General features: G+C 71.2%; 51 protein-coding genes, 1 tRNA gene and 1 pseudogene (1 of these 53 running past the window's edge). 17 read left to right on the top strand and 36 right to left on the bottom strand.

The genetic code is table 11. The features are described 5' to 3' along the window. Window positions 1-400, bottom strand: partial view of an FHA domain-containing protein gene (locus tag V6U90_RS12560; RefSeq protein ID WP_334434777.1) — the 5' portion only. Its footprint begins 116 nt before the window's first position; 400 of the gene's 516 nt are visible here — the first part of the coding sequence; it begins with the start codon at window positions 398-400; the stop codon falls past the left edge of the window. 273 nt (window positions 401-673) lie between these two features. Here V6U90_RS12560 and V6U90_RS12555 point away from each other — a divergent pair, with 273 nt between their 5' ends. Together V6U90_RS12555 and V6U90_RS12550 are read left to right on the top strand one after the other, a co-directional pair. Then, window positions 674-2,170, top strand: coding sequence for an aldehyde dehydrogenase family protein (locus V6U90_RS12555; protein ID WP_334434774.1), 1,497 nt, complete (start codon window positions 674-676; stop codon window positions 2,168-2,170). A 79-nt stretch (window positions 2,171-2,249) separates the two neighbouring features. Further along, the gene (locus V6U90_RS12550; RefSeq protein ID WP_334434771.1) at window positions 2,250-2,903 is read left to right on the top strand and encodes a class I SAM-dependent methyltransferase; all 654 of its coding nucleotides are present in this window, start codon (window positions 2,250-2,252) and stop codon (window positions 2,901-2,903) included. A gap of 106 nt (window positions 2,904-3,009) precedes the next feature. Here the strand turns inward: V6U90_RS12550 and nucS are convergent, their stop codons facing one another. After that, a complete protein-coding gene (gene nucS / locus V6U90_RS12545; RefSeq protein WP_334434768.1) occupies window positions 3,010-3,669 on the bottom strand; it encodes an endonuclease NucS in 660 nt (219 codons plus the stop codon). A 125-nt stretch (window positions 3,670-3,794) separates the two neighbouring features. On the opposite strand from nucS, the gene V6U90_RS12540 reads away from it, so the two are divergent. The 3 genes from V6U90_RS12540 to V6U90_RS12530 all read left to right on the top strand — a co-directional run bounded on the left by V6U90_RS12540 (window position 3,795) and on the right by V6U90_RS12530 (window position 5,791). After that, window positions 3,795-4,412, top strand: a complete 618-nt coding sequence (locus V6U90_RS12540) for a DUF4126 domain-containing protein (protein WP_334434766.1) — start codon at window positions 3,795-3,797, stop codon at window positions 4,410-4,412. Window positions 4,413-4,505: 93 nt separating this feature from the next. Then, window positions 4,506-5,450, top strand: a complete 945-nt coding sequence (locus tag V6U90_RS12535) for a polysaccharide deacetylase family protein (protein WP_334434764.1) — start codon at window positions 4,506-4,508, stop codon at window positions 5,448-5,450. Window positions 5,451-5,503: 53 nt separating this feature from the next. Beyond that, a complete protein-coding gene (locus V6U90_RS12530) occupies window positions 5,504-5,791 on the top strand; it encodes a DUF1540 domain-containing protein (protein ID WP_334434761.1) in 288 nt (95 codons plus the stop codon). Window positions 5,792-5,914: 123 nt separating this feature from the next. Here the strand turns inward: V6U90_RS12530 and V6U90_RS12525 are convergent, their stop codons facing one another. Continuing rightward, on the bottom strand, window positions 5,915-7,924 hold the full coding sequence (locus V6U90_RS12525) for a protein meaA (RefSeq protein ID WP_334434759.1): 2,010 nt from the start codon (window positions 7,922-7,924) through the stop codon (window positions 5,915-5,917). A gap of 128 nt (window positions 7,925-8,052) precedes the next feature. On the opposite strand from V6U90_RS12525, the gene V6U90_RS12520 reads away from it, so the two are divergent. Both V6U90_RS12520 and V6U90_RS12515 read left to right on the top strand, forming a co-directional pair. Beyond that, window positions 8,053-8,901: an ABC transporter ATP-binding protein gene (locus tag V6U90_RS12520; RefSeq protein ID WP_334434757.1), complete on the top strand. Its 849-nt coding sequence runs from the start codon at window positions 8,053-8,055 to the stop codon at window positions 8,899-8,901. Beyond that, window positions 8,898-9,743, top strand: coding sequence for an ABC transporter permease (locus V6U90_RS12515; RefSeq protein ID WP_334434754.1), 846 nt, complete (start codon window positions 8,898-8,900; stop codon window positions 9,741-9,743). Before V6U90_RS12520 ends, V6U90_RS12515 begins: the two co-directional genes overlap by 4 nt. Before the next feature lie 142 nt (window positions 9,744-9,885). Here the strand turns inward: V6U90_RS12515 and V6U90_RS12510 are convergent, their stop codons facing one another. Beyond that, window positions 9,886-10,734: a 3-hydroxyacyl-CoA dehydrogenase family protein gene (locus V6U90_RS12510; RefSeq protein ID WP_334434751.1), complete on the bottom strand. Its 849-nt coding sequence runs from the start codon at window positions 10,732-10,734 to the stop codon at window positions 9,886-9,888. A 283-nt stretch (window positions 10,735-11,017) separates the two neighbouring features. Continuing rightward, entirely contained in the window at window positions 11,018-12,520 is a 1,503-nt protein-coding gene (gene murA, locus V6U90_RS12505) for a UDP-N-acetylglucosamine 1-carboxyvinyltransferase (protein WP_334434748.1), read from the bottom strand. Here murA and V6U90_RS12500 point away from each other — a divergent pair. Then, window positions 12,519-13,100, top strand: coding sequence for a cob(I)yrinic acid a,c-diamide adenosyltransferase (locus V6U90_RS12500; protein WP_334434745.1), 582 nt, complete (start codon window positions 12,519-12,521; stop codon window positions 13,098-13,100). The two genes, murA and V6U90_RS12500, sit on opposite strands and share 2 nt — an antisense overlap. Window positions 13,101-13,252: 152 nt before the next feature. Next, the gene (locus V6U90_RS12495; RefSeq protein ID WP_334434897.1) at window positions 13,253-13,657 is read left to right on the top strand and encodes a VOC family protein; all 405 of its coding nucleotides are present in this window, start codon (window positions 13,253-13,255) and stop codon (window positions 13,655-13,657) included. A 96-nt stretch (window positions 13,658-13,753) separates the two neighbouring features. Here the strand turns inward: V6U90_RS12495 and V6U90_RS12490 are convergent, their stop codons facing one another. The 13 genes and pseudogenes from V6U90_RS12490 to V6U90_RS12430 form a co-directional block, all read right to left on the bottom strand. After that, window positions 13,754-14,209 (bottom strand): DUF2550 domain-containing protein, encoded by a 456-nt coding sequence (locus V6U90_RS12490; protein WP_334434743.1) that lies wholly within the window; start codon window positions 14,207-14,209, stop codon window positions 13,754-13,756. A gap of 13 nt (window positions 14,210-14,222) precedes the next feature. Beyond that, complete coding sequence (locus tag V6U90_RS12485) at window positions 14,223-14,507, bottom strand: F0F1 ATP synthase subunit epsilon (protein WP_334434741.1); 285 nt, start codon at window positions 14,505-14,507, stop codon at window positions 14,223-14,225. A 104-nt stretch (window positions 14,508-14,611) separates the two neighbouring features. Next, window positions 14,612-15,763: an LCP family protein gene (locus V6U90_RS12480; RefSeq protein WP_334434739.1), complete on the bottom strand. Its 1,152-nt coding sequence runs from the start codon at window positions 15,761-15,763 to the stop codon at window positions 14,612-14,614. A gap of 332 nt (window positions 15,764-16,095) precedes the next feature. Next, entirely contained in the window at window positions 16,096-17,535 is a 1,440-nt protein-coding gene (gene atpD / locus V6U90_RS12475; RefSeq protein ID WP_334434736.1) for a F0F1 ATP synthase subunit beta, read from the bottom strand. Then, window positions 17,535-18,464, bottom strand: coding sequence for a F0F1 ATP synthase subunit gamma (locus V6U90_RS12470; RefSeq protein ID WP_334434733.1), 930 nt, complete (start codon window positions 18,462-18,464; stop codon window positions 17,535-17,537). Before V6U90_RS12470 ends, atpD begins: the two co-directional genes overlap by 1 nt. Window positions 18,465-18,473: 9 nt before the next feature. Beyond that, window positions 18,474-20,129: a F0F1 ATP synthase subunit alpha gene (gene atpA / locus V6U90_RS12465; protein WP_334434730.1), complete on the bottom strand. Its 1,656-nt coding sequence runs from the start codon at window positions 20,127-20,129 to the stop codon at window positions 18,474-18,476. 88 nt (window positions 20,130-20,217) lie between these two features. Beyond that, on the bottom strand, window positions 20,218-21,039 hold the full coding sequence (locus tag V6U90_RS12460; protein WP_334434727.1) for a F0F1 ATP synthase subunit delta: 822 nt from the start codon (window positions 21,037-21,039) through the stop codon (window positions 20,218-20,220). Then, complete coding sequence (locus V6U90_RS12455; protein ID WP_334434724.1) at window positions 21,039-21,575, bottom strand: F0F1 ATP synthase subunit B; 537 nt, start codon at window positions 21,573-21,575, stop codon at window positions 21,039-21,041. Before V6U90_RS12455 ends, V6U90_RS12460 begins: the two co-directional genes overlap by 1 nt. 27 nt (window positions 21,576-21,602) lie before the next feature. Next, entirely contained in the window at window positions 21,603-21,836 is a 234-nt protein-coding gene (locus V6U90_RS12450) for an ATP synthase F0 subunit C (protein ID WP_334434722.1), read from the bottom strand. 64 nt (window positions 21,837-21,900) lie between these two features. Next, on the bottom strand, window positions 21,901-22,698 hold the full coding sequence (gene atpB / locus V6U90_RS12445; protein ID WP_334434719.1) for a F0F1 ATP synthase subunit A: 798 nt from the start codon (window positions 22,696-22,698) through the stop codon (window positions 21,901-21,903). Window positions 22,699-22,709: 11 nt separating this feature from the next. Then, a complete protein-coding gene (locus V6U90_RS12440; RefSeq protein WP_208813251.1) occupies window positions 22,710-22,946 on the bottom strand; it encodes an AtpZ/AtpI family protein in 237 nt (78 codons plus the stop codon). Between the two features lie 250 nt (window positions 22,947-23,196). Then, complete coding sequence (locus V6U90_RS12435) at window positions 23,197-23,619, bottom strand: hypothetical protein (protein ID WP_442933575.1); 423 nt, start codon at window positions 23,617-23,619, stop codon at window positions 23,197-23,199. A gap of 64 nt (window positions 23,620-23,683) precedes the next feature. Then, a pseudogene (locus V6U90_RS12430) lies at window positions 23,684-24,121 on the bottom strand (serine hydroxymethyltransferase); the annotation flags it as partial. An 8-nt stretch (window positions 24,122-24,129) separates the two neighbouring features. Here V6U90_RS12430 and V6U90_RS12425 point away from each other — a divergent pair. Then, window positions 24,130-25,587, top strand: a complete 1,458-nt coding sequence (locus tag V6U90_RS12425; RefSeq protein WP_334434714.1) for an SDR family oxidoreductase — start codon at window positions 24,130-24,132, stop codon at window positions 25,585-25,587. A 98-nt stretch (window positions 25,588-25,685) separates the two neighbouring features. Here the strand turns inward: V6U90_RS12425 and V6U90_RS12420 are convergent, their stop codons facing one another. The 4 genes from V6U90_RS12420 to prmC all read right to left on the bottom strand — a co-directional run bounded on the left by V6U90_RS12420 (window position 25,686) and on the right by prmC (window position 30,247). Beyond that, entirely contained in the window at window positions 25,686-27,812 is a 2,127-nt protein-coding gene (locus V6U90_RS12420; RefSeq protein ID WP_334434713.1) for a transglycosylase domain-containing protein, read from the bottom strand. 197 nt (window positions 27,813-28,009) lie between these two features. Beyond that, complete coding sequence (locus V6U90_RS12415; protein ID WP_334434712.1) at window positions 28,010-28,654, bottom strand: arsenate reductase/protein-tyrosine-phosphatase family protein; 645 nt, start codon at window positions 28,652-28,654, stop codon at window positions 28,010-28,012. 1 nt (window position 28,655) lies between these two features. Continuing rightward, a complete protein-coding gene (locus V6U90_RS12410) occupies window positions 28,656-29,297 on the bottom strand; it encodes an L-threonylcarbamoyladenylate synthase (RefSeq protein WP_334434892.1) in 642 nt (213 codons plus the stop codon). Beyond that, window positions 29,297-30,247 (bottom strand): peptide chain release factor N(5)-glutamine methyltransferase, encoded by a 951-nt coding sequence (gene prmC / locus V6U90_RS12405; RefSeq protein WP_334434711.1) that lies wholly within the window; start codon window positions 30,245-30,247, stop codon window positions 29,297-29,299. The genes V6U90_RS12410 and prmC overlap by 1 nt, the downstream gene beginning before the upstream one ends. A 74-nt stretch (window positions 30,248-30,321) precedes the next feature. On the opposite strand from prmC, the gene V6U90_RS12400 reads away from it, so the two are divergent. Next, a complete protein-coding gene (locus V6U90_RS12400) occupies window positions 30,322-31,872 on the top strand; it encodes a GGDEF domain-containing protein (protein ID WP_334434709.1) in 1,551 nt (516 codons plus the stop codon). A gap of 146 nt (window positions 31,873-32,018) precedes the next feature. Then, a complete protein-coding gene (locus V6U90_RS12395) occupies window positions 32,019-32,942 on the top strand; it encodes a hypothetical protein (protein ID WP_334434707.1) in 924 nt (307 codons plus the stop codon). 18 nt (window positions 32,943-32,960) lie between these two features. Here V6U90_RS12395 and prfA read toward each other — a convergent pair whose 3' ends face one another. The 5 genes from prfA to thrB all read right to left on the bottom strand — a co-directional run bounded on the left by prfA (window position 32,961) and on the right by thrB (window position 41,738). Next, entirely contained in the window at window positions 32,961-34,049 is a 1,089-nt protein-coding gene (gene prfA, locus V6U90_RS12390; RefSeq protein WP_334434705.1) for a peptide chain release factor 1, read from the bottom strand. 94 nt (window positions 34,050-34,143) lie between these two features. Beyond that, entirely contained in the window at window positions 34,144-34,368 is a 225-nt protein-coding gene (gene rpmE, locus V6U90_RS12385; protein WP_334434703.1) for a 50S ribosomal protein L31, read from the bottom strand. 282 nt (window positions 34,369-34,650) lie between these two features. Next, complete coding sequence (locus V6U90_RS12380) at window positions 34,651-38,142, bottom strand: phosphodiester glycosidase family protein (protein ID WP_334434701.1); 3,492 nt, start codon at window positions 38,140-38,142, stop codon at window positions 34,651-34,653. A 235-nt stretch (window positions 38,143-38,377) separates the two neighbouring features. Beyond that, entirely contained in the window at window positions 38,378-40,507 is a 2,130-nt protein-coding gene (gene rho, locus V6U90_RS12375; protein ID WP_334434699.1) for a transcription termination factor Rho, read from the bottom strand. A gap of 292 nt (window positions 40,508-40,799) precedes the next feature. Continuing rightward, entirely contained in the window at window positions 40,800-41,738 is a 939-nt protein-coding gene (gene thrB, locus V6U90_RS12370) for a homoserine kinase (RefSeq protein ID WP_334434697.1), read from the bottom strand. Between the two features lie 95 nt (window positions 41,739-41,833). Here thrB and V6U90_RS12365 point away from each other — a divergent pair, with 95 nt between their 5' ends. Further along, window positions 41,834-42,208 carry a hypothetical protein gene (locus V6U90_RS12365; RefSeq protein WP_334434695.1) on the top strand — a complete coding sequence of 125 codons (375 nt, stop codon included), beginning with the start codon at window positions 41,834-41,836 and terminating at the stop codon, window positions 42,206-42,208. 104 nt (window positions 42,209-42,312) lie between these two features. Here V6U90_RS12365 and V6U90_RS12360 read toward each other — a convergent pair whose 3' ends face one another. From V6U90_RS12360 to argS, 7 genes are all read right to left on the bottom strand, one after another. Further along, entirely contained in the window at window positions 42,313-43,554 is a 1,242-nt protein-coding gene (locus V6U90_RS12360) for an MFS transporter (protein WP_334434693.1), read from the bottom strand. Continuing rightward, on the bottom strand, window positions 43,523-44,410 hold the full coding sequence (locus tag V6U90_RS12355; RefSeq protein WP_334434691.1) for a polysaccharide deacetylase family protein: 888 nt from the start codon (window positions 44,408-44,410) through the stop codon (window positions 43,523-43,525). Before V6U90_RS12355 ends, V6U90_RS12360 begins: the two co-directional genes overlap by 32 nt. Before the next feature lie 156 nt (window positions 44,411-44,566). Beyond that, complete coding sequence (locus V6U90_RS12350) at window positions 44,567-47,788, bottom strand: efflux RND transporter permease subunit (protein ID WP_334434689.1); 3,222 nt, start codon at window positions 47,786-47,788, stop codon at window positions 44,567-44,569. 147 nt (window positions 47,789-47,935) lie between these two features. Continuing rightward, a complete protein-coding gene (thrC, locus tag V6U90_RS12345) occupies window positions 47,936-48,985 on the bottom strand; it encodes a threonine synthase (RefSeq protein ID WP_334434687.1) in 1,050 nt (349 codons plus the stop codon). A gap of 151 nt (window positions 48,986-49,136) precedes the next feature. Continuing rightward, entirely contained in the window at window positions 49,137-50,429 is a 1,293-nt protein-coding gene (locus V6U90_RS12340; RefSeq protein WP_334434890.1) for a homoserine dehydrogenase, read from the bottom strand. Window positions 50,430-50,437: 8 nt separating this feature from the next. Continuing rightward, window positions 50,438-51,823, bottom strand: a complete 1,386-nt coding sequence (gene lysA, locus V6U90_RS12335) for a diaminopimelate decarboxylase (RefSeq protein WP_334434686.1) — start codon at window positions 51,821-51,823, stop codon at window positions 50,438-50,440. Window positions 51,824-51,829: 6 nt separating this feature from the next. Beyond that, window positions 51,830-53,494, bottom strand: a complete 1,665-nt coding sequence (gene argS, locus V6U90_RS12330; protein ID WP_334434685.1) for an arginine--tRNA ligase — start codon at window positions 53,492-53,494, stop codon at window positions 51,830-51,832. Window positions 53,495-53,591: 97 nt separating this feature from the next. Here argS and V6U90_RS12325 point away from each other — a divergent pair, with 97 nt between their 5' ends. From V6U90_RS12325 to V6U90_RS12310, 4 genes are all read left to right on the top strand, one after another. Continuing rightward, entirely contained in the window at window positions 53,592-54,413 is an 822-nt protein-coding gene (locus V6U90_RS12325) for a DUF3105 domain-containing protein (RefSeq protein WP_334434684.1), read from the top strand. 13 nt (window positions 54,414-54,426) lie between these two features. Next, window positions 54,427-55,104, top strand: a complete 678-nt coding sequence (locus V6U90_RS12320) for a DUF305 domain-containing protein (protein ID WP_334434683.1) — start codon at window positions 54,427-54,429, stop codon at window positions 55,102-55,104. A gap of 163 nt (window positions 55,105-55,267) precedes the next feature. Further along, window positions 55,268-55,960: a winged helix-turn-helix domain-containing protein gene (locus V6U90_RS12315; protein ID WP_334434888.1), complete on the top strand. Its 693-nt coding sequence runs from the start codon at window positions 55,268-55,270 to the stop codon at window positions 55,958-55,960. A gap of 74 nt (window positions 55,961-56,034) precedes the next feature. Continuing rightward, window positions 56,035-56,109 (top strand) — tRNA-Arg (locus tag V6U90_RS12310). A 156-nt stretch (window positions 56,110-56,265) separates the two neighbouring features. On the opposite strand, the gene V6U90_RS12305 is transcribed toward V6U90_RS12310, so the two are convergent. Continuing rightward, window positions 56,266-56,838, bottom strand: coding sequence for a GNAT family N-acetyltransferase (locus V6U90_RS12305; protein WP_334434681.1), 573 nt, complete (start codon window positions 56,836-56,838; stop codon window positions 56,266-56,268). A 215-nt stretch (window positions 56,839-57,053) separates the two neighbouring features. Beyond that, window positions 57,054-57,671: hypothetical protein (locus V6U90_RS12300; protein ID WP_334434679.1), on the bottom strand; the 618-nt coding region annotated here is incomplete at its 5' end.

The raw sequence follows: 57,671 nt of genomic DNA, 5'->3' as shown, positions 1-57,671 counted from the left end.
GCCCGACCAGCGCGGCCGAGGGCAGCCGGGGCGGCACGGGGGCGACCGGCAGGTTACGGAAGTCGTTGACCTGCACGGTCACCGCCGACGACGGATCGAAGAAGCGCAGCTCGACGCCGCCGACCCGGATCCGGTCCCCGTCACTGAGCCGCTCCACGCCGCAGACCCGCTGGTCGTTGAGCCAGGTGCCGTTGGTGGAGCCCATGTCGGCGAGGGAGACCTGCCCGCCGGCCAGCCGGACCGCCGCGTGCCGGCGGCTGACCTGAAGGTCGTCGATGACGATGTCCGCGCTCTCCACCCGGCCGATGACCCGGGAACCAGGCGAGAGCCGGAAGCTGACGCCCCGCATGGACCCGCTGGCGATGGTCAGCATCGGCAACAGGCCGGGCTCGTCCATCATGGATAATCCCTCCGCCACGCCGGTATGACCCGGCTGGCCCAGCTTTCCAGTCCTGGGCCCCCAGACCCAGCTACCACGCGGTGGAGTTGACCGGCCGGCCGGGTAGATCCGGCTCGACGGTTCGGCGGACCTCGGGTAGCGAAACGGTTTCGGAGCGTAATAGTTCCACGTGCCACCCGACCCGGCGCGGAGTCGACGGGTATCGATCACCGCCGGCCGCACTTCCGGCCGACAACCCTACCCACCGGTAATCTGCGGGTCTAGACTGCCGCCATGACGGCTGTCCAGATCCCCGGCGTTCCGGTTGTCGACAACGGCCTGCTGATCTCCACGAATCCGGCGACCGGCGCGGAGACCGGCCGGTTCCCGACCAGCGACCCGGCCGGGGTCGCCGAGGCGGTGCGCCGGGCCGCCACCGCCGGAGACTGGTGGGCCGGCCTGGGCTTCACCGCCCGACGGGACCGGCTGCTGCGCTGGCGGTCGGCGCTGGCCCGCCGGATCGAGGAACTCGCGGCACTCTGCCACGACGAGACCGGCAAGCCGGTGGCCGACGCCATCGTCGAGGTCATCACCGCCGTCGAGCACATCGACTGGGCGGCGCGTAACGCGCGTCGGGTGCTCGGGCCCCGTCGGGTCCGGTCCCGGCTGCTGCTCGTCGAGTTCGGCGCCCACCTGGAGTACCAGCCCTACGGTGTCGTCGGCGTGATCGGACCGTGGAACTACCCGGTCTTCACCCCGATCGGTTCGGCCGCGTACGCCCTGGCCGCCGGGAACGCGGTGGTCTTCAAGCCCAGCGAGTACACCCCGGCGGTCGGGCAGTGGCTGGCGGACACCTTCGCCGAGGTGGTGCCGGAACAGCCGGTGCTCCAGGTCGTACACGGCCTCGGTGATGTCGGTGCCGCGCTCTGCCGGTCGGGGGTGGGCAAGGTCGCCTTCACCGGCTCCACCGCCACCGCGAAGAAGGTGATGGCCGCCTGCGCCGAGTCGCTGACCCCGGTACTGCTGGAGGCGGGCGGCAAGGACGCGATGATCGTCGACGACGACGCGGACCTGGACGCCGCCGCCGAGGCCTGTGTCTGGGGTGCGCTCACCAACGCCGGTCAGACCTGCATCGGCATCGAGCGGGTGTACGCCGTCGACGCGGTACACGACCGGTTCGTCGCCAAGGTGGTCGAGCGGGCCGGCCGGCTGACCGTGGGCGCGGACGGCGCGGACATCGGGCCGATCACCATGCCGAGCCAGGTGGACGTCATCCGGCGGCACATCGACGACGCGGTGGCCCGGGGCGGCCGGGCGGTCCTCGGTGGGCCGGAGGCGGTGCGACCGCCGTTCGTGCACCCGACCGTCCTGGTCGACGTCCCCGAGGACGCCGCCGCGGTGCGGGAGGAGACGTTCGGGCCGACCATCGTCATCAACCGGGTGTCCGACGTGGACGAGGCGGTCGACCGGGCCAACGCGGTCGGGTACGGCCTGGGCGGCTCGGTCTTCGGCCGACGGCGCGCGGTGGCGGTCGCCCGCCGGCTGCGCTCCGGGATGACCGCGATCAACTCCACCCTCACCTTCGCCGGCATGTCCACCCTGCCGTTCGGCGGGACGGGCGAGTCCGGCTTCGGCCGGATCCACGGCGACGACGGGCTGCGCGAGTTCGGTCGGGCCAAGGCGGTCACCCGGCGGCGCGGGCCGTCGCTGATGCCCGCGATGACCTTCGAGCGGACTCCGGCGCAGGTGGCCCGGCTGGTCAAGACGATCAAGGCGATCTACGGTCGGTGACTGTCAGATAACCGATGGTCCAATGAAATCGGAAGATTCAGAGATTCCACCTGGGTAGGGCCATCGGTACATTGCCGACATGGGCCTGCACTCGCTGCGTTTCCAACTGGTCGACAACGAGGACTCCTGGGCAGCCCGCCGCCGGCAACGCCGGGCGGGGTGGCTCGCCGAGACGTTCCCCAGGTTGGCGGAGATGTCCGTACTCGACCTCGGCGGGCGGGTCGACACCTGGCTACGCGCCCCGGTACGCCCCGCGCACGTGCACGTGGTCAACCTGGAACCCGCCCCGGCGGACGTACCCGACTGGGCGGAGGTGGACCACGCCGACGCCTGCGAACTGCCGCCGGACATCACCCGCCGCCGCTACGACCTGGTCTTCTCCAACTCGGTCCTGGAACACGTGGGCGGGCACGAGCGGCGGCTGCGGTTCGCCGCAGCGGTCCGGACCCTGGCCGACGCGCACTGGGTGCAGACCCCGTACCGCTATTTCCCGGTCGAGCCGCACTGGCTCGCCCCGGGGATGCAGTTCCTGCCGGTCCGGGCCCGCACCATGGTGGCCCGGCACTGGCCGCTGGCGCACTCGCCGGCGAAGACCCACGAGGCTGCCATCACGCAGGTGCTCTGGACCGAACTGCTGGACCGCTCACAGCTGCGGCACTACTTCCCCGACTCGGCGATCCGGGTCGAACGTCTCGCCGGCCTGCCCAAGTCCCTCATCGCCGTGAAGGTGTAAGGAAGGGCCCCTTCTTAACGCTTTCGGTAGAGGAAGGGCCCCCGCTTAACACCCCCGGGCCCCAGGCCCCCGCTTAACACCCCTGGGCCCCCAGGGCCCCGGGCGCTCAGAACAGGGTCAGCTCGTCCCGCTCGATGCCCCGCAGCTTGTCGTAGTCGACCACGACACAACGGATGCCCCGGTCGGTGGCGAGTACCCGGGCCTGCGGCTTGATCTCCTGGGCGGCGAACACGCCGGCCACCGGTGCGATCAGCGGGTCACGGTTGAGCAGTTCGAGGTAGCGGGTGAGCTGCTCCACCCCGTCGATCTCACCGCGCCGCTTGACCTCGACGGCCACGGTGCCGGACTCCGCGTCCCGGCAGAGCAGGTCCACCGGCCCGATGGCGGTCATGTACTCGCGACGGATCAGCGTGTACCCCTCGCCGAGGGTGGCCGGGTTCGCGGCCAGCAACTCCTGGAGGTGCGCCTCCACCCCGTCCTTCCGCAGCCCGGGATCGACCCCCAGTTCGTACGAGGTGTCCTGGAAGATCTCCTCCAGGGTGATCCGTAACTCCTCGCCGGCCTTGTTGACCACCCGCCACACCCCGGGCGCCTCCTCCAGGCGGCAGGGCGGACTCATCCAGTTCAGCGGCTTGTAGGCCCGGTCGTCCGCGTGGATGGAGACCGAGCCGTCGGCCTTGACCATCAGGAGTCTGGTGGCGGTCGGCAGATGGGCCGAGAGCCGTCCGACGTAGTCCACTGAGCACCGCGCAATCACCAACCGCACCCGACGAGGGTAGCGGAGCCCTCCCGACGCCCCGCCACGCGACGCGGCACACGTCCGTCGCGGACCCGGCGGTACGCCGATCCGCCGTCGAGCGGCACTGGCGGCGCGGTGGGATGCTGGGACACGTGCTCGAAGTGCTGACCGGCGCCGGTCTCGCCGCCTCGGCGGGACTGAACGCCTACATCCCGCTGCTCGCTCTCGGCCTGCTCGCCCGCTACACCGATCTGATCAACCTGCCGGCCGGCTCCCAGTGGCTCGCCAACGGCTGGGTCATCGCCATTCTCGCGGTACTGCTGGCGGTCGAGGTGGTCGCGGACAAGGTGCCGGTCGTCGACCACGTCAACGACATGTTGCAGACCGTGGTCCGTCCCACCGCAGGTGGGCTGGCCTTCGGTGCCGGCTCGGCCGCGGAGACGGTCACGGTCACCGATCCGGGCCAGTTCTTCTCCTCCCACCAGTGGGTACCGATCGCGGTCGGGATGGCGGTGGCGTTCGGGGTACACGGGCTGAAGGCGGCCGCGCGTCCGGTGATCAACGCCACCACGGGCGGGGTCGGTGCCCCGGTGGCGAGTACCGCCGAGGACGCCACCAGCGTGGTCATGTCCCTGGTCGCCATCGTCCTGCCGGTGCTGGTGCTCGCGTTCCTGCTCGCCCTGCTCGGCTTCGCCGGCTGGCTCCTGCGCCGACGCCGGTCCCGACGGCGCGAACGGCAGGCGGCCCGGGCCGCCGGGTTCCGCGTCTGACCGACGGCCCCACCCCGGCCGGTATCGTCCGGATGAAGGGGCGTCCCGGAGCACCCACCGCACCGCCGAGCTTGCCATGATCATGCCGTGCAGGTGAAGAATTTTCGGACATTGCTGGTCATCATGGTCGTGATCGGCGTCCTCGGCGCGCTCACGCTCGCCCTGGGGCTGGTCCGCGGGTCGGGGCCGGGCACCCCGGCCCCGGATTTCGTCCTCGCGGAACCCGGCACCGCCCTACCGCCGGGTACCCCGACCGCCACCCGGCCCGGCGGCCCGGCGCCGGACACCGGGAGTCCCACCGACCCGTCCGCGGGTACGACGACCGGCCGGCCCGGTGCCACCCGACCGGGTACCCGCCCACCGGTGGTCGACCACGGTCCCCGTACCGGCAACCGGGTGGCGCTGACCTTCGACGCGGACATGACCGATGCGATGCTGTTCAACCTGCGCAGCGGCAAGGTGGCCTCGTACGCCAACCTGAAGATCCTGGACCTGCTGGAGCGCGACCAGGTTCCGGCCACCTTCTTCCTAACCGGCAAGTGGGTCGAGCGGTACCCGGAGGTGACCGCCCGGATCGCCGGCAACCCCCGGTTCGAACTGGCCAACCACACCTACGGGCACCTGGCGTTCACCGGCGACTGCTACGGCCTGCCCCGGATCCCCACCCACCAGATGACCCAGGACGTGGCGCGGACCTTCACGCTGGTCGAGCGGTACGGCGGGCGGCAGACCCGCTACTTCCGCTTCCCCGGTCTCTGCCACGACGGCCCGGCGCTGGCCGCCCTGGCCCCGCTCGGCGTCACGGTGGTGGACGGGGACGTGGTCAGCGGTGACCCGTTCGCCACCGCGTGGCGGCCGATCGTGCGGGCGGTGCTGGACAAGGTGCGCCCCGGCTCGGTGATCGTCCTGCACGTCACCGAGGCGAACGCGGCGATGACCGACGAGGCCCTGCCGCACATCCTTGCCGGATTGGCCGCGCGGGGTCTGACGCCGGCTCCGCTCTCCGTCGTACTGGGTGACAGACCTGCGGTTTCCTGAGCAGAAACCACATCAAAGCCTAATATCGGGACACGAGTCGCGAGGAGGCCGAGATGACCGCGTCGATGGAGATGCCCCCGGTGCAGGAGTGCACGGTGACGAAGTGCTCGTACAACCAGAACGGATGCCGGGCGTTCGCCATCACCGTCGGCAGCAGCGACCACGCCCGCTGCCACACCTTCATCGAGATGCCCACCAAGGGCGGGATGGGCTCGCTGATCGCCCAGGTCGGCGCCTGCCAGCGCGCGGACTGCCGGCACAACGCCGACCTGGAATGCCGGGCACCGGGCATCCGGGTCGGTGCCGCCATGGCCGACTGCCTGACCTACGAGATGGCCTGACCTACGAGATGGCCTGACCACCCGCCTGCGGGCCGGCGGGACCGCACCCGCCGGCGCCCGGCCCGCCCGCCGGCACCCCAGCGCGCCGCCGTCAGGTCGACCCCCGCCCGCCGGCAGGTCGGCTCAGCCGGGCAGGCCGTTGGCCTCCCGGACCACGGTGACCAGTTCGTCGATGATGCCGGTCAACGCGAAGTCCTTCGGGGTGAAGACCCGGGCCACCCCGGCGGCGCGCAGCTGCCCGGCGTCCCCGGCGGGGATGATGCCGCCGACCACCACCGGCAGGTCGGCCCGACCGGCGGCGCGCAGGCCCTCCAGCACCGCCGGTACCGCCGCCAGGTGCGATCCGGAGAGGACGGAGAGCCCCACCAGGTCGACGTCCTCCTCCACCGCCGCCGCCACGATCTGCCCGGCGGTGAGCCGGATGCCCTGGTAGACCACCTCGAAGCCGGCGTCGCGGGCGCGTACCGCGATCTGCTCGGCGCCGTTGGAGTGCCCGTCCAGGCCGGGCTTGCCGACCAGCAGGCGCAGCCGGCCGGTGCCCAGCTCGCGGGCGGTCGCCGCGACCCGCTCCCGGACGCCTGCCAGGGTGGCGTCCCCACCGGCCCCGGCCCCACCGGCGAGCCCGGTCGGCGCCCGGTACTCGCCGAACACCCCGCGCAGCGCGCCGGCCCACTCGCCGGTGGTCACCCCGGCCCGCACGCAGGCCAGCGTCGCCGGCATCAGGTTCGCGGTGGTCGCGGCGTCCGCGCGCAGCCGGGCCAGGGCGGCGACCACCGCGTCCGCGTCCCGGGCGGCCCGCCACTCGCGTACGCTCCGCACGGCCGCCTCCTCCACCGCCGGGTCGACCTGTTGCACCGCCTCGGCACCGGCGGCGGTCAGCGGGGACGGCTCGGTCTCGGTGAACCGGTTGACGCCCACCACCACGTCGGTACCGGCTTCCATCCGGCGCCGCCGCTCGGCCAGCGAACCAACCAGGGCGCTCTTGAGGTAACCGGTCTCCACGGCGGTGACCACGCCACCCATCTCCAGTACCCGGTCCAGCTCGACCCGGGCACCGGCCACGATCTCGTCCACCAGGGCGGTCACCACGTACGAGCCGTCGAAGAGATCCGGGTACTCCAGCAGGTCCGACTCGTACGCCAGGACCTGCTGCATGCGCAGCGACCACTGCTGGTCCCAGGGGCGGGGCAGGCCCAGCGCCTCGTTCCACGCCGGCAACTGCACCGCGCGGGCCCTGGCGTTGCGCGACAGCGTCACGCCGAGCATCTCCAGCACGATGCGCTGGATGTTGTTCTCCGGCTGCGCCTCGGTCAGCCCCAGCGAGTTGACCTGCACCCCGTACCGGAACCGGCGCTGCTTCGGGTCGGTCACGCCGTACCGGTCGGCGGTGATCTCGTCCCAGAGCCGGCCGAAGGCCCGCATCTTCGCCATTTCCTCGACGAAGCGCACCCCGGCGTTGACGAAGAACGAGATGCGCTGCACCACGTCACCGAGCCGGTCGGCGGGCACCTGGCCGGAGTCACGCACCGCGTCGAGCACCGCCACGGCGGTGGCCAGCGCGAAGCCGACCTCCTGCACCGGCGTGGCACCGGCCTCCTGGAGGTGGTACGAGCAGATGTTGACCGGGTTCCAGCGGGGCATCGCGGTCAGCGTGTGCGCGATGACGTCGGCGGTGAGCCGCAGCGACGCCGCCGGCGGGAAGATGTACGTCCCCCGGGAGAGGTACTCCTTGATGATGTCGTTCTGCGTGGTGCCGGCGAACCCGGCCGGCTCGGCACCCTGCTCCGCCCCGACCGTGGCGTAGAGGGCGAGCAGCCACATCGCCGGGGCGTTGATGGTCATGGACGTGTTCATCTCGGCCAGCGGGATGCCGTCGAAGAGGGCCCGCATGTCACCGAGGTGGGCCACCGGCACCCCCACCCGGCCCACCTCACCGGTGGCCAGCTCGTGGTCCGGGTCGTAACCGGTCTGGGTGGGCAGGTCGAAGGCGACCGACAGGCCGGTCTGCCCCTTGGCCAGGTTGCGACGGAAGAGCGCGTTCGTCGCGGTGGCCGACGAATGGCCAGCGTAGGTACGCATCACCCAGGGCCGGTCCCGCTCGGGCAGTCGGCCCGACACTGCCTTGTCGTCCATGGCCGGAGTTTAAGTTACCGTCCAGTACCCCGCGTCGGTGAAAAACCACACAGGTCAGGGTGCCGACATGTACGGCGCCCCCCGCCCCGGATCGTTGCGTCCCGCCCCGACCACGCATAGTTGACGGCATGCATGACGAGCTGGCGATCTCGGTCCGTGGGCTGCGCAAGTCGTACGGCGGCAACCCGGCGGTGGCCGGCGTCGACCTCGACGTCCACCGGGGCGAGGTGTTCGCGCTGCTCGGCCCGAACGGCGCCGGCAAGACCACCACGGTGGAGATCCTGGAGGGCTACCGGCAGCGCGACGGTGGCGAGGTGAGCGTGCTCGGCAGCGACCCGGCCGACCCGGCGCCGGACTGGCGCTCCCGGGTCGGCATCGTGCTCCAGGGCACCGGCGAGTTCGACGAACTGACCGTCGCCGAGGTGGTGCACCACTTCGCCGGCTTCTACGCCGGCGCCGACGACCCGGACAAGGTGATCGAGCAGGTCGGGCTGACCGGCAAGACCCGGGCCCGTACGCACACCCTCTCGGGCGGGCAGAAGCGCCGGCTCGACGTGGCGCTCGGCATCATCGGCCGCCCCGAACTGCTCTTCCTCGACGAGCCAACCACCGGTTTCGACCCGGAGGCCCGCCGGGAGTTCTGGGAGCTGATCCGGGACCTGGCCGCCGCCGGGACGACCATCGTGCTGACCACGCACTACCTGGACGAGGCGGAGACCCTCGCCGACCGGGTCGGGGTGATCACCGCCGGCCGGGTGATCGAGGTGGCCCCTCCGGCACAGCTCGGCAACCGGCAGGAGGCGATGGCGACGGTCTCCTGGCGTACCCCGGACGGGACGGCGCAGAACGCGCAGAGTGCGACGCCGACGGCGCTGGTCGCCGAGCTGGCCGCGCGGTTCGGCGGCGAGGTGCCGGGGCTGACCGTCACCCGGCCCACCCTGGAGGACATCTACCTGCGGATGATCGGACACCGATGAGCACCACGCTGAAGCCGGCCGCGCCGACCGCCACGACCGCGCCCCGTCGGCTGGGTCCCCTCACCCTGGCGGCCCGGCAGGGCCGGCTGGAGATCCGGCAGTTCCTGCGCAGTCGGGAATCCGTCGTTTTCACGATGGGCTTCCCGATCATCATGATCCTGATCTTCGCGGCGATCTTCGACGACGAGATCAGCCCCGGGGTCAGCTACACGCAGTACTTCATCACCGGCATGATCGCCACCGGCCTGATGACGGTCAGCTTCCAGAACCTCGGCATCTGGATCCCGATCGAACGGGACCGGGGAGTGCTCAAGCGGCTGCGCGGTACGCCGATGCCGAAGTGGGTCTACTTCGCCGGCAAGGTGATCATGGTGGTGGCGATCGGGATCGCCGAGACCGCCCTGCTGCTCGCCGTCTCGGTCGCCCTGTTCGACCTGCAACTGCCCGGCACCGCCGGGAAGTGGTTCACCTTCGCCTGGGTCTCCGTGCTCGGCGTCACCGCCTGCACCCTCTGCGGCATCGCCATCTCGTCGCTGGCGCGTACCGCCCGCAGCGGCTCCGCCGTGGTCACCCCGGTCGCCCTGGTGCTCCAGTTCATCTCCGGGGTGTTCTTCGTCTTCACCGACCTGCCAAGCTGGATGCAGCAGGTAGCGGCCCTCTTCCCGCTCAAGTGGATGTGCCAGGGCCTGCGGTCGGTCTTCCTGCCGGACGCATTCGGCGCCCAGGAACCGGGCGGCGCGTTCGAGCTGGGCCGGGTCGCCCTGGTCCTGGCCGCCTGGTGCGTGATCGGCCTGCTGCTCTGCCTCGGCACCTTCCGCTGGACCACCCGCCGCGACGGCTGAGCCGTAAGGAAGGGCCCCTTCTTAACGCATTCTGCATAGGAAGGGGCCCTTATTAACACGTCACCCGGGGCGCATCGTCATACCGCCCCAGGCGCGTTGTCACACCCCAGGCGCGTTGTCACATCCCACCCGAGGCGCCGGCTCAGTACGTGTAGAAGCCCTTGCCGGTCTTGCGACCCAGATCCCCGGCGGTGACCATCCGCTGCAGCAGCTCCGGCGGGAAGAACTTCTCGTCGGCCGTGTCCGTGTAGATGTTCTTCGAGGCGTGCAGAAGCACGTCCACGCCGGTGAGGTCACAGGTGGCCAGCGGCCCCATCGCGTGGCCGAAGCCGAGCCGGCAGGCGGTGTCCAGGTCCTCCGGCGAGACCACGCCCGATTCGACCAGCTTGACCGCCTCCACCACCAGCGCGGCGATCAGCCGGGTGGTGACGAAGCCGGCGATGTCCCGGTTGACCACCACCACCGTCTTGCCGACGCCCTCGGCGAAGGCCCGGGCCGTGGCCAGCGTCGCGTCCGACGTCTTGTACCCGCGTACCAGCTCGCAGAGCTTCATCATCGGCACCGGCGAGAAGAAGTGCGTACCGACCACCGACTCGGGTCGCTCAGTGACCGCTGCGATCTGCGTCACCGGAATGGCCGACGTGTTGGTGGCGAGCACTGCGCCGGGCTTGCAGAACTTGTCCAGCGCCCGGAACACCTCCTGCTTGACGTCCAGCCGCTCGAAGACCGCCTCGACGACCAGGTCCGCGTCGGCGACCGCGTCCAACTCGGTGGTCGGGGTGATCCGCCCGAGCGCCGCCTCGACGTCGTCTGCCGGGATCGTCCCCTTGGCCGCGAACTTCTCCAGCGACCTGCGGATCCCGTCGAGGCCGCGCTGCGTCGCCGCGTCGTCCAGGTCCCGCAGTGTCACCTGCCAGCCCGCCTGGGCGGCTACCTGAGCGATACCCGCACCCATCAACCCGGCCCCGACGACCGCGAGTCGACCCGCCATCTCTTTCTCCCTCGCCTGGATTGGCTGCACTGTCAGCACCCTAGCGGTCACCCCTGAACGATGGCTAAGCCAGCCTCGGGCGACCCCATCACCTGCCGTGGCGAGTGCGGCCCCGACGCGCCACCGAACCCCGGTCGATCATGGACTTATGGTGGGAGACAGAAGCCGCTTACTACCCCGTAAGGGGCACCACAAGTCCATGATCAACGGGCAGGGGCGGGCGGGCGCGGGCGGGCAGAGGCGGGCGGGCAGGGGCGGGCGGGCAGGGGCGGGGCGGTAGGGGTCAGAGGGTCGGGTCTGGCTCCTCGGGTACCCGGCCGCGTTCCACCTCCACCCCGAGCGCCCGCAGGTCGGCGACGAAGTCCGGATAGCCCCGGTCGATGTGGTGCACGTGCGAGACCTCGGTGACCCCGTCCGCGCAGAGCCCGGCGATGACCAGACCCGCACCGGCCCGGATGTCGGTCGCCCGGACCGGCGCACCGGAGAGCCGGTCCCGGCCCCGCACCACGGCGTGGTGCCCGTCGGTCTTGATGTCCGCACCGAGCCGGGCCATCTCGTTGGCGAACATGAACCGGCCGTCGAAGATGTTCTCGGTCACCAGCGAGGCGCCCTCGCTGACCGAGGCGAGCCCGATCGCCATCGGCAACAGGTCGGTGGCGAAGCCCGGGTACGGCAGGGTGACCACGTCCACCGCGGTCGGCCGCCGGTCCATCCGTACCCGGAAAGCGTCCGGCCGGGTCTCCACCAGGCCACCGGCGGAGACCACCTTGTCCAGCGCGATTTCCAGGAACGCCGGGCTCGCGCCGGTCACGGTCACGTCCCCCCGGGTCATCGCGGCGGCGAAGGCCCAGGTACCGGCGACGATCCGGTCCCCCACCGTGGCGTGCCGCACCGGTCGTAACTCCCGGACCCCCTCGATGGTCAGGGTGGACGTACCGGCGCCGATGATCCGGGCCCCCATCTCGGTGAGCATCGTGCAGATGTCCACGATCTCCGGCTCCCGGGCCGCGTTGTCGATCGTGGTCACTCCCCGGGCCAGGACCGCCGCCATCACCAGGTTCTCGGTGGCGCCCACGCTCGGAAACTCCAGCACGATGTCCGCCCCGCGCAGTCCGGCCGGGGCGGACGCGATCACGAAGCCATGCTCGCCCGATATCTCGGCGCCCAGCCGGTTCAACCCGGCGACGTGCATGTCGAGCCCGCGCGAGCCGATCGCGTCCCCACCGGGGTGGGCCACCCGCACATAGCCGAGCCGGGCGAGCAGCGGACCGAGTACGCAGATCGACGCCCGCAGCCGGCGGACCAGGTCGTAGTCGGCCTCCGTGCCGGGCTGCTCCGGGACGTCGATGGTGACCGTCCGGGAGTGTTCGGCAGCCGGACCGTCCACCGCCGGATCGATCTCGAACCGCACCGCACAGCCGAGCCGCCGCAGCACCTCCCCCATGATGGCGATGTCGGTGATCCGGGGGACGTTGGTGATGACCGTCCGGCCCGGGGCCAGCAGCGCCGCCGCCATCAGTTTCAGCGCCGAGTTCTTCGCCCCGACCACGTGCACAGTGCCGCACAGTCGGGCCCCGCCGCGTACCCGGATAACGCTGACGTCGTTGACGGACGCGGCACCACCGTCCCCCGGCCCGACCCCACCCGGCCAGGCCGATGCGGCGTCCGAGCAGGCGGCGGCTCCCGACGGAGCGGATCCGGGTGCTGCGGTCCCGGGCGGGACAGTACCGGCTCCGGCCGGACGATCTGTGACAGTCAGATCAGATATCCGTAGGCTGTGCGTCATGGCCGTCCACCTCACGCGCATCTACACCAAGGCCGGCGACGCCGGCATGACCAGGCTGAGCAACAACGAGCAGGTAGCGAAGACCGATCCACGGATCACGGCGTACGCCGACGTCGACGAGTGCAACGCCGCGATCGGCGTCGCTCTCGCGCTGGGGCAACTCTCCGACGAACTCGTCCCGGTGCTCGCATCGATCCAGAACGACCTGTTCGACGTCGGTGCCGACCTGGCCAATCCGATCGAGCCGGATCCGAAGTACCCGCCACTGCGGGTCACCGAGGAGTACGTCAGCCGCCTCGAAGGTTGGTGCGACGAGTTCAACGCGCGCCTTGGCAACCTGGACTCCTTCATCCTCCCCGGCGGCACTGCGGGCGCAGCGCTGCTGCATGTGGCGCGGACGATCGCCCGGCGCGCCGAGCGTGCTGCCTGGGCACTGGTGGACCACGACCCGGAACGGACCGGCACCCTGCCGGCCAAGTATCTCAACCGACTTTCGGATTTGCTCTTTATCCTGGCAAGAACGGCAAATCCGGACGGGGATGTGCTATGGGTGCCCGGCGGTAAAAGCGTCCGGCAGTAGGGCGGTGGAGGCGAGGCGGGTTCGGGCCGAGGGTGGCAAGGCGGAGGAGGAGGCCATGCCGGTGTTGCATGGCCGACGACGACAACGCCGCCAGCCGACGTGCCAGGGCGCGCCGCAGCCCCGCCAGTCCTGTTGCCGGACGCTCTAAAGCGCTGACCGTCGGCGGGTTGCACCACGTCGAGGTGTGGGTGCCCGATCTGGCCCGGGCCGTGGAGAGCTGGGGTTGGCTTCTCGGCGAGCTGGGTTGGGCACCCTTCCAGGACTGGCCGGCCGGCCGGTCCTGGCGATGGGGTGCGACGTATCTGGTACTGGAGGAGTCACCGGCGCTCTCCGGGCGGCGGCACGACCGCCGCGCACCCGGCCTGAACCATCTCGCCTTCCACGCCGGGCCATCCGCTGCGGTGGACCGGCTGGTCGCGGCAGCGCCGGGCCACGGTTGGTCGCTGCTGTTCCCGGAGCGGCACCCGTACGCCGGCGGCGCCGACCACTATGCGGCGTACCTGGCCGACGGGCAGGGGTACGAGGTGGAGCTGGTCGCCTCGACGGGCAGGGTCTAGCGGGCTGTCCTGCCCCAGGGGCGGAGCGAGCGGCAGGACGGCCGGGCGGCCCGGGGCACGGCAGGACGGCCGGGCGGACCGGGGCACGGCAGGCAGTCAGGCGGCCGGACGGTCCTGGGGGGCCAGACGCGGCGAGACCGCCCCCGGAGGGGCGGCCTCAAGCCAGGAGAGAAACCCGGTGACGGTGGATCGTGCCATGGCGATCTCGACCGGTACGTGCCGACTGGTACAGCTGAGGATCACCCAGTCGGCCGGCATGGAGAGCCGCTCCTGCCCCTCGGGGAGTCGACGCGACTCGACGGTAAGGTCCTTGCGGCGCAGCACCCGCTTGGGACGGATGGCGAAGCTGAACATCCGGTACCAGCGCAGCTCGTCGCGGGCGAAGCGACCGAAGCCGGGGGACCAGCCCCGACCGTCGAGCACGGTGGTGACCCGGACGCTGAGCCGGATGATCCCACCGGAGCGGGTCACCAACGCCCGACGGATGAAGAGCACCGCCAGCGCGGCGAACAGAACGAGAACGCCGATCCCGATCCACTCCAAGACCAGCATCGACGTTTCCGGTTCAGCGGTTCGCGGCGGCGGTCGCGGGGGTCGCACTCTCGGCGAGCACGGTGACGCCCTCTCCGGTCACCGACAGGAACCCGCCGTTGACGTCGTAGGTCACCTGCTCACCACCGGACAGCTTGATCCGCACCTGGCCGGGCTCGGCGAGCTGGCCGAGCAGCGGCGCGTGGCCCGGAAGCACGCCAAGCTCGCCCTCGGTCGTCCGGGCGACGACCATCTCGGCCTCTCCCGACCAGACCTTCTCCTCGACGGCTACAAGCTCGACGTGAAGCTGCTTTGCCACGCTGTCTCCTTGCTGCGGCGACGGATTGTCGAAATTCTAGTCGGGCCACCACCAGGCACCCAACGCGGGTGGCGAGGCGCACACCGACCCACCGGCGTGCCGGATCAGAGTTTCTTGCTGAGCAGTTCCGGATGGGCGGCGAGGAAGGTCTCCACCGTGTTGCCACGGACCGCGGCGAAGAACTCCTCGGCCACCGGCTGGAGCGCCTCACCCTGGTACTTCCCACCGGAACTCGTCACGCCACCGCCCGGCAGCTTGATCATGCTGATCGACTGCGACCGGAGGTTGCGCAGGGCGAAGCCGAAGTCGGCGATGCTGTTTCCCCGCCCGTCGAAGACCAGGGACTTACCGGCGGCGCGCAGCACCGCGTCGAGCTTGGTCGGGTTGGTCACCACGTCCAGGCTGAGCGCCTGGTCGGCCATCGCCTTGAGGAACTGCTGCTGGTGCCGCTGCCGGGCGTAGTCGCCGTCCTTGAGGCCGTAACGCTGCCGGACGAAGTCCAGCGCCTCCCAGCCGGCCAGGTGGTGCTGACCCACCTCGTAGACCTTCTGCGGGCCGGTGTACCCGCCGCCACCCGGCTTGAGCCTGCGGGGCGTCCCGTCCGGCTGGAGGTGCTCGGACCTGGTCCGCTCGTCCACGTACAGGTCCACGCCACCCATGGCGTCGACGATCTTCTTGAAGCCGGTGAAGTTGATGATCGCTCCGGCGTCGAACCGTTCGATGCCGGTGTACCCGGCCAGCGTCTTGGAGAGCAGCTCGAAGCCCTGCGCCACGTTCGGCTTGTTGGGCTGGCCGGGGACGTTGCTCCCGCGCGCCATGGCACTGTTGATCTTGGTCTGCCCGCCGGAGTAGCCCGCCTTCGGGAAGGCCGGCACGTCGACCAGCGTGTCCCGGGGGATGGAGAAGAGGTACGCCCGGTCGAGCCCGGCCGGGATATTCATGATCATGATCGAGTCGGCCAGCGGCGGGGTGGTCGAGTTCCGGGGATCGATCCCGACCAGCAGGATGTTCAGCGGGCCCTTGACGTCGCTGCGTCGGGGCGCACTGGCCCCGGCCGCCCCGTCACCGAAGAGGTCGCCCTTGCCGACCGCGCCCTCGTACCGGGCCAGCAGCGCCTGGTAGCCGATCAGCGCCCCGCCGCTGAGCACCATCAGCACCACCCCGAGGTAGGTGCAGACCCGTGCCCACCGCGGCACACCCGCCCACCTGGACGGCCGTGCCGCGCGCTTTCCGCCCTCAGCCACAGTCAACTCCATTCGTCGCACCCACGAAAGAGAAGACGGGCACGAGACATCCGATCGTTGCAGAGATCGATACCCGACCAGTCGGGCATCCTAACCGAAGGTACCTCGCCGGTCAGCGGAACCATGGAACATGCACGCCGGGTGGTGCACAGGTCACGTCCCGTGCGCCAGCGGTCCGCCGGATCCGTAGACGGAACGGGACGTTCCGGCACAGAGACCAGGGAAACGGGACGGCCCGGCCGGAGACAGGGAAACGGGACGGCCCGGATCGGCGGGTACGGAACCAAAAAGCGGTGCCCGCGCCGGATGTACCGGCACGGGCACCGCAGGGACGGACCGGTTGGTCAGTCCTTCATCAGCTCAGCCGCCTTGCGCTCCAGGTCGTCCAGACCGCCGCACATGAAGAAGGCCTGCTCGGGGAAGTGGTCGTACTCGCCCTCGCTGATCTTCTTGAACGCCTCGATGGTCTCCTTGATCGGGACCGTCGAGCCCGGCACGCCGGTGAACTGCTCGGCGGCGTAGGTGTTCTGCGACAGGAAGCGCTCGATCCGCCGGGCCCGACCCACGGTGATCTTGTCTTCCTCGGAGAGCTCCTCGATACCGAGGATGGCGATGATGTCCTGCAGGTCCTTGTAGCGCTGCAGGATCCGCTTGACCTCGGTGGCCACCGCGAAGTGCTCGGCGCCGACGAACTCCGGCGCGAGGATCCGCGACGAGGACGCCAGCGGGTCGACCGCCGGGTAGATGCCCTTGTCGGAGATCGACCGCTCCAGGTTGGTGGTGGCGTCGAGGTGGGCGAAGGTGGTGGCCGGCGCCGGGTCGGTGTAGTCGTCCGCCGGCACGTAGATCGCCTGCATCGAGGTGATGGCCTGGCCCCGGACCGAGGTGATCCGCTCCTGGAGCTCGCCCATCTCGTCGGCCAGGGTCGGCTGGTAACCCACCGCGCTCGGCATCCGGCCGAGCAGGGTGGAGACCTCCGAACCGGCCTGGGTGAAGCGGAAGATGTTGTCGATGAAGAGCAACACCTCCTGCTTCTTCACGTCGCGGAAGTACTCCGCCATGGTCAGCGCGGAGAGCGCGACCCGCAGCCGGGTGCCCGGCGGCTCGTCCATCTGGCCGTAGACCAGCGCGGTCTTGTCGATGACGCCGGACTCGGTCATTTCGGCGATGAGGTCGTTACCCTCACGGGTCCGCTCACCGACGCCGGCGAAGACCGACGTACCACCGAAGTTCCGGGCGACCCGGGTGATCATCTCCTGGATGAGGACCGTCTTGCCGACGCCCGCACCACCGAACAGGCCGATCTTGCCACCCTTGACGTACGGGGCGAGCAGGTCGATGACCTTGATGCCGGTCTCCAGCATCTCGGTCTTCGGCTCCAGGTCGGCGAAGGCCGGTGCCTTGCGGTGGATGCCCCACCGGTCGTCGGCCTGGAGCACCTCGCCCTCGGTCAGGTTGAGGCACTCACCGATGGCGTTGAAGACGTGGCCCTTGACCGCGTCGCCCACCGGTACGGTGATCGGCGAGCCGGTGTCGCGCACGCCGGCGCCACGGACCAGACCGTCGGTCGGCTGCATCGAGATCGCGCGGACCATGTTGTCACCCAGGTGCTGGGCGACCTCCAGGGTCAGCGTCTTCTCGCCGCCGGAAAGCGTCACGTCCACGTGCAGGGCGTTGAACAGGGCCGGCATGGCGTCGCGCGGGAACTCGGCGTCGACGACCGGGCCGATGACCCGGACCACGCGACCCGTGGCCGTCTTGGTCTCAACTGCGGATACAGTCATCACACTTCACTTCCCGACGCGGCAAGCGCGTTGGCGCCGCCGACGATCTCGCTGATCTCCTGGGTGATCCCGGCCTGGCGGGCCGAGTTCATCTCGCGCGTGTACTTGTCGATCATCTCTTCGGCGTTGTCGGTGGCGCTCTTCATCGCCCGCCGCCGGGACGCCGACTCGCTGGCCGCCGACTCGATCAACGCCGCGTAGATCCGCGTGTTGATGTACTTCGGCAGCAGCCCGTCGAGCAGCGCCTCCGCCTCCGGCTCGAACTCGTACGCCGGCAGCAGGCCCTCGGACTTCGGCCGGTCCTCGACCTCCATCGGTCCGATGATCTTGGCGACCGGAGTCTGGGTCATCAGGGAGTGGAACTCGGTGTAGACGATGTGCAACTCGTCGATGCCGAGCACCCCGTCCGGCCCCGAGCCGCCGTCGACGTCGTCCGCACCGGCGGTGAACGCCTTGATCAGCGTCTGACCCACCTCGCGGGCGTCGGCGAAGGCCGGCTGCTCCGAGAAGCCGGTCCAGCTGGCCTCGATCTTCCGGTTACGGAACCGGTAGAAGGTGACCCCCTTGCGCCCGATGACGTAGAGGACCGGCTCCTTGCCGTCCTCCTTCAGCCGGGCGATCAGCGACTCCGCCATCTTGATGGCGTTGGAGCTGTACCCGCCGGCCAGACCACGGTCGCTGGTGACCACCACGATGCCGGCCCGGCGAACCCGCTCGCGCGGAGTCAGCAGCGGGTGGTCGATCCGCGCGTTGGACGCCAGCGCGGTGAGCACGCCGGTGATGGCCTGGGCGTACGGCAGGGACGCCTGGACCCGGGCCTGGGCCTTGGCGATCCGGCTCGTCGCCACGAGCTCCATCGCCTTGGTGATCTTCTTCATCGACTTCGCCGAGCGGATTCGTTGACGAAGAACGCGAACCTGGGCCGCCATGGATCAGCCCTACTGCTTCTCTACCGGGCGGTCGGTCCCGCCGTCACGGAAGCGGGTGACCGTCTCGCGGTTCTCCTCGCCCGCCAGGGGCTTGGCCGGGGCCTCGTTGATCCGCCGCTCGTCACCCTGACCGAGGAACGACTGCTTGAACTCGGCGATCGCCGAGTCGAGCGTCGAGATGATCTCGTCGTCCCACTTGTGGTCGGCGATCGCCGCGATGGTGCCCTCGTGCCGGTGCCGCAGGTGCTGGAGGAACTCGGACTCGAAGCGCCGCACGTCACCCACCGGGATGTCGTCCAGCTTGCCCTCGGTGCCGGCCCAGACCGCGACGACCTGCTCCTGCACCGGGTACGGCGAGTAGTTCGGCTGCTTCAGCAGCTCGACCAGGCGGGCACCGCGCTCCAGCTGGGCCCGGGACGCCTTGTCCAGGTCCGAGGCGAAGGCGGCGAACGCCTCCAGCTCGCGGTACTGGGCCAGGTTGAGCCGCAGCGAACCGGCGACCTTCTTCATCGGCTTGACCTGCGCGGCACCACCGACCCGGGAGACCGAGGTACCGACGTTGATCGCCGGCCGGACGCCCTGGTTGAACAGGTCGGTCTCCAGGAAGATCTGACCGTCGGTGATGGAGATGACGTTGGTCGGGATGAAGGCCGAGATGTCGTTGGCCTTCGTCTCGATGATCGGCAGACCGGTCATCGAGCCGCCGCCCAGCTCGTCGGAGAGCTTCGCGCAGCGCTCCAGCAGCCGGGAGTGCAGGTAGAAGACGTCACCCGGGTACGCCTCACGGCCCGGCGGGCGACGCAGCAGCAGCGACACGGCCCGGTACGCCTCGGCCTGCTTGCTCAGGTCGTCGAAGACGATCAGGACGTGCTTGCCGCCGTACATCCAGTGCTGCCCGATGGACGAACCGGTGTACGGGGCGAGGTACTTGAAGCCGGCCGGGTCGGACGCCGGGGAGGCGACGATGGTGGTGTACTCCATCGCACCCGCCTCCTCCAGGATGCCCTTGATCGAGGCGATCGTGGAGGCCTTCTGGCCGATGGCGACGTAGATGCAGCGAACCTGCTTCTTCGGGTCACCGGAGCGCCAGTTGTCGCGCTGGTTGAGGATGGTGTCCAGGGCGACCGTGGTCTTGCCGGTCTTCCGGTCACCGATGATCAGCTGACGCTGGCCACGGCCGATCGGGGTCATGGCGTCGACCGCCTTGATACCGGTCTGCAGCGGCTCGTCCACCGACTGCCGGGACATCACGTTCGGGGCCTGGAGCTCAAGCTCCCGGAAGCCCTCGTTCGCGATGTCACCGAGGCCGTCGATCGGCTGGCCGAGCGCGTCGACCACCCGGCCGAGGAAGGCGTCGCCGACCGGCACCGAGAGCACCCGGCCGGTGCGCTTGACCCGCTGGCCCTCTTCGAGCTTGGCGGAGTCACCGAGAACGACGACACCGATCTCCCGGACGTCGAGGTTCAGCGCCACGCCGAGCGTGCCGTCCTCGAACTCCAGGAGCTCGTTGGTCATGGTCGAGGGGAGACCCTCGACGTGGGCGATGCCGTCGCCGGTGTCGGCGACGGTGCCGACCTCCTCCCGGGAGACGTCGGGCGAGTAGGAGGAGACGTAGCGCTCCAGGGCGCCGCGGATCTCCTCCGTCGAGATGGTCAGCTCGGCCATCCTCTGCTTCCTCTATTCAGGGGCCCGGGATACCTAGTACCGACCGGTCCGAACGGCGTCGAATGTTGGGTGCGCTGTGCGAGTGCGATCAACGCTTCGCGAGCGCGTTGCGGGTTTCGGTGAGGCGGCGCAGCACGGTCCCGTCGTACAGGTCGGAACCCACCCGCACGCTCATGCCGCCGAGGATCTCCGGGGACACCGTCTGCTTCACGGTGACCTGTCGACCGTATATCTCGGACAGCCGGGCGCCCAGCCGACGCTCGTCCTCCTCGGCCAGCAGGGACGCGACGGTCACGTACGCGACCGACCGGTCCCGCCGGTCGGCGGCCAGCTCGACCAGCCGGGTCAGCGCGCCGACGAAGGAACGCCCACCGAAGCCGGCCAACGCCGCCTCCACCAGACGCACGGTCGCCGGCCGGGCCTTGCCGGTCAGCAGGGCGCGGACCAGCTCGGCGCGCTGCGCCACCGGGGCGATCGAGTCGGAGAGCGCCGCGTTGAGCTGCGCGTCCCCGGCCACCATCTGCCCGAAGCGGAACAGCTCGTCCTCGACCTCGCCGAGCTCACCGGCGCGGTCGGCGCCGGCCAGCAGCGCCTGCACACCGAGCTGCTCGGTACCGTCGAGCAGCTCCGACGGCGCCGACCAACGGCCGGCGACGAGCGTGGCGAGCAGGTCCTTCGCATCCGCACCGATCTTGCCGTGCAGCATGTCGCCGAGCAGACCCGACCGGTCCGCGCCGGACCGGGCCGGGTCGGACAGCGCCCGACGCAGCCGCGGCTCGCGGCCGAGCAGGCCCGCGACGGCGAGGATGTCGTCCGCCGTGGCGGCGACCGCCTCCGGTGCGGCACCGGCCACGTACGCGTCGAGCCGCTCGCGCGCGGCCTGGTACGACTCCCGGCTGGCGGCCTGCATCAGCGGGCCCCCGCGCTCTCGAGGCCGGTCAGGAACCGCTCGACGGTGCCCTTGCGCCGGGCCTCGTCGGCGAGCGACTCACCGACGATCTTGCTGGCCAGGTCGACCGCGAGGGTGCCGACCTCCGCGCGCAGCTCGCGCACGATGGTGGCCCGCTCGGCGGCGAGCTGCTCCTTGCCGGCCGCGATGATCCGCTCGGACTCCTCGCGGGCCTTCGCCAGCACGTCGGCCCGGATGCCCTCGGCGTCCGCCCGGGCGTCGTCCCGGATCTTGGCCGCGTCGGTCCGCGCCTCGGCCAGCTGCGCCCGGTACTGCTCAAGGAGCTGGTTGGCCTCGGCCTGCGCGGCCTCGGCCCGCTTGATGCCACCCTCGATCGCGTCCACCCGCGCCTGGAACGTCTGCTCCATGCGGGGGAAGACGAACTTCATCAGTACGAAGCAGAGCAGGGCGAAGGCGACGCCACCAACCACGAGTTCCTGCCAGATCGGCACGATCGGGTTGTGCGGCTCACCACCCTCAGCGGCGAGCAGGAACATGGGAAACCTCCCGGTCGAAGGGCGGGATTAGAGGGTGCCCTGCCAGATGAAGCCGAACGCGATGCCCAGCAGCGCCAGGGCCTCGATGACGGCGAAGCCGATCCAGACGTACGGCAGGGTCATCCGGGACGACTCCGGCTGGCGGGCGGTCGACTGGATGTAGGCGGCGAAGACCAGGCCGACGCCGATACCCGGGCCGATGGCGGCAAGGCCGTAGCCGATGGCGGCGGTGCTGCCCTCTACCGCGGCGACGTAATCCATTAGTGGTTCCTCCTGGTTATCACGCGTGACGGTCACGCGGGACGACAACGGTTGGTGCGGAGACTCAGTGTTCGTCGGCGAGCGCGCCCTGCACGTAGCTCGCGGTCAGCACGGTGAAGACGTACGCCTGGAGCGCGATGACCAGGAACTCCAGGAAGGTGAGCGCGATGGTCATCACCCAGGAGAGCAGCGAGACCGGCGCGAGCAGGGCGTTGGCGTTGATCATCGCGAAGCCGCCGAGCGTGAAGACCAGCAGGAGCATGTGGCCGGCGAACATGTTCGCGAAGAGACGGACGGCCAGCGAGAACGGCCGCACGAGGAAGGTCGAGAAGAACTCGATCGGGATCAGCAGCGGCAGGATGTACCACGGGGCCGGCGGGATCAGCGAGTTCTTGATGAACTTCCCGGCACCGTGGTGCTTGATGCCCGCGTAGATGAAGAGCACGTAGCTGATCACCGCGAGGAACGCCGGGAAGGCGATGTGCGAGTTGGGCGAGATCTGGAGGCCCGGCACGATCGCGAAGAGGTTGGTCAGGAAGATGAAGCAGAACAGCGTGGTGAAGTACGGCGCGAACCGGATCCCGGCGTGGCCGATCATGTCGACCGCGATGTTGTTCCGCACGAAGCCGTAGATGGACTCGGCGAGCCACTGCTTCTTGGTCGGCACCAGCTGCGGCTTACGGTAACTGGCCAGGAAGAAGACGATCAGGATCGCGACGGCCAGCCAGACCATAAAGGTGATCTTGGTGAACCAGTAGGAGTTCTCCGCACCCCAGGGCACGATGCTGGGCAGGTAGAAATCCTCCACGCTGGGTGGGAATGCTGCCTCGCCCTGTGCCAGAACGTTCGCCGCTCCGTTCACCGCGTCCCTTCCTAAGTAGGCGTGCCGAGTCGGCGGACGACCAGGATGATCCCCCCGGCCATGCCGAGCACGACGCCGATCCCGGTGGCGATGCCGCCGGTGTCGAGCCACTGGTCGACCAGCCAGCCGATGAAACCCCAGACGCCCATGCCCGCGATGAGGTAGGTGAGCGCGGTCCAGCCCTGACCGGCGTTGGGCGGAGTGTCGCCCGGGCCGCCGGTGGGTTGGGGGGTTTGGTCACCAGCCATGACGGGCCGAACGATATCAGCCGGGAAGATGAGGCTGTGCCTCACCCCCCGCACAACTGTGTTGTGTGGGCGGTCCGGGAGGCAAGGTCGTCTGGAGGCACGCTACTCCCCTTGCGCCACCCACGAAATGACCGGTCCCGGACACTTTTCCGCGCCGCTGGCCACCGGCCGTCAACCGACCGGACAACCGCAGTTCAACCAGGGTCTCCCGGCGACACGCCGGAGCGGGTCAGCGGGTCCGCCGCAGGGGTCAGCGGGTCCGCCGCGCGTGGACGGTGCTGAGCCACCAGATGTGCGCCCCCGTCCAGGCGACCACCCCGACCGCGATGCCGTAGCAGAGCGGGATCAGCCCGGCCCAGCCGGTCGAGGCCACGGCGAGCATCACCCCGCCGAGCATGCTGATCTTGGCGACGTAGAGGCCCAGTCCGAACGGGAGGACGAGCTGCGGGTTGATCGAGTCGGCCCAGGCCAGCACCACGGTGGTCAGCGTGTAGCTGGCCGCGGTGATCGCCACCCCGGCCGCCGCGCCGACCGCCGCCGACCGGCCACCGGTCAGCCCGCCGACCAGCGCGGCGCCGCCGAGCAGCACGGCGGAAACGACCAGCAGTACCGGCAGGTGCCGCAGCCGCCAGCGCCGGTCCTCGCGCTCCGAGACCACCATCGGCTCAGCCACGTGGGTACGCCGGGAACGCGCGGACCAGGTCGGCCACCCCGGCGGCGAGAGCGGCCAGAGTGTCCGCCGTCGCCCCACAGATGATCATCTTGGGCCGGTGCGCCCGGGCCAGGTCGCGCACCTCGTCGTAGTCGATCAGCCCGGTGTCCCGGCGGACCGGGTAGCCGACCGTGCCGAACCACTTACCGGAGAAGTTGACCCGGCTGCCGTGGGTCAGGTGCCCGCCGTGCGGCAACTCCATGGCCAGCACCGTGTCGCCCGGCTGCACCAGAGCGGCGTACGCGGCCAGGTTGACGCTCGCCCCGGAGTGCGGCTGGAGGTTGGCCTGCTCGGCGCCGAAGAGCTTCCGGGCCCGGGCGATGCCGATCTCCTCGGCCCGGTCCAGCTCACCCAGGACCACCCCGGCTGTCTCCGGATCGGTGGCGCTGAGCTGGTCGAGGTCCGGCCCCCAGAAGGTGCCCGTCGCAGTACCCACAGCAGAAGAGTCTAGGAGGCCGCACACTGGAGACCGTGAGATGCCTGGTCACCGGTGCCACCGGCTACATCGGCGGGCGCCTGGTGCCCCGGCTGCTCGCCGAGGACCACACCGTACGTTGCCTGGCCCGCAAGGCCGGCCGGCTGCGGGACGTACCGTGGTCGGCCGACGTGGAGATCACCGAGGGTGACCTGAGCCGCCCGGAGACCCTGCCGGCCGCGTTCGACGGCATCGAGGTCGCCTACTACCTGGTGCACTCGCTGGGCCGGGCCGACTTCGAGGCGCTCGACCGGGCGGCGGCCACCAACTTCGCCACGGCGGCCCGCGCGGCCGGGGTACGCCGGATCGTCTACCTCGGTGGACCCGAGCCGCCGGCCGACGACCGCCCGTCGGCGCACCTGCGCTCCCGGGCCGAGGTGGCCCGGATCCTGCTGGCCAGCGGGGTGCCGACGGCCGTGCTGCGGGCCGCGATCATCATCGGCTCCGGCTCGGCGTCGTTCGAGATGCTGCGCCACCTGACCGAGCGGCTGCCGGCCATGGTCACCCCACGCTGGGTGCGCAACCGCATCCAGCCGATCGCGGTCCGGGACGTGCTGCACTACCTGGCCGGCTGCGCGGCGCTGCCGGCAGAGGTCAACCGGGCCTTCGACATCGCCGGCCCCGAGGTACTCACCTTCGGGGACATGATGCAGCGGTACGCGGCGGTGGCCGGGCTGCGCCGCCGGATCATCGTGCCGGTCCGGCCGCTGACCCCGTCGCTCTCCTCGTACTGGGTCGGCCTGATCACCCCGGTGCCGAACGCGATCGCCCGCCCCCTGGTGGAGAGTCTGATCCACGAGGCGGTGGCCCACGAACACGACATTGCCGCCTTCGTACCCGATCCGGCCGGTGGGCTGACCGGGTTCGACCGGGCGGTCCGGCTGGCGCTGACGAAGGTCCGCGACGCCCAGGTGGAGACCCGCTGGTCGACCGCGAGCGGGCCGGACGCCTCGGCCGAGCCGCTGCCCAGCGACCCAAAGTGGTCCGGCGGCTCGGTCTACACCGACCTGCGGGAACGGGCCGTCGCCGCCCCGCCGGCCGCGCTCTGGCAGGTGATCGAGGGCGTCGGCGGCGAGCACGGCTGGTACTCGTTTCCGCTGGCCTGGACGGTCCGGGGCTGGCTGGACCGGCTGATCGGCGGGGTGGGACTGCGCCGGGGCCGGCGCCACCCGCACCGGCTCTACGTCGGCGAGGCGCTGGACTTCTGGCGGGTGGAGGAGATCGTCCCCGGCGAACTGCTGCGGCTGCGCGCCGAGATGCGGCTGCCCGGCCGGGCCTGGCTGGAGATGCGGGCGGTACCGGCCGGAGACGGCCACAGCCGCTACCTCCAGCGCGCCGTCTTCCTCCCCCGGGGTCTCGCCGGGCACGCGTACTGGGCGGCGGTCGCCCCGTTCCACGCGGTGGTCTTCGGCGGCATGGCCCGCAACATCGCCCGTGGCGCCGAACAGATGTAAGGAAGGGCCCCCGCTTAACGCTTTCGGTAGAGGAAGGGCCCCCTATTAACACGGGCAGCCCGCACACGGGCAGCCCGCACACAGACAGCCCGCACCGGTCAGTTGCCGGCCCGCGCGGCACCCGCGGCTCCGGCGCCAAGAGCGATCGCCTGGCTCGGCGGGGTGAAGCCGAGCGCCGGCTGGTCCCGCAACGCCACGGTGAGGATCCGCGCGACGGCGTCGACCATCTTCGGCTGTACCCGGGTCTTCACCGCCTCCCCCGGGTTGTCCGGATTGGCCGCGATGGACGCCACCGCGAGCTGCGGGGTGTACGCCACCACCACCTCGGTGGCGGTCCCGTCGGTCGTACCGGTCTTCCCGGCCACCGGCCGGGCCAGCGTCTTGAACAGGTTCGACGCCGAACCCCCGTCGCAGCGCTGGTACGCCGACTGGTCCCCCACCGGGCAGCGGGCCGCGTCGGTGGCGGCCCGGGCCACATCCGCCCGGAGCACCCGGCGGCAGTCCGGGCCGACACCGGGTACCGGCTGTCCACTGCTGTTGGTGACCGACCGGACCGGCAGCGGAACGCAGTACAGGCCCTCCGCGGCGACGGTGGCGTACGCGTTGGCCAGGTCGAGCGGGGTGGTCGCGGAGACCCCGAGCACGAAGGGCCCCCACTCGGCGGCTCCGTCGATGGCGAGCCGGGCGTCGGACTCGGCCCGGAAGACGATGCCCAGCCGCTGCGCCATCTCGACCGACCGGTCCACCCCGACCTGCTCGGCGAGCCGCACGAAGTACGTGTTGACCGAGCGGCCGAAGCCGGTCCACATGTTGCGTTTGCCGTTCATCCAATTCGGGTCGGCGTTGACGGGGCACCAGAAGCCACCGCAGTTGGCCGCCGTACCGCTGATCCGCCACCGGGTGGTGGTCTTCGACGGTGAGTCGATCTCGGTGCTCAGGGGCAGTCCCGCCTCCAGCGCGGCGAGCATGGTGAAGAGCTTGAACGTCGAGCCGGCCTGGTACCCCTCGATGGTGCCGCCCCCGGCGACCAGGGGGTTCACCGTGTTCGGCCGGTTCGGCTGGCCGGCCGGGTTCGGGGCGAGGCTGTACTGCCGGTTGACCGCCATCGCCACCACCCGGCCGGTACCGGGCTCCACGACGGCGGTCGGCAACGCCCGGGGATCGTTGTGCTCGTACACCGACAACGCCTGCTGCAACACGGTGGCCTGCACGGTGGGGTCGAGCGAGGAGACGATCCGGTATCCGCCCCGGCGCAACGCCCGCTGCCGCTCCTCGACCGTCTCGCCGAACGCCGGCTGGGCGTCCCACCACTGCTGGAACCAGTCGCAGAAGTAGCCCCAGTCCCGGTGGGCCGGCGTGATCGCCGAGCAGTCGTTCGGGTCGGTGCTGGTCCGCAGGGTCAGCGGTTCCGCGCTGGTCCGGTCCGCCAGGTCCTGGGTGATCGCCCCGAGCGCCACCATCTGGTGGAGCACGTACCCCCGGCGGTCCCGGGCCGCGTCGGCGTCCCCGTTGATCGGGTCGTCGGTGTTCGGGGACCGGACCAGCCCGGCCAGCAGGGCCGCCTCGGCCAGGTTGAGTTCCGCCGGGTTCTTCGAGAGGTACCGTTTGCTGGCCGCCGCGATGCCGTACGCCCCGGCACCGAAGTACGCGATGTTGAGGTAGCGGCGCAGGATCTCGTCCTTGTCCAGTTCCTGCTCCAGCGCCAGGGCGTACCGCATCTCCCGGATCTTGCGGCCGTTGGTGATCTCGGTCGCTGCGGCGCGCTGTTCCTCGGTCAGCGTCGGATCGCTGCCGAGCACGTTCCGGACGTACTGCATGGTCAGCGTGGAGGCGCCCTGCCGGGTCTGGCCGCCGGTCCCGTTCGCCACGAAGGCCCGGATGAGACCGCGCAGGTCCACCCCGTTGTGCGAGTGGAACCGGATGTCCTCCGCCGCGATGATGGCCTGCCGCATCACCGGCGCGATCGCGGCGAGCGGGATGTCGGTGCGGTTCTCGGCGTAGAACGAGGTGATCAGGGTCCGGCCGTCGTTGGCGTACAGGTCGGAGCGCTGCGCGCTGACCGGGTTGAGTAGCTGGCGGGGCAGGTCCACGTAGGGCAGGGCGATCGACTGGATGCCGAGGCCGAGGACCAGCGCGGTGGGCAGCGCCGCCGCGGCGAGCAGCAGACCGGCCAGGACGCCGGTCACCAGGATCGTCACCAGCCTGTGCAGAAGGGCCCGGTTCATCAGCTTCACTTCCCGCGAGAGCGGCGCGCGGCACCGGGTGCGGGGCGGGTGGCCCGCCCACGCACCGCCGGCACCGGCGGCATGACCCGTCCAGGATGGCCGTCATCGGGTACGGGTCATCCCGATTCCCCGAAATCCGCAGGAAGTTCACTAAATGGGGGAGTTATCCCCGTCGGCCGGTGTGGAGTCGTCCCCGGTCAGGGCAGCAGCAGCGTGGCCAGCGGCTGCACCGTCTCCTCGATCTCGTCGGCCACCCGGCTGAAACACTGGTCGCCCCGACCCCACGGGTCGTCCAGGTCGTCACCCGGCAGCGTCGGCGCGCCCTGCCGGGCGGCGTCGACCGCCGCGACCAGGGCGATACCCCGGGCGTACACCGCCTCCGGGCTGGCCTCGGCCGGCGGCAGCACGGCGGCGTCCACCCCGGTCAGCAGCCGACCGAACTCACCCAACACGAAGGTGCGCCCGGCGGCGTCCGGCCGCAGCGCCACCACGTACTCCTGCTGGTCGGCCGTTGCGGTGAGCACCAGGTCGGCGGCGTCGATCTGGTCGGAGCGCAGCTTTCGGGCGGCGAACCCGGCGATGTCGCCGCCACGCGCCCGGACCTGGCGGGCGGCCGGCGGGTTCATCTCCTCCCCCTCGTGCCACCCACCGGTGCCGGCGCTGTGGCTGTAGAGCAGGGTGTCGACGACGGCCGACCCGGCCGCGAGCAGGGTGTCGCCGGCAGCCGACCCGACCGGCAGCCGGTCCAGCCGCTGCCGCAGCGCGAGGATGAGCAGCCGCTCCGCCATCGGCGAGCGGCAGATGTTGCCCATGCAGACGTGCAGGACGGTGAACGGCGGCACCTCAGGCCACCTGACTCTCGATGTCGGCGACCACGTCACGCAGCTTCACCAGCGGGATCGCACCCTCCCGCAGCAGCACCGGGACACTCCCGGTGAGGTCGACGATGGTGCTCGGTACCGGGTCCGGGGCCGGCCCCGCCTCCAGGTAGGCGCGGACCGAGTAACCAAGCTGGTCGCGCGCCTCCTCGGCGGTGACCGCCGCCGGCTGACCGACCTTGTTGGCCGACGAGACGGCCATCGGACCGGTCTCCCGCAGCACCTCCAGCGCCACCGGATGCAGCGGCATCCGGACCGCGACCGTCCCGGTGGAGTCACCGAGGTCCCACGACAGGCTCGGCGAGTGCTCGACGATGATGGTCAGCGCGCCCGGCCAGAACGCCTCGACCAGGTCCCGGGCTGCCCGGGGCAGGGTGAAGACCAGCCCGTCGAGGGTGTGCCGGGAACCGATCAGCACCGGCGGCGCCGCCTGCGGACCGCCCTTCGCGTCGTGCAGTGCCCGGACCGCGTACGGGGTGAAGGCGTCCGCCCCGATCCCGTAGACCGTGTCGGTGGGCAGGACGACCAGTTCCCCGTTCTTGACCGCCTCGATCGCTGCGGCGATGCCGCGGTCCCGGTCGGCGAGCGACCGACAGTCGTAGAGCATCACGAGGAGCCAGTCTGCCACGTCACGGCGGCTGTGCCGTGGGCGGCGCCCACGCTTCGGACCGCAGTGGCGAACCGGGGCCGGCCAGCCAGATCGCGGTGCCCGGCAATCTGCGTGAACCGGCCGTCGGCGGCCAGCAGCTCGGGCACCGCCGCACCGTGCGTGTCGTCGTGCTCGATGCCGAGTACCCCGCCCGGGCGGAGCAGCGCCCCCGCCCGGTGGATCACCGGACGGATCACCGCCAGGCCGTCCGGCCCGCCGAAGACCGCCTCGCCCGGGTCGTGGCCGGCCACCTCCTCGGGTACCACCACCTCCTGCGGAACATAGGGCGGATTGCAGAGCAGGACGTCGACCCGACCGGTCAGCTCGTCGAGCAACCCGGGTGCGGTCACGTCCGCCTCGACCACCTCGATCGGCGGGTCCCCGGCGGCAGCCCGCTCGGCGGCGTTGCGGCGCAGCCAGGGCAGTGCCGCCGGGGACCGCTCCACCGCGACCACCCGTACGCCGGGCAGTTCGTGCGCCACCGACAGCGCGATCGCCCCCGACCCGCTGCACAGGTCAACCACGGTACGCACGCCGGTCAGCCGCCGGCCCTGCTCGATGCCCCACCCGGCGAGCAGCTCGGTCTCCGGACGCGGCACGAACACGCCGGTCCCCACCGCCAGCTCCAGGTACCGGAACGGTGCGACGCCCAGCAGGTGCTGCAACGGTTCCCGGGCCGACCGGCGGCCCACCAGAGCGTCGAAGCGGTCGAGCTGGCCGGCGGTGAACCCGTCGGCGAGCGCCAACCGGCCCCGGGGAGTGCCGAGCACGTGCGCCGCGATCTGCTCCGCCTCGGCCCTCGCGGAGGCCACGCCCGCCGCCGCGAGGGTACGGGTCGCGGCGGCCACCGCCACCGACGGACGGACCCGTTCTGTCCCTTCGGTTGGGTGTTCCGGGAAACCTGTCACGACATAATCATGAACGTCGGCAAACCCTGTCGCGCCGTCGGTGCACGATGGTCGATGTGGTCAGGAGGTTCCGCGTGGGCTGGCTCGACCGGGTCAACGACCAGGTTGACGTGCTGACGCGGGCCCGCGCGCTCCAGGAGGCGAGCCGGTCGGCCGAGGCCATGGTCGCACTCGACCGGGTGATCCGTACCACCGACGACCCGTACGCCCGCGCCGACGCCCTGGTGCAACGCCTCTCCGCACTGCTCAACCTGGGCCGTACCGCCGAGTACACCCGGGCCATCGAGGAGGCGTCGAAGGCGGTCCAGGATCTCTCCGAGCCCTACCTGCACGGCCACCTCTTCGGGCTGGCCGCGCTCGCCGCGCACCACCAGGGCGCACTGGACCGTTGCGTCACCCACCTGGTCCGGGCGTCCCGCGCCCTCGGCGCCGTCGAGGACCCGGACCGGGACACCGCCTGGGCCTGGCACGACCTGGCAATGGCGTACTCGTACCTCAGCTTCCACGGGTACGCGCTGAGTGCGATCGAACGGGCCCGGCAGCTCGGCATGGCCGCCGGCATCCCCGAGGAGACCTTCGCCGCGCCCGGTATCCGGCTACGCAACGCCGTTGCGCTGGACCACAACGGCGACAGCGACGGCTGCCTGCGGGTGCTCCGGGACATCGACTCCGACCTGGCCCGGTTCCTGCGCGCGGGCGGGGCGGGCCGGATCCGGCCGAGCAGCCTCGCCGCGTACGGCTACTCCGCAGCCCGCCGCGCCGCGCTCGGGGAGCTGCCGCAGAGCGGGCCGGGGACCGACGCGGTGACCCTGCTCGGCCACGGCGGGGACAGCGCCCGGGCCCGGGACATGCGCCAGCTCGGGGAGGTCTGCCTGGCCATCGCGGAGGGCCGGGCGGCCGAGGCGGTCGCCCGACTGGACGGCGCGACGGTCGCCAGCGAGACCCTGGGGGCCGCGGAACCGGCCCGGTTACGCAGCCTGGCCCTGGCCCGGACCGGGGACCACGCCGCCGCGCACCGCGCCGACCGGCACGCCTTCCGGCTGGCCGCCCAGCGCAACGACCGCCTCCGCGACGTCTACGTCGACGGCATCGCCGCCCGGATCGACCACGAGGAGATGCGCCGCGAAGCGGCCCGGTACGAGGGTGAGGCACTGACCGACCCGCTGACCGGCCTGCCCAACCGGCGCCGCCTGGAGCGGTACATCGCGGCGATGGTGCAACGCGGGGAGCAGGCGGTGATCGGGGTCTGCGACCTAAACGGCTTCAAGGCGGTCAACACCCGGCACGGCCACCACTCCGGCGACCTGGTGCTGCAACGGGTCGCCGGGGTCATCAACCGGGTGATGCGCCGGGGGGACGTCGTGGTCCGCTACGGGGGCGACGAGTTCGTGGTGGTGCTGCCGGGCACCACGATGGAGGAGGCGGCCGAGGTGGGTCGCCGGATCGCCGCCGCCGTACGCGCCGAGGACTGGGAGTCGCTGGTGCCCGGTACCCCGGTCGGGGTGAGCGTCGGGTTCGCCGAGGTCACCGGATCAGGGGCGGCACTGCGCGAGGCACTGCGCGACGCGTTCCACGTCGCCGACCGGGAGATGCTGCGCGCGAAATCCCGCCCCCACGCATCCTGACCACGGATTCCGGACGGCGGTACGACCCCACCGCCGCGCCTCCTGACCGGCCGACGCCCGACCGCCGAAAATCCGTTACGGTTACCCCGCGTTCAGTACTGTGATGTTCGTCGATCCTGTGCACCCCACACCAGGACGGAGGACGAATGTCCCACGACGACCGGCCGGACCACCCGAGCAGTCCGGAACGGGCACAACCCGCACCCGGAACCGACTCCCCAGCCACCACCGGCGGCGCGCTCGACGTGCCTGCGCAGCGCCGTCCCGTACCAGTGGCGCCCCCGGACGGCCCGGCTGTCCGGCAGCCGTACGAGGTCGTGACCCGGCCGATCGGGTGGGCTCCGCCGCACCCGCCGGGCCGGTTCGCCTCGTGGTGGGCCCGACCGTCCACGGTGCTGTTTCTCCTGCTGATCCTGCTCGCCCTGCTCACCTCGACCACGGTCCTGGCCGTCGTGGCCATCACCGACGGGCCGGGCGTCAACGTCACCGCCAGCCCGGCCGCGTCCGGCAGTTCCACCCCGACCCCGTCGGCCGGCGCCACGCCCGGCCTTCCGTCGACACCCGCCGTCCCACCGACGCCGACCGCCCCGGTCACCCCCACCGGCGGACCCTCCGGCCCGGTCAGCCCGGACGCCGCGGTGAACCTGCCCATCCCGCCTCCCGACGCCATCGGCGTACGGTTCCAGGGCGGCACGCTTGAGGAGACCCGCCCGGGGCCGAACTCCGGCTACGACTTCGACACGGGGCGGGAGGATTTCGTGGGGAGTTCCGGCAGCAGCCGGGCGGACCTGGTGGTGACCCGGTACGGGTTGGTCGGCCTCAACGGGGTCGGTTTCGCGCCCTTCGCCGGGGGCGGACGGCCGCAGTTGGGCGCCTGCGCGGCGATACCCCGACCGGACTGGGTACTCGACGTCCCGGCGGCGCAGCTCAAGGCCGGCCGTACGTTCTGCCTCACCACCACGGCCGGCCGGTTCGGGTATCTCACCGTGCAGGAGTCCGTGTTCAACAATGCCGGCCAACTGAACCAGACGACCTTCATCTACCTGGTCTGGGAGGGGCCGAACGACTGAACCCGTGGCCCACCCCGGTCAGCGGCGGGCCAGTTCGGTGTCGCCGGCCAGCCGGGCGGCCCGGTCGGCCTCGGCGAGCGCGTCGAGCACCCCGCTCAGGTCACCGGCGAGGGCCAGGTCCAGGTTGTACGCCGTGTAGCCGATCCGGTGGTCGGTGATCCGGTTCTGCGGGAAGTTGTAGGTGCGGATCCGCTCGGAGCGGTCGACCGTGCGGACCTGCGCCTTGCGGGCGTCCGAGGCGGCGGCGTCGGCCTGCTCCTGGGCCGCCGCGAGCAGTCGGGCCCGCAGGATCCGCATCGCCTGCTCCCGGTTCTGCAACTGGCTCTTCTCGTTCTGGCAGGAGACCACGATCCCGGTCGGTACGTGGGTGATCCGTACCGCCGAGTCGGTGGTGTTCACCGACTGCCCACCGGGTCCGGAGGACCGGAAGACGTCGATCCGCAGGTCGTTCGGGTCGATGGTGACGTCGACGTCCTCGGCCTCGGGGAGGACCAGCACACCGGCGGCGCTGGTGTGGATGCGCCCCTGCGACTCGGTGACCGGTACCCGCTGCACCCGGTGCACGCCGCCCTCCCACTTGAGCCGGGACCAGACACCGTTGCCGCCCTCGGGCACCCCCTTGGTCTTCACCGCGAGGGAGACGTCCTTGACCCCGCCCAGGTCGGACTCCTGCGAGTCGAGCACCTCGGTCACCCAGCCCTGCCGCTCGGCGTAGCGCAGGTACATCCGGAGCAGGTCACCGGCGAACAGTGCGGACTCCTCGCCGCCCTCGCCGGCCTTGATCTCGACGATCACGTCCTTGGCGTCGTGCGGGTCACGCGGCATGAGCAGCTCGGCGAGCCGCTGCTCCAGCGTCGGCAGGTCGGCCGCGATGGCGTCCGCCTCGGCCGCGAAGGAGGCGTCCTCGGCGGCCAGCTCACGGGCCGCAACCAGGTCGGCGCGGGCCTGCTCCAGCTCACCCGCGGCCTTGTGCAGCGGGGCCAGCTCGGCGAACCGGCGCCCCACCCGGCGGGCGGTGCCCTGGTCGGCGTGGATGGCCGGGTCGGCGAGGCGCTTCTCCAGCTCCGCGTACTCGTCGAGGAGAGCGGCCAGACGCTCACTGCTCATGCGGGGGCTCCTTCACGACCGGCCGAGGGGTGGGGTGATAACGGACGGCGCCCGCTCCCGGTCGTCCGACCAGGAACGGGCGCCGTCGAAGCAGCTACTTGGCCTTCTTCTGCTGGACCTTGGCGTACTTCTGCTGGAACTTCGCAACCCGACCAGCGGTGTCGAGCACCCGCTGCTTACCCGTGTAGAACGGGTGGCACGCGCTGCACGTCTCGACGTGGATCGAGCCGCCCTTGGCGGTGCTGCGGGTGGTGAAGGAGCTGCCGCAGGAGCAGGTGACCTGGGTCGTCACGTACTCCGGGTGGATGTTGGGCTTCATGTCGCCTCGGTCCTTTCGTCGGTGGTCGCCGGGTCGCCGTGGCGCCTGTCGCTGATCGCGAGGGAGCTGGGGCGTGAACCGGTACCGGTGGCCGATTGACCAGTGTGCCAGAGGCCGGAGCCGGCCCGGAAACCGGGCTGTGCACACGGGGTCCGACTGGGCCAACGCTCACCTCCCGGCCCGCATTCCCGCTGCCCCCGGGTAGCTAACGAGGCCGGGCCCGGTGATGGGAAGGGCCCCCTGTTATCGCTTTCCGTTGTACAGGGGGCCCTTCCTAACACCTCAGGCGGCGGGTGTGACGGCCGTTACGGCCGGGGCCAGGGTGACCGCTGCGGTGGCGCGTACCCCGTTGACGGTCACCGCGAGCAGCACCTGCCCGGTCGACCGCAACGCGGTCAGCTCGCCGGTGGCCGGGTCGAACCAGGCGGTGTGGTACGGCCGTACCCCGTCCCGGGAACCGACGTGCACCCCCGGCGAGGCGGACCAGTCGGCGCTGACCGGGGCGGCCACCGGCACCTGCCGGCCGCCGGCCTGGGTGACGGTCGCGGTGACCCGTACCGGGGCGTCCGGCGAGACGGTCTCCGGGGCGGTCACGGTGAGCCCGTCGACGTGCGCCCGGAACTCGGCGGCGACCCAGCGCGGCCCCTCGGCCAGCGGATCGCGCCGGGCCCGCTCGGCCTCGGCCGGGGTGACCGGGTCGACGCCGAACTCGGTCCAGCCGGTGAAGCCACCGAGCTGCGGCGGGGTGGCCGGGTTCTTGCCGGCGTTGCCGTTGATCACGTACGGCACCCCGTCGACCCGGTCGGCGTGGAAGGTGCCGACGTGCCCGCCGACGAAGAGCGCACCCTTGCCGGTGCGGTGCTGGAAGTCCGCCAGCCACTGCTCGACCAGGGCGGCCTCCTTGCGGTCGCCGAGCTGACTGGCCTTGGCCGGCAGCGGGTCACGCGGCGGGTGGTGGTGCAGCACCACGACCGAGTTGACCGCATCGTCCCCGGCGGCCGAGTCCAGCGCCGTCCGCAACACCCCGACCTGGTCGAAGCCGCCGCCGCGCAGGGTGCCGGTGGCCGAGTTGAGGGTGACGAACCGGGTCCCCCGGTGGTCGAAGGTGCGCCAGGTCGCCCCGAACACCGCCTCGAAGTTGCTGATCGGGGCGCCCATGATCTCGTGGTTGCCGGGCACGTAGTGGTAGGGCACCTCGCCGCCCAGTTCCTCGTCCAGGATCCGCTTGGCCAGGGCGAAGTCGGCCGGGTAGGCGGTGTCCACGAAGTCACCGTTGATCACCAGGAGGTCCGGCTTCGCCGCCTTCACCTCGCGGAGCGTACGGCGGGCCTGGGCGACCAGGTCGCTGTCCGGGTCGGCCGCGACGAACTGCGCGTCGGACATGACCGCGAACCGCCAGGGTGCCCCGGCCACCGTGCCGTCCCGGACTACCACCCGGTCGGTGCGCGGCTCCTCGGCGGGTACGTCGACCGTCGGCGCCACCCGGGCCACCAGGTCGTCGATGACGATCTCGCTGGTGTACTTCGCGTCGGCGTTGGTCTCGGCCACGTAGAACCGGCGGACCCGCACCGGGTACTGCACCCCGGCCGGTACCGTGAACTCGACGTACCGCCAACCGGTCCAGGTGACCAGCGGACCGCGCAGCACGTGCTGCTGGTCGAGCGCGTCGTGCAGGTGCAGGCTGGGCCACTCCCCCTTGGCGTTGCCGTGGATCCACATGCCGAACGCCTGCGGCTGACCGGCGACGGGGATCCAGGCCGGCGGGTCGGCGTACGCGGCCCGGGTGCCGGTGGACTGGCTGAAGTCGTACGCCATCTTCAGCCCGGTGCCGGTGCGGCCCGGCACCGGCGCGACCGAGCCGGTGGCCCGGGCGGCGCTGAACCGCCACGCCGCCGCGTCGGAGAAGTCGGCGACCGGGACGTCGGTCAGCCCGACGGTGACCGGCACGACGGTGCGGGTGTCCCCGACCCGGACGGTGACCAGCGCGGAGCCGGAGGCCGCGCGGGAGGTCACCGCGAGCGTGCCGTCCGGCCGGCCGGTGATCTCCAGCAGCGACCGGTCGTACGTCAGCTCCAGGTCGGCCGGCTCGATCGGTGCGGTGTTGCCCTCGGCGTCGTAACCGACGATACCGAGCACACCGGTGTCCTCGGCATCCATCAGACCAACGCGGTCCACTGTGGAGTCGATCCGGGTCAGCGGACCGAGCACGGTCAGGTTCAGGGTGCCACTCGCCCCGTCCCGGAAGGCGGTGACGGTGCTGGTACCGGGGCGCAGCCCGTGGAACACCCCGTCGTCGTCCACGGTGCCCCGGTCGGCCGGGTTCGCCCGCCACGTCGGTGCACCGACGGCCGGACCGTACGTCTCGTCGTGGCCGGCGGCGGTGAGCCGGCGGGTCAGGCCCGGGAAGACCCGGTCCGGCCGGCCGCCCCGGACCGGTGCCACGCCGGGTGCGACGGTCGGGTCGCTCGCGGTCTCCACCCAGTACCCGGTGAGCCGGCCGCTACCCTTCGGGGCGTAGATGGCCAGGCCGTTCGGTACCGCCCGCTCCGTGCCGTCCGACGGGCTGTTCTCCACCTGGACCGTGGCCGAGCCTGGCTCCCGGGCGAGCAGCGTCGACGAACCACCCCCGTCGAGGTTGAGCGCGTGGTGGGCGCCGAGTTCGGCCATCATCCGGCCCATCTCGGTCTGCGTCACGCCCCGGCTGTCCACCTGCCGGCCGTCCACGGTGAGCAGGTACATCCGCCGGCCGTCGGCGGAGAAGCCGATCGCGGTGCGGGGAGCCAGGGTGGCGTCCGCGATGGACTGCACCACCCCGTCGCGGACCAGGACGTTGCCGCCGCCGACCGCCGCGGCGAGGCCGCCGTCGTCGGACGCCTTCGGCTGGTACGCCACCACGACCGGGTCGCCGGGGCGCAGTCCGGCCAGCGCGTCGGCACCGGCGTCCCGACCGAGCAGGATCGTGGTACCGGCCGGGATGTCCCCCTCGCCGGCACTGGTCGCGACCGTCGTGACCCGACCGTCGACCACGGTGACCTCGGTGACCCGGGCCGCCCCCTCGACGGTCCGCTGTCGCCGGTACGACCCCCATGCCGGGGTGAAGAGGCCGATGCCGCCGGCCTGGACCATGTTGTTGAACTGGGTGAGCCGGACCGGCCCGCCGGGCAGGGTGGCGGTGCCGTCGAAGGCGACCTGGATGATCCGGCCGATCCCGTCCGGGCTGATCGCGGCGGCGTTGGGGTGCCCGGCCACCGGCGACTGGATCAGCTCGCCGCTGCGGATGCCGATGCCCTGTGCGGCCCCGGAGTTGTTGATGTCGAAGAAGTCGCCGTTGACCGCGGCGACCGCACGGGACCGGTCCACCGCGCCGCGCAGCGGCTCGGCCCGGCTGACCGCACCCGAGTTGACGTAGTCGACGGTCGCCCCGCCGGTCAGGTCGGTGGTCAGCGCGTCGGCACGCAGCCAGCCGTTGGCGTCGTACCGGTCGAAGGAGGTCAACTGCACGCCCGGTGCGACCGGGCGGGTCCGGGTGGCGGTCTCGATCCCGCCGGCCGGCTCGACGCCGGCACCGGTGCGGGCCGCCGGGCCGGTCTCCGCTGCCAGGCGGGTCGAGGTGGCGGGGTACGACGAGGCGCGGGGCGCGTCCTCGGCGGTGGTGGCGGTGGCCGGGGTGACCCCCGGCGGCTCGGCGCCGGCCGGCACCGGCCCGGCGAGCGTCAGCAGCGGTGTCAGCAGCAGCGCGCTGGCAAGGTGAGCGGATCGACTGCGGGTTCGCATGGCCGTCAGTCAACCGGATGGTGAATAGAAGTTTCAATACCCTCCGACTTAACCGAAGGAAAACTCCAGCCCTCCAGTCGCCACCTTGCACGTCACCCCGCCGATCATGGAGTTGTGGTGCCCCGCAAAAGCCACGAACCCGCCCATACACCCCACCACAACTCCATGATCGGCACCTACGTGGAAGGGCGCCACCGCACGCGGTGGCGCCCTTCGGCGTGACGTTCGGACCGAGCTACTCGCCCGGCGCCGACTTCGCGATCTGCATCAGGAACTCGATGTTGGTACGGCTCTGCTTGAGCCGGTCCAGCAGCAGGTCCAGCGCGGCCTGCGAGTCCAGCGAGTGCAGGACCTTGCGGAGCTTGTGCGTGATGGCCAGCTCCTCCGGCGCGAGCAGGATCTCCTCCTTACGCGTACCGGAGGTGTGGATGTCGATGGCCGGGAAGACCCGCTTGTCGGCGATCTTCCGGTCCAGCTTCAGCTCCGCGTTACCGGTGCCCTTGAACTCCTCGAAGATGACCGTGTCCATCACGGACCCGGTCTCCACCAGCGCGGTGGCGATGATGGTCAGCGACCCGCCGTTCTCGATGTTGCGGGCCGCGCCGAGGAAGCGCTTCGGCGGGTAGAGCGCGGTCGAGTCGATACCACCCGACATGATCCGGCCGCTGGCCGGCGCCGCCAGGTTGTACGACCGACCGAGCCGGGTCACCGAGTCGAGCAGTACGACCACGTCGTGGCCCAGCTCGACCAGGCGCTTGGCCCGCTCGATCGCCAGCTCGGCGACCGTGGTGTGGTCCTGCGGCGGACGGTCGAACGTGGCCGCGACGACCTCGCCCTTGACCGAGCGCTGCATGTCGGTGACCTCTTCGGGCCGCTCGTCGACCAGTACCACCATCAGGTGGCACTCCGGGTTGTTATGGGTGATCGCGTTGGCGATCGCCTGGAGCACCATGGTCTTACCGGCCTTGGGCGGCGACATGATGAGTGCCCGCTGGCCCTTGCCGATCGGCGTGACCAGGTCGATGACCCGGGTGGTGAGGATGTGCGGCTCGGTCTCCAGCCGCAGGCGCTCCTGCGGGTAGAGCGGGGTCAGCTTGTAGAACTCCGGACGGCGGCGGGCCTCCTCCGGCTCCATGCCGTTGACCGTGTCCAGCCGCACCAGCGGGTTGTACTTGTCCCGCCGCTGCTCACCGCTGTCGCGGTTGTTGGCGCGGACCGCACCGGTCACCGCGTCGCCGCGCCGCAGGCCGTACTTCTTGACCTGTGACATCGACACGTAGACGTCGTTCGGGCCGGCCAGGTAGCCGGTGGTCCGGACGAAGGCGTAGTTGTCGAGCACGTCCAGGATGCCGGCCACCGGGACGAGCACGTCGTCCTCGCTGACCTGCGGCTCCCGGCCGCCACCGGTCTCCGCAGCGCCCTCGGGGCGGTCGCCCCGACCACGCCGGCGGTCCCGGAACCGGCTGCGCCGGCTCCGCCGGCCGCCGCCATCGCCGTCGTCGTCACCGTCGTTGTCCCGGTCGGCGGCACGCGCCCCCCGGTCGTTGCGGTCCCCGCGCTCGCCCCGGTCGGCGCGCTCATTGCGCTCGCCCCGGTCGGCGCGCTCATTGCGCTCGCCCCGGTCGGCGCGCTCATTGCGCTCGCCCCGGTCGGCGCGCTCATTGCGCTCGCCCCGGTCGGCGCGCTCATTGCGCTCGCCCCGGTCGGCGCGCTCATTGCGCTCGCCCCGGTCACTGCGGTCGTTGCGCTCGCCTCGCTCGCCCCGCTCCGCTCGCTCGCCCCGGTCCGCGCGCTCGCCCCGGTCACGGCTCGGACGGGACTCGACCCGCTCGGCCGGCTCGGCGGCGGGCGTCTCCTCCGTACGCGGCTCAGCGGCACGCGGCTCGGCAGCACGTGGCTCAGCGGCCCGGGTCGCCTCCGCCGGTCGTGCCTCGGTAGTCGCCGTGGCCCGGGTGGACCGCCGACCCCGGGTCCGGGGCTGCGGCTCGGTCTCACCAGCCGGAGTCGGCTGCGCTGCCGTCTCGACAGCGCCCCGGCGCTCCGCCTCCGGACGCTCACCACCGTCCCGGACCTCGGCACGGACCTCGTCCCGGACCGGTGCGGTGGCAGCCGCCACCTCGGCACGCGGCCGGGGGGTGGTACCGGCGGCGGCGCCCTGTCGCTCGGAGATGGCGCTGATCAGCTCACCCTTGCGCATCCGGGCCGTACCGGAGATGCCGAGCGACGCGGCCAGGCTCTGCAGCTCCGGCAGGAGCATCGCCGACAGACCGGTGCCGGTCCGCCGACGACGGGCGGGAGCGGCGGTGGTGGTGGCATCGCCAGCGACGTTGGAAACATCCGACGTCACGTCGGTGGTGTCGCTCAATGGATTCCTTCCCTCGATAGGCCGGGCTGCCCGGGGTCGAAACAGGTGGCCGGGCGGCCTCGGTGCACCCGCCTCGCGTGACGCGTCGCGGGAGTCTGCCACACAGCCGGTTGGTTTCCCGACCCACCAGACGTCGGTGGGTAGGTCTCGCCGTCTGCGGCGATCCTGTGGATACTGCGGTGCGGCGTGGGCCTAGGCAGGGGTGAGACGGGCTAACCGCCGAAAGCTTCGGGGGTGCGCCGACCCGCAGGGAGATCGCGTGCTTCGCGGCTGTGCTAAGTCTAGAGCGTAATCAACTCTTCCGACCTGCGGCAACAGGGTCCCGCTCGGCGTGTCCCAGTGTACCCCGATCGACTCGGGCCCCGGCTACATCTATCGGCAACTGCCACGCGGTCCATTCCATTCCCGGTGCGAATCCTTCCGGGACGGGGGTGAATGCCAGTACCGAAGGACCGGCCCCACTGACCACGGCGGGCACACCGGCCGCACGCAACCCATTGACCAGCGCCGCTGTGGACGGCAGCCCGGCCGCCCGGTAGTCCTGGTGCAGCCGATCGGCGGTGGCCGCGAAGAGCAGCGACGGATCACTGGTGAGGGCCGGTACCAGCAGCGCCGCCCGGCCGGCGTTGAAGGCGGCGTCCGCGTGCGGCACCGTCGGCGGCAGGGCCGCCCGGGCGACCGAGGTCAACCCCCGGCCGGTCGGGACGAAGACTGTCGGCCGTACCCCCGCCGCCGGGGTGAGCGACACCGCCCGCGCACCGGTGGGTTCGGTCCAGGCGATGGTGAACCCGCCGAGCAGGCAGGGCGCCACATTGTCCGGGTGCCCCTCCAGCTCGGCCGCGAGCCGCAGCGCCGCCGCGTCGTCGAGCTGCTCGGTGCCGCCCTCGACCAGGCCCCGGGCCAGCTGGATCCCGGCGACGATCGCCGCCGACGAGGAACCGAGACCGCGTGCCTGAGGAATCCGGTTGACCGCCGTCACCGCCAACCCGGCGGGCTGCCCGCCGAGTGCGTCGAAGGCCGCCCGCATGGCACGTACCACCAGATGACTCTCGTCGGCGGGCAGCTCACCCGCGCCCTCGCCGGACACCGCCACCTGGCAACCGGCCCCGGTGACCTCCGCGCTGACGTCGTCGTGGAGCGCGAGCGCCAGACCGAGCGCGTCGAAACCTGGCCCCAGGTTGGCGCTGGTGGCGGGAACCCGGACCCGCACCGGGCCGGAAACGAAGGTCATCGGGCCATGCTAGGCCGCCTGACCGGCCCTGATCGCGTCCTTGTCCGCTGCCTGGGACGGTTGATCGGTCCGGTTAGCGTGACCGGGGTCACCGGATGAGGACAGAGAGGGCGATGGGTGTGTTCGGGTACGTCGTGGGACAGGTCGCCAGCCATTTGCCGACACTGCTGGTACTGCTCGTCGGGCTGATCCTGGTCGGTACGGCGCGCGGGCGCCTGCCCGGCCGTAGCGGGACGCTGGCCCTGGCCGGGATGGGTGTGCTAGTGCTCGGCGACCTGCTGAGCATCGGCTGGGCGGTGCTGTTCACCCAGTTGGTCCGGCAGGACTGGACCGCCCGGGAGCTGGGCCTGGCCGGCTCCGGGGTCGGGGTGCTGCTGAGTCTCTGGCATGCCACCGGGCTCGGACTGCTGGTGGCGGCGGTGCTGGCCGGCCGGCGGGCCGTGCCACCACCTGCCGGGCAGCCGCACTAGGCGGTCGCCCGGCCGGGCAGGCCGGCACCGCACTAGGCGGTCGCCCGGTCGGGCACGCCGGCACCGCACTAGGCGGTCGCCCGGTCGGGCACGCCGGCACCGCACTAGGCGGTCGCCCGGTCGGGCACGCCGGCCGGCTCGGCCAGCGACAACCGGCGGGTGGCCAGCCGCCAGCCGATCGCGTAGACCACCGTGACCAGGCCGCAGCCGGCCAGTACGACCCGCTCGTCCACGAGGTCGACCACGCCGGCGACCACCAGTTGGCTCACCGCCACCGCGACCATCGCCAGCATCATGTCGGTGGCGAAGACCCGCCCGCGCAGCCCGTCCGGGACCTCGCCCTGTAGGGCGTAGTTGGACATCACCCAGTTGCTGCCGCCGGCGAAGTGCGCCACGAAGACCAGCACCAGCACCAGCGGGAACCACCGGCTGACCGAGACCCCGAGATAGCCGAGCCCGTAGAGGGCCATCGACCAGGCCAGACCGGGCAGCAGCCAGGACCGGTTGCCCAGCACCCGCCGCATCAGCACCGGGCCGACCAGGGCGCCGGCGCCACGGACCGCGAAGAGCAGCCCGAGACCGACCGCGCCAACCCCGTACACCCCGGCGAGCAGCGGAAAGACGGTCAGCACGCCGTTGCCGAGCCCGACCGCCGACTTGACCGTGACCAGGGCCCGTACCGAGGGCCGGTGGACGATGTACCGCATCGCCTCGCCGATCGCCGCCCAGGTGCGCGGGGCCGGGACGGACTGGTCCCGGGGAGCCTGCAACGGGCGGCGGATCCGCGCGGCGATGACGGCCGCCACGACCAGGCCGACCGCGGCGATCCAAAAGCAGACGTACGGCCCGAAGGCCGCGCTGATCACGCCGCCCAGCGAGGCGCCGACCACGGTCATGGTGCCCCAGGCCGAACCGGCCACCGCGTTGCCGGCGGCCAGTTCGTCCGGTTCGAGCACGTTGGGCAGGGCCGCCTGGGCGGCCGGCGAGTAGAGGGCCTTGGCGACCGCGACCGTCCCGATCGCGAGCAGGGCCAGCCAGGCGGTGCCCGCACTGCGCACCAGGAGCAGGAGCAGTACGCCGGCCAGGGCACCGAGGTTTGCCACCATCATGATCTTGCGGCGGTCCATCCGGTCGGCGATCGTCCCGGTGAACGGCAGCATCAGCGCGACGATGGCGGTGTCGGCGGCCAGCACGAGCGCCCCCCAGATGCCGCTGCCGGTCAACTCGGGCAGCAGCACCAGCAGGGGCACCATCACGAACCAGTCGGCGCCGAAAACGATCAGTTCGGCGAGGAAGAGACGGCGGAAGCTGCGGTTACGGGCAAGGACCCGGAGCGGGGACGGCACGCACCGGAACGCTACCCGGCAGGTCGGACGCGGGTGACGCTAGCCGGGGTGATGTGCCCGGGCCCCCGGCCAGCAGGGCGGAGACGGTGACGAACTCGAAGCCCCGGTCCCGTAGCCCGTCGATGATGTCGGGCAGGCCACGCAGTGCGACCAGACGCGTGGCGGTGCCGGTGTCGTGGGCCAGCAGGATCGTCCCGGGACGGACCCCGGCCACGATGTGCCGGGCATGGCCGGCGGGATCACCCGGGTAGACCGTCTCGCGCATCTGCAACGACCAGAGCACCAGGTCGTACCGCATCCGTGCGGCGGCGTGCAGCGTGCCGCCGCCGAGGTGGCCCCAGGGGGGCCGGAGCATCCGGGGTTCCCGGCCGGTCGCCTCGGCGATCGCGGTGTGGGCCCGGCGCAGGTCGTGGTAGGCCTCGTCGGCGTCCATCCGGGCCAGGTCGCGGTGCGCCCAGCTGTGGTTGGCCACCTCGTGCTGGTCCAGTCGGCCCCGGATCAGCCCGGCCGACGCCCGGACCCGCTCACCGACCAGGAAAAACGTCGCCGGGACCCGGTGCCGGTCCAGGATGTCCAGCACCATCGGGGTCCACTGTGGCGCCGGACCGTCGTCGAAGGTGAGAGCGACCTGACGCCGGTCGGTGCGGACCGTCCAGACCACCCGCAGTCCTCCGTCGCCGGGTGGCTGGTCACCGACCCCGGTCGTGCTGCCGGCCGGTCCGTCGCCGAGCGGGAGCCGCCGGTCGGCGTACCGGGTCGCCTCGGCGAAGGTGACCGCTCCGGCGGCGGCGCCCGCGGCGAGCAGTGCGGCGCGACGCAGCAGGACGCGGCGCCCCGGCAACCGCACCGCACCCATCTTTACCACTCTCCGCGAATGCTCTAATTACGGAGAGTATCAGAGGTAATGAGTTGTACGAGCGGGTTTCATACTCTGCCGGAAATGGCACGTCCCGGACGCGCGATCCGCGTCCGGGACGTGTGCATCCGTTCAGGCACCGGGCCGGCCCGTTGGCTACTCCTGCGGCGGGAGCGGCGACTGGCGGCTCTTCGGCAGTCGCAGCACCTCGAACTGGTCGGTACCGCCGATCAGCGCCGCCGACGGGGTCGGCGCGGCGCCGGCCGGCGCCGGCCGGGCGGTCGCGGCGGAATCCCCGTCAGCCGGTACCGGCGCGGCACCGTCCGGACGACCGAAGCGCCGGCGGAACCGCTCCTTGGTGTTCTCCACCATGGTGTAGAGCGTCGGCACCAGGACCAGGGTCAACAGGGTCGAGCTGAGCAGACCGCCGATCACCACGATGGCCAGCGGCTGCGAGATGAACCCGCCCTCCCCGGTGAGGCCGAAGGCCATCGGCAGCAGCGCGAAGATCGTCGCGATCGCGGTCATCAGGATCGGTCGCAGGCGACGCCGGCCACCTTCGATCACCGCCTCCCGGACGCCCATCCCCTGTGCCCGGTACTGGTTGATCAGATCCATCAGCACGATCGCGTTGGTCACCACGATGCCGACCAGCATCAGCACACCGATCAGCGCCGGTACGCCCAACGCAGTGCCGGTGAGCAGCAGCAGACCGATCGCACCGGTGGCCGCGAACGGGATCGAGACCAGCAGGATCAGCGGCTGGATCAGACTACGGAACGTGGCCACCATGATCACGAAAACGATGGCGATGGCGGCCAGCACCGCCAGACCCAGGTCGGCGAAGGCCTCCCGCTGCTCGGCGCTGACCCCGCCGACCGTGAAAGTGGCCCCCGGTACGTCGATCTCCGCCAGCCGCTTCTCCAGCTCCTGGGTGGTCGCCCCGAGGTTGGAACCGGTGGCCGTACCGGTGACCGTGACGCTACGCTCGCCGTCGATCCGGGTCACCGCGATCGGCCCGTCCACCTGGCGGATGTCCGCGACCGCGTCGAGGGTCACCGGACCCACCCTCAGCGCCCGCAGCTCCGCCGCGGTCAGCGGCGGCTTGCCGCCGAACCGCAGCACCACGTTCTGCTGCTCACCGTCGAGCGAGACCTGCCCGAGCGGGCTGCCCCGGAACGCCTGGGCGACGAGCTGGCCGATGGCCGCCTCGGAGAGACCGGCCCGCGCCGCAGCGCCCCGGTCCACCACCACGTCGACCCGCGGCACCCGCTCGGCGAGGCTGGAGGAGACGTCCACCACGTCCGGGGTGGCGGCCATCGCCGCCCGGGCCTGCTCGGCTGCCCGGGCCAGCGTCTCCGCGTCGGCGGCCTGGACGATCACCGCGAGCTGGTTGGCCGACCCGCCGCCCTCTCCGCCGCCGCCGAAGCTGATCTCACCCGCGCCGAGCGCGCCGAGCTCGCCGCGCAGCTTCTCCTTCAGCGCCTCCGCATCGACGTCCTCGGCCAGCGCCACCGAGTAGGTGGCCTTGGTGCTGGCCGACGACCCCTCCCAGGGGCGCCCGCTGCCACCGGCGTTGACCTGGTACGTCTCGACGCCCTCGGTCCGTTCCAGCACCGCCTCGACCTTGCGGGCCGCCTCGTCGGTCCGCGCCAGCCCACTACCGGCCGGCAGCTCCTGGGTGATGCTCAGGGTGTCCTGGCCCGAGTCGTCCAGGAAGTTGGTCTCCAGCCGGGTGGCGAGGAGGAACGTGCCGATCAGCACCACCAGGCCGATCGCCACGGTGGCCCAGCGCCGCGCGGTGGCGAACCCGATCACCGGCAGGTACGCCCGCTGCAACGGGCTGCGCAGCTCCTTCTCCTCGGCCGCCCGGCGTACCGCCGCCTCGTCCGCGCCACCCGACGCGGGGCGGAGGAACCAGTACGCCAGCACCGGGATGATGGTCAGCGACACCAGCAGCGAAGCGAGCAGGGCCACCGTCACGGTGATCGCGAACGGCGCGAAGAGCTGCCCGACGAACCCGCCGACCAGGGCGATCGGCGCGAAGACGGCGACCGTGGTCAGGGTGGAGGCGGTGACCGCGCCGGAGACCTCCCGGACGCCGGTGAGGATGGCGTCCCGCTTGCTCTCGCCGTACCCGAGGTGCCGCTTGATGTTCTCCAGGACGACGATCGAGTCGTCCACCACCCGGCCGACCGCGATGGTCAGCGCGCCGAGGGTGAGCAGGTTGAGCGAGTAGTCGCCGACCCAGAGCGCGATCAACGCCACCACCACCGACAGCGGGATGGAGACCGCGGTGACCAGGGTCGAGCGCACCGAGAGCAGGAAGACCAGGATCACCAGGACGGCCATCACCAGGCCGAGCAGGCCCTCCGTGGTCAGGCTCTCGATGGACTTCTCCACGAACGGCGCCTGGTCGAAGACCACGTCCAGGTCGGCGCCGGAGGCCGCCTCCAACGCCGCCAGCCGGTCCCGGATCTCGTGGGAGATCTCCACCGCGTTGCCGTCCGGTGCCGCGGTCACCGCCACGCCCAGGCTGTCCCGGCCGTTGGTCCGGGTGAACGACGTCGCCGGGGCGAGCTGCTGCTCGACGGTGGCAACGTCACCGAGGCGTACCGGTGCGGTGCCCCGGCCGTTCCGGCCGACGTAGATGCCCCGCAGGTCGTCGAGGGTGGTGATCCGGGTACCGACCTGGACGGTGAGCGCCCGCTCGCCGTCGACCACCGCGCCGGCGGGAACCGCGACGCCACTGGTCTTCAGCGCCGTACCGATGGTGGACGGGTCGACCCCGGCGGCAGCCAGCTTGACCGGATCCGGGGTGATCACCACGACCTGGTCCCGGGCACCGCTGATCTCGACGGTCCGGACCCCCTCGATCGTCTCCAGCTCCGGCAGCACCGTGGCCCGCAGCTTCTCGGCGAGCGCCCGCTCGTCACCGCCCCCACCGGAGGCGGCGAGCACCACGGCCGGCAGGTCGTCCGTGCTGCCCGCGAGCACCAACGGGTCGACGTTCTCCGGCAGCTGCGCGTCGATCCGGTTGAGCGCGGTCTGCATCTTGTTGACCACGTCGTCGAGGTCGGTACCGAACTCGTACTCGACCTGGATGGTCGTCGCACCCTCCTGGGTGGTCGAGGAGACCTTGGTGAGCCCGGCGATGCCCTGGATGCCGTTCTCGATCGGTTCGGTGACCTGCGACTCGACGATCTCGGGCGCCGCACCGGGGTAACTGGCCACGATGAAGGCGGCCGGCAACTCCAGCGACGGCAACAGTTGCTGCTTCAGCGACGGCACGGCGAACGCCCCGAACGCCGTGATCACCACCGCGATGAGGGCGACCAGCCCCCGGTTGGCGAGGCTTAATCTGGCGAGCAGCGACATCGGCGTGGCTCACTCCTGGAGAAGAGGTTCGGCTCGGTAAGGGCAGTCTGCCTGACCCGGTCTTCCGACCCGTCCCGGGGGCACGCCGACGCCGGGCAGCGGCAAACGGTGTGCGAGCCGCCCACGAAACCGGTGTGACCGGCCCCGCTAGGCCAGGTCGAGGGCCCGCGCGGCGGCCATCACGTCGTTGGCGATGGTGCTCGGCGCCGGTGCGGTGGAGATCGCCCATTCCGGGTCCTTCAGGCCGTGCCCGGTGACCGTGCAGACCACGGTCGACCCGGCCGGCACCAGACCGGCCGCCGCCTGCTGGAGCAGGCCGGCCACGCTGGCCGCGCTGCCCAGTTCCACGAAGACGCCCACCTCGCGGGCGAGCAGCCGGTACGCGGTCAGGATCTCCCGGTCGGTGACCGCGGCGATCAGTCCGCCGGAGGCGTCCCGGGCGTCGACCGCCTTCGTCCAACTCGCCGGGTTGCCGATCCGGATGGCGGTGGCGATGGTGGACGGCTCGCGGACCACCTGGCCGGTCACGATCGGCGCCGCTCCGGCCGCCTGGAAGCCGTACATCCGGGGCGTCCGGGTGGTGTTGCCGGCCTCGTGGTCCTCGGTGTAGCCCATCCAGTAGGCGGTGATGTTGCCGGCGTTGCCGACCGGCAGGCAGTGGATGTCGGGCGCGTCGCCGAGCGCCTCGACGATCTCGAAGGCAGCGGTCTTCTGGCCGTGCAGCCGGTCCGGGTTGACCGAGTTGACCAGCGCCACCGGGAAGTCCTGGGCGAGCTTCGCGGCAAGCGACAGGCAGTCGTCGAAGTTGCCGCTGACCTGGAGCAGCTTCGCCCCGTGCACGAGTGCCTGGGCCAGCTTGCCCAGCGCGATCTTGCCCTGGGGCACGAGCACCGCGCAGGTCAGCCCGGCCCGGGCCGCGTACGCCGCGGCGGAGGCGCTGGTGTTGCCGGTGGAGGCGCAGATGATCGCCTTGTTGCCCACCTCGACCGCCTTGGACACGGCCATCGTCATGCCCCGGTCCTTGAAGGAGCCGGTCGGGTTGGCCCCCTCCACCTTGAGATAGACGTCACAGCCGAGCCGGGCGGAGAGCACCGGGGCCGGCAGGAGCGGGGTGTTCCCCTCGTGCAGCGTGACCACCGGGGTCGCCTCGGTGACCGGCAGCCGATCCCGGTACGCCTCGATCAACCCACGCCACATGTCGCTCTCCTTGCCTGTTCAGGCCCCGTCCCGGCGGGACGCGTCCAGCCTGGCCCAGCCTTCCCGCCGGTACTGCGCCGCACCCGGCATTAACCACCTGTCGGGAAAGATCCACCGTCCGGACCGGGCCCGCCCGCCGGTGGACCGGTGCTCAGGAACCGCCCTCGACCCGCAGCACGCTGGCGATGGAACGGACGATGTCCAGCCGGCGCAGCTCCTCCACGGTCGCGGCCAGCGCCGCGTCCGAGGCCATGTGGGTGACGATGACCAGGGTCGCGTCGTCGTTGCGACCCGACTGGCGGACCGTGGCGATCGACACGTCGTGCCGGGCGAAGACCCCCGCGACGGCGGCCAGCACACCCGCCCGGTCGGCCACGTCCAGGCTGATGTGGTAGCGGGTGACCGCCTCCCCCATCGGCCGGATCGGCAGGTCGGCGTACGCGGACTCGCTGGCCTGCCGGACCTGGGCCAGCCGGTTGCGGGAAACCGCGACCACGTCACCGAGTACCGCACTGGCGGTCGGCGCGCCGCCGGCCCCCCGGCCGTAGAACATCAGCTGACCGGCCGCCTCGGCCTCCACGAAGACCGCGTTGAAGGCGTCACCGACGCTGGCCAGCGGGTGGCTCAGCGGGATCATCGCCGGGTGTACCCGCACGCTGATCGAGTCGGTACCGGTGGAGTCCGGCCCCCGGGAGGCGATGCAGAGCAGCTTGATCGTGCAGCCCATCCCCTTGGCGCTGGCCATGTCGGCGGCGGTGACCTCGGTGATGCCCTCGCGGTACACGTCGGCCGCACCGACCCGGGTGTGGAACGCCAGCGAGGCGAGGATCGCCGCCTTCGCGGCGGCGTCGAAGCCCTCCACGTCGGCGGTCGGGTCCGCCTCGGCGTACCCCAGCTCGGTCGCCTCCTCCAGCGCCTCGGCGAAGCCGGCGCCGGTGGTGTCCATGGCGGAGAGGATGAAGTTGGTGGTGCCGTTGACGATGCCGGTGACCCGGGTGATGGTGTCGCCGTGCAGCGACTCGCGCAGCGGGCGCAGCAGCGGGATGGCCCCGGCCACCGACGCCTCGTAGTAGAGGTCGGCGCCGCCCTCGGCCGCCGCGTCGTGCAGCGCGGCGCCGTCCTCGGCGAGCAGCGCCTTGTTGGCGGTCACCACGCTCTTGCCGGCCCGCAGCGCCTCGACCAGCCAGGTCCGGGCCGGCTCGATACCGCCGACCACCTCGACCACCACGTCGATGTCGTCCCGTTTGACCAGGCCGAGCGCGTCGGTGGTGAACAGCGCCGGGTCGACCGGAAGGTCACCCCGGTCCCGACCGAGCCGGCGGACGGCGATGCCGGCCAGCTCCACCGGGGCGCCGATCCGGGCGGCGAGGTCGGCGGCCTGCTCGTGCAGGAGCCGGACCACCTCCTGGCCGACCGTCCCGCAACCCAACAGCGCCAACCGCACAGGTGATGTCATCCCACGTCCAATGCCAGCAGGTCGTCTTCGGTCTCCCGCCGGACGATCACCCGGGCCACACCGTCGCGGACGGCGATGACACCGGGCCGGGGTACATGGTTGTAGTTGCTGGCCATGCTCCGGCAGTACGCCCCCGTGCCGGGTACGGCGACAAGATCTCCGGGCTGCACGTCGGCGGGCAGGAATTCATCCTTCACGACGATGTCCCCCGATTCGCAATGCTTTCCCACCACCCGGGCAAGAATGGGCGGGGTGGCAGAGGTCCGGGAGGCGACCGTCGCCGAGTAGGACGCGTCGTAGAGCGCGGTCCGGATGTTGTCGCTCATCCCGCCGTCGACGCTGACGTACGTCCGCAGGCCGTCCACGTCCTTGACCGTGCCGACCTGGTAGAGCGTGAACACCGCCGGGCCGACGATGGCCCGGCCGGGCTCGATCGACAGGTGCGGCACCCGCAGCGCCAGGGCGAAGCACTCGTCCTCGACGATCTTGTGCATCCGCTTGGCCAGCTCCTGCGGCGTCGACGGGTCGTCCTGCGTGGTGTACGCGATGCCGAAGCCACCGCCGAGGTCCAGCTCGGGCAGCTCGACTCCCCGGGCGTCGCGGATCTGCGCCTGTAGACCCAGCACCCGCCGGGCGGAGACCTCGAAGCCGCTGGCGTCGAAGATCTGCGAGCCGATGTGCGAGTGCAGCCCGCGCAGCTCCAGCACGTCCTCGTCGATGATCCGGAACGCGGCGGCCACCGCCGCCCCACCGGCCAGCGAGAAGCCGAACTTCTGGTCCTCGTGCGCGGTGGCGATGAACTCGTGGGTGTGCGCCTCCACCCCGACGGTCACCCGGACCAGCACCTTCGGGCGTACCCCGCGTTCGCGGGCGAGCGCGGTCAGCCGGTCGATCTCGTCGACCGAGTCGACGATGATCCGCCCCACCCCGGCGTCCAGCGCCCGGGCCAGTTCGGCCACCGACTTGTTGTTGCCGTGGAAACCGATCCGCTCCGGCGGCATCCCGGCCGACAGCGCCACCGCCAGCTCACCACCGGTACAGACGTCGAGGTGCAGGCCCTCCTCGTTGACCATCCGGACCACGGCCCGGCAGAGGAACGCCTTGCCCGCGTAGTACACGTCGTCACCGCTGAACCCGGCCCGGAAGTCCCGGCAGCGGGACCGCAGGTCCTCCTCGTCGAGGACGTACACCGGGGTACCGAACTCGGCGGCCAACGCCCGGACGTCCAGCCCGCCGACGGTGAGCACACCGTCGGCACTCCGGACCACCGTCCGGGGCCAGAGCTGCGGGACCAGGGCGTTGACGTCCACCGGGGTACGCAGCCAGGCCGGCCCCCGGCTGCCGATGTCGCCGTGCAGCGCACCGGCCTCATGAGCGCGCATCGGGAACTACATCCTTTCCGGGGCGGAGACGCCGAGCAGGTGCAGGCCGTTGGCGATCACCGTGCGGGTGGCGTCGTTGAGCCAGAGCCGGGCCCGGTGCAGGTCGGTGATCTCCTCGTCGCCGTGCGGCAGGATCCGGCAGTTGTCGTAGAACCGGTGGTAGGCCCCGGCCAACTCCTCAAGGTAGCGCGCGACCCGGTGCGGCTCGCGCAGCTCGGCGGCGGAGGCGACCACGGCCGGGAACTCGCCCAGCGCCTTGAGCAGGTCGTTCTCCTTCTCGTGGGCGAGCAGCTCGGGGCGGAACGCGTCCGCGTCACCCCGGTCCAGCCCGACGTCGGCGGCGTTACGGGCCACGCTCGCGGTCCGGGCCGCGACGTACTGCACGTAGTAGACCGGGTTGTCCCGGGTCGACCGGGTCCACAGCTCCACGTCGATGTCGATCGGCGAGTCGCTGGAGTACCGGGCCAGCGCGTACCGGGCGGCGTCCACCCCGATCGCGTCGACCAGGTCCTCCAGGGTGACCACGGTGCCGGCGCGCTTGCTCATCCGCACCGGCTGCCCGTCCCGGACCAGGTTGACCAGCTGCCCGATCAGGATCTCCAGGTTGACCGCCGGGTCGTCGCCGAAGCAGGCGGCCATCGCCTTCATCCGGCCGAGGTAACCGTGGTGGTCGGCACCCAGCATGATCACGACCCGGTCGAAGCCGCGCTCCCGCTTGTCGAGGTAGTACGCGCAGTCGGCGGCGAAGTACGTCCACTCGCCGTTGGACTTGCGCAGTACCCGGTCCTTGTCGTCGCCGAAGTCGGTGGTACGCAGCCAGACCGCGCCGTCGGAGGTGTAGATCCGGCCCTGCTCGCGCAGCCGGGCCAGGGCCAGCTCCAGCTCGCCCCGGTCGTGCAGGTCCTTCTCGTTGAAGTAGGTGTCGAACTCCACGCCGAACTGGGCGAGCGAGGAACGGATCTCGTCGAACATCAGCGCGACGCCCTCGACCCGGAAGACCTCCTGGGCCGCCGCGTCGTCGAGCTGGCGCACCTCGGGCCGGCGGGTGGCGACCTCGGTGGCGATCTCGGCGATGTACGCCCCGCCGTAGCCGTCCTCCGGCGCCGGCTCCCCCTTGGCCGAGGCGAGCAGCGAGCGGGCGAACCGGTCGATCTGCGAGCCGGCGTCGTTGAAGTAGTACTCGGTGCCGACGTCGGCGCCGGTGGCCCGGAGCAGCCGGCTCAGCGCGTCACCGACCGCCGCCCACCGGACCCCGCCGATGTGCACCGGGCCGGTCGGGTTCGCCGAGACGAACTCCAGGTTGAGCCGCTGGCCGGCGAGCCGGTCGGAGCGGCCGTACTCGGCACCGGCCAGCACGATGGCGCGGGCAAGCTGCCCGGCGGCGGCGGCGTCGAGGCGGATGTTGAGGAAGCCGGGCCCGGCGATCTCCACCGACTTGACCCCCGGGGTCCTGGCCAACTCGTCGGCGAGCGCGCCGGCCAGTTCCCGCGGCGGCAGCCCGACCCGCTTGCTGAGCTGGAGTGCCAGGGTCGAGGCGTAGTCGCCGTGCTCCGGGTTACGGGGGCGCTCGACGGCGGTCGTCTCCGGCAGCGCGGAGTGGTCCAGCCCACGGGTGGTGAAGACGGCGTGGGCTGCGGAGAGGACGAGGTCGGCCAGTTTCGCGGGAGTCACTGAAACATGCTAGCGGGGGTAGACTCGGTCACCCGGCGGCGACCCTGCTGCGTACCGTGGCCCGCCACTCCCTGACCGACCGACCTGACGAGGCACGATGAGCATCAGCACCCCGGGTGGCGACCAGCGCCGTCCGTCCGTGGTCAGCACCGGCAAGAAGCCGGCAGCCGACCGGCCTGCGGCCGGCGGCAAGGCCGGTACGGGCAAGGCCGGCGCCGGTCGTCCGGCGGGCGGTGCCCGCCCGGCCGGCGGCAAGGGCCCCCGTAAGCCGCTCGCACCGGTGAAGGTGAGCCAGGGCCGGGCCTGGGGCCCGATCGCACTCTTCGTCGCGGTCGGTGTCCTGGCCGCCGGCATCATCGGGTACGGCGCCTGGGCGACGTTCCAGGGGTCGAAGCCGTGGGAGGAGCGGGCCACCGCCATCGACGGCATCGTCAACTACCGCGCGACCGAGCCGAAGATGGTCGAGGGCGGCAACCACGTCTCCGGCTCGATCAACTACCCGGTCCTGCCGCCGGTGGCCGGCCCGCACAACGCCGCCTGGCAGAACTGCATGGGTGACGTCTACGACGCGCCGATCGCCAACGAGCACGCGGTGCACAGCCTGGAGCACGGCACGGTCTGGATCACCTACCGCCCCGACCTGCCGGCCGACCAGGTCGCCAAGCTGACCGAGAAGGTGCAGGGCCAGGAGAAGATGATGCTCAGCCCGTTCGAGGGGCTGGACAAGGCGATCTCGCTCCAGGCGTGGGGCTTCCAGCTCAAGGTCGACAACGCCGACGACAGCCGGATCGACGAGTTCATCAAGACCCTGCGGGTCAACGCCTCGATCGAGGGCCCGAACGCCAACTGCGAGCAGGGCATCACCGCGACCGGCACCACGCCGCGCAACCTCGGCGATCAGATGCCGGCCCAGCAGTAAGAGGGACTGACTGATGACTGCACCCGCGACGGCGGAGACCGAGCGGACCACTGACCCCCCGACCGTCGACACCGACGGTCGGGGGGCCGGGGGCCGTCGACGGTTCGGCACCCTCGTCCTCACCCTCGCCGTCGTGGTCGGTCTGCTGCTGGGGTACGCCGGAGGCCTGTTGACGCCCCGGCTGACCCGGCCGGGGGACGCCTCGGTGGAGGCCGGTTTCGCCCGGGACATGTCGACCCACCACGCCCAGGCGGTCGGTATGGGTCTGATCGCGTTCCAGCGCGCCACCGATCCGGAGGTACGCCAGATCGGGGTGGACATCGCCACCGGCCAGCAGGGTGAGATGGGGACCATGCAGACCTGGCTGCGGTCCTGGGGGCTGGATCCGACCGGCTCGCAGCCGCCGATGGCCTGGATGCCGGACGGCGCCGGCCTGGTGCGCAACGGCCTGATGCCCGGGATGGCCTCGGCCGAGGAGATGGCGAAGCTGCGCGCCGCACAGGGGCGGGAGGTGGACATCCTCTTCCTGGAGATGATGATCAGGCACCACCTGGGCGGCATCCACATGATCGACGGGGTGCTGGCGGCCAGTGCCGAGCCGGACGTGGTACGCACCGCGCAGACGATGAGGAACACCCAGCGCACCGACCTGACCAACCTCCAGGCGGCGCTGAAGCGGCTACGCGGCTGAGAGCCGGGCGGGGGCGGGGTGATCGCAGCAGCGGTCACCCCGCCCTGCTTTACGACCAGAATCCCGTTAAGTCCCTTTTGGGAGTTAATTCCGTCTACGCACTTTAGAGAGTTTTCTCCACACATATCGTGACCAGTAGGGATTCGTGCTCGTTGCCCCAGACGTGGGGGTTGCACTCAGAGACGCGCGGCGTTCGGTCACCAGCTGGTGCCGGCGCCACACCATCGGTGGTGACGGAGCGGTCGCAGCCGCCCGTCGCGGACAGCGGCCGGGCGAGCCGGGAGCGCTCAGTCGCGAAGAGGAACTAGAGCTGATCGACGTGCTCCGGGGCACCTACCCGGACACCTTCGACCTGACCGACGAACTGTGGACCCGGCAGAGTCTCGCCGCACTGGTCCAGCGCCGGTTCGACCGGCCGCTGGACGCCACCGACGTCGGGGCGTACCTGCGGGCGTGGGGGGTCGGCCCCCGCGAGCCCCGGGAGCGGGCCTGCGGGCTCTGCGTCGACGCAGTGGAGCGCTGGGTACGCGTCGACTACCCGGCGATCAGCCGGGCCGCCCAGGAACACGGGGCCGAGATCTACTGGATCGGCCGGATCCGGTTGCGCGGCACCATGCCGGCGGCGGACGTGATCTCCGCGGTCTCCGCCCGGGGTCGGGTGCGCTTCATGATCACCACCCCGTCGGTCGACCCACCGCTACCCCGGGACTTCCTGCTCCGGCTCAGCGGCGACGAGGGCCACCCGGTGCACGTCATAATCGACGGCTCCTGGCCCCGGGGCGAGTGGCCCCGCCGGCTGCCGGCCCGGATCATGCTCCATCCGCTGCCCAGTTGTGGCCGGCTGACCCAGCCCTGACGGGCCTCCGGCGACACGACCGGTACCGATTCGGTGATCCCCGGCGGGCCCTGCTACAGTTTCCGAGTCGCTGAGCCCCCGTAGCTCAGGGGATAGAGCACCGCCCTCCGGAGGCGGGGGCGCAGGTTCGAATCCTGCCGGGGGCACCACCGATGAGCAGCACGACAAAGGCCGCTGACCAGGGAAACCTAGGCAGCGGCCTTTGTCGTGTCTCCGGCCGTCAGCGGCCCGTGGCGGGCGTCTGTGCCAGATACGTGCCGAAGTTTCGGCGCGGGTCAGTCGTGGCCGAGCGCCGGATGGGGACTTCAGCCGTCTGGACTCGTGGCGCGTGACCGCCATTCGCGGGCGAGGACGGCGAAGACGAGCCGGTCGGCCCACTCTCCCCGGAAGAGGTAGCTATCGACGTGGTGCGCCTCCTGGCGCATGCCGAGCCGGATCATCAGGCGGGCGGAGGCCGCATTCCGGCCGTGGCACTGAGCGTAGATCCGGTGCAGCCCAAACTCGTTGAAACCCCAGTCCACGCAAGCCGTAGCGGCTTCCGTAGCCAGCCCGCGCCCCCCATGGTCGGGGTGGAAGACGTACCCGAGTTCCGCCGTGCGATCGCGCCGGCTGCGCCAGACCAACTCCACGGTCCCGATCACCCCGACGTCGGTGGCCACGGCCAGAGTCAGGCAGTCCCCCTCCGCGCGCAGCGCGTCCTCGCCCGCCATGGCGACCACCGACGCCCGCGACTGATCGCGGGTACGCGGTTCGGCGCCGAGCATCCAGCGGACGACGTCGGGTCGGCGCTGATACGCGTACACGTCGTCGAGGTCGTCCGGCGTGACCGGGCGCAAGGTGAGCCGCGCGGTACGAATCGGGTACGTCGGCCGGAACATCAGGCGATCCTAGAGAAGCCGGCGTCGGTATGGCGCCGCGATTTCGGCGACCGGGAGGCGGGCATGGGCGGTGGCCGGCCGGCCGGTTTCGGCCGAAGGGCGGTTTCGGCTGCTCGATGGCTCACAACTACCGGGCGTCGGTAGGTCGACCCGCGGACCAGGCGGCGCATGTGGAAAGCCATCGCAACGCTGCACATCTGTTTGAGACTCCAGCCTCACTCGACAAGCCGATTCCCCACGAAACGCATCCGCTTGATAATTTTCCCTTCCTTGCTTTTGTCATAACTATAGTATTCTTTCTGCGGGTCCGCATCCGACCAGTTTATCGCTGCAATAAGATCGTTCTTGTGATGTTCCAGCCGATCCGTGCTCAGGTACCCTTCATCCGGCTGCCAGTTCCTCGGCAAATCGTCACTCTCCCGGTAGAAGTGCATGTGAAAAAAACGGGTTTTGCCCTCTGTCACTTGGATTTCTCCTTCGACTGGATGCTCCTTTCCGTACTTCTCGACCAGTTCTTTCAATTCTATTAGATCTTCGGGTGGGTTCAGGATCATGTAGTGCTTCCTGACGGTCACATCTTCTTCTTCCTTCTTGCCGAAGACCTCCTCCGTGTTCTCGATCTCGAAAATCCTGGTCTCCCCCGATTCCTCATTGCTTGCACATCCGACCAGGATCAACGGGACGAAGAGCACGCCAATAATCAAGGCCAGGGTTTTCGCATTGAGTTTGGCCACTAAATCCTCCTCCGAGATGGACTGAGCGCAGCACAGTGAGCCATTCCGCGCAACGAGGTCAGCGCGGTGAGTGACGGTCCAGCTTGTCCGGAACGTGCC

Source organism: Micromonospora sp. CPCC 206060 (assembly GCF_036906895.1).
Classification (GTDB): Bacteria; Actinomycetota; Actinomycetes; order Mycobacteriales; family Micromonosporaceae; genus Micromonospora.
The sequence above is the reverse complement of the archived record's forward strand: the minus strand, read 5'-3'. Positions and strand labels throughout refer to the sequence as shown.

Excerpts from the sequence above, each read along its gene's own strand:
- V6U90_RS12500 (WP_334434745.1), top strand. The coding sequence starts at position 12,519 with ATGGCCGTCCACCTCACGCGCATCTACACCAAGGCCGGCGACGCCGGC.
- V6U90_RS12350 (WP_334434689.1), bottom strand. The coding sequence starts at position 47,788 with ATGTCGCTGCTCGCCAGATTAAGCCTCGCCAACCGGGGGCTGGTCGCC.
- V6U90_RS12530 (WP_334434761.1), top strand. The coding sequence starts at position 5,504 with ATGACCGCGTCGATGGAGATGCCCCCGGTGCAGGAGTGCACGGTGACG.
- V6U90_RS12420 (WP_334434713.1), bottom strand. The coding sequence starts at position 27,812 with ATGAACCGGGCCCTTCTGCACAGGCTGGTGACGATCCTGGTGACCGGC.
- V6U90_RS12455 (WP_334434724.1), bottom strand. The coding sequence starts at position 21,575 with ATGTTCCTGCTCGCCGCTGAGGGTGGTGAGCCGCACAACCCGATCGTG.
- V6U90_RS12355 (WP_334434691.1), bottom strand. The coding sequence starts at position 44,410 with ATGGGTGCGGTGCGGTTGCCGGGGCGCCGCGTCCTGCTGCGTCGCGCC.
- V6U90_RS12440 (WP_208813251.1), bottom strand. The coding sequence starts at position 22,946 with ATGGCTGGTGACCAAACCCCCCAACCCACCGGCGGCCCGGGCGACACT.
- V6U90_RS12380 (WP_334434701.1), bottom strand. The coding sequence starts at position 38,142 with ATGCGAACCCGCAGTCGATCCGCTCACCTTGCCAGCGCGCTGCTGCTG.
- thrB (WP_334434697.1), bottom strand. The coding sequence starts at position 41,738 with ATGACCTTCGTTTCCGGCCCGGTGCGGGTCCGGGTTCCCGCCACCAGC.
- V6U90_RS12450 (WP_334434722.1), bottom strand. The coding sequence starts at position 21,836 with ATGGATTACGTCGCCGCGGTAGAGGGCAGCACCGCCGCCATCGGCTAC.
- V6U90_RS12555 (WP_334434774.1), top strand. The coding sequence starts at position 674 with ATGACGGCTGTCCAGATCCCCGGCGTTCCGGTTGTCGACAACGGCCTG.
- V6U90_RS12305 (WP_334434681.1), bottom strand. The coding sequence starts at position 56,838 with ATGTTCCGGCCGACGTACCCGATTCGTACCGCGCGGCTCACCTTGCGC.
- V6U90_RS12410 (WP_334434892.1), bottom strand. The coding sequence starts at position 29,297 with ATGCTCTACGACTGTCGGTCGCTCGCCGACCGGGACCGCGGCATCGCC.
- prfA (WP_334434705.1), bottom strand. The coding sequence starts at position 34,049 with ATGAGCAGTGAGCGTCTGGCCGCTCTCCTCGACGAGTACGCGGAGCTG.
- V6U90_RS12395 (WP_334434707.1), top strand. The coding sequence starts at position 32,019 with ATGTCCCACGACGACCGGCCGGACCACCCGAGCAGTCCGGAACGGGCA.
- V6U90_RS12520 (WP_334434757.1), top strand. The coding sequence starts at position 8,053 with ATGCATGACGAGCTGGCGATCTCGGTCCGTGGGCTGCGCAAGTCGTAC.
- V6U90_RS12460 (WP_334434727.1), bottom strand. The coding sequence starts at position 21,039 with ATGCAGGCCGCCAGCCGGGAGTCGTACCAGGCCGCGCGCGAGCGGCTC.
- murA (WP_334434748.1), bottom strand. The coding sequence starts at position 12,520 with ATGACGCACAGCCTACGGATATCTGATCTGACTGTCACAGATCGTCCG.
- V6U90_RS12515 (WP_334434754.1), top strand. The coding sequence starts at position 8,898 with ATGAGCACCACGCTGAAGCCGGCCGCGCCGACCGCCACGACCGCGCCC.
- V6U90_RS12510 (WP_334434751.1), bottom strand. The coding sequence starts at position 10,734 with ATGGCGGGTCGACTCGCGGTCGTCGGGGCCGGGTTGATGGGTGCGGGT.
- V6U90_RS12470 (WP_334434733.1), bottom strand. The coding sequence starts at position 18,464 with ATGGCGGCCCAGGTTCGCGTTCTTCGTCAACGAATCCGCTCGGCGAAG.
- rpmE (WP_334434703.1), bottom strand. The coding sequence starts at position 34,368 with ATGAAGCCCAACATCCACCCGGAGTACGTGACGACCCAGGTCACCTGC.
- V6U90_RS12525 (WP_334434759.1), bottom strand. The coding sequence starts at position 7,924 with ATGGACGACAAGGCAGTGTCGGGCCGACTGCCCGAGCGGGACCGGCCC.
- V6U90_RS12365 (WP_334434695.1), top strand. The coding sequence starts at position 41,834 with ATGAGGACAGAGAGGGCGATGGGTGTGTTCGGGTACGTCGTGGGACAG.
- V6U90_RS12490 (WP_334434743.1), bottom strand. The coding sequence starts at position 14,209 with ATGCTGGTCTTGGAGTGGATCGGGATCGGCGTTCTCGTTCTGTTCGCC.
- atpA (WP_334434730.1), bottom strand. The coding sequence starts at position 20,129 with ATGGCCGAGCTGACCATCTCGACGGAGGAGATCCGCGGCGCCCTGGAG.
- thrC (WP_334434687.1), bottom strand. The coding sequence starts at position 48,985 with ATGTGGCGTGGGTTGATCGAGGCGTACCGGGATCGGCTGCCGGTCACC.
- V6U90_RS12480 (WP_334434739.1), bottom strand. The coding sequence starts at position 15,763 with ATGGAGTTGACTGTGGCTGAGGGCGGAAAGCGCGCGGCACGGCCGTCC.
- V6U90_RS12550 (WP_334434771.1), top strand. The coding sequence starts at position 2,250 with ATGGGCCTGCACTCGCTGCGTTTCCAACTGGTCGACAACGAGGACTCC.
- V6U90_RS12325 (WP_334434684.1), top strand. The coding sequence starts at position 53,592 with ATGAGCATCAGCACCCCGGGTGGCGACCAGCGCCGTCCGTCCGTGGTC.
- atpD (WP_334434736.1), bottom strand. The coding sequence starts at position 17,535 with ATGACTGTATCCGCAGTTGAGACCAAGACGGCCACGGGTCGCGTGGTC.
- lysA (WP_334434686.1), bottom strand. The coding sequence starts at position 51,823 with ATGCGCGCTCATGAGGCCGGTGCGCTGCACGGCGACATCGGCAGCCGG.
- V6U90_RS12320 (WP_334434683.1), top strand. The coding sequence starts at position 54,427 with ATGACTGCACCCGCGACGGCGGAGACCGAGCGGACCACTGACCCCCCG.